The 57,671-nt window shown below is 74.6% G+C and carries 11 protein-coding genes, 2 rRNA genes and 1 pseudogene (2 of these 14 only partly in view); 3 read left to right on the top strand and 11 right to left on the bottom strand.

The features are described from left to right. The 5 genes from OG556_RS30495 to OG556_RS30475 form a co-directional block, all read right to left on the bottom strand. Positions 1–17,832: the 5' portion of a non-ribosomal peptide synthase/polyketide synthase gene (locus tag OG556_RS30495; RefSeq protein WP_371521773.1), read on the bottom strand. It extends 2,289 nt beyond the left edge of the window; 17,832 of the gene's 20,121 nt are visible here — the first part of the coding sequence; the start codon lies at positions 17,830–17,832; the stop codon falls past the left edge of the window. A 13-nt stretch (positions 17,833–17,845) separates the two neighbouring features. Further along, positions 17,846–36,724 (bottom strand): non-ribosomal peptide synthase/polyketide synthase, encoded by an 18,879-nt coding sequence (locus tag OG556_RS30490; protein WP_371521771.1) that lies wholly within the window; start codon positions 36,722–36,724, stop codon positions 17,846–17,848. Positions 36,725–36,914: 190 nt separating this feature from the next. Then, positions 36,915–38,264 carry a serine hydrolase domain-containing protein gene (locus tag OG556_RS30485; RefSeq protein WP_371521769.1) on the bottom strand — a complete coding sequence of 450 codons (1,350 nt, stop codon included), beginning with the start codon at positions 38,262–38,264 and terminating at the stop codon, positions 36,915–36,917. A 1,088-nt stretch (positions 38,265–39,352) separates the two neighbouring features. Then, on the bottom strand, positions 39,353–39,952 hold the full coding sequence (locus OG556_RS30480) for a hypothetical protein (protein ID WP_371521767.1): 600 nt from the start codon (positions 39,950–39,952) through the stop codon (positions 39,353–39,355). A 169-nt stretch (positions 39,953–40,121) separates the two neighbouring features. Further along, entirely contained in the window at positions 40,122–40,442 is a 321-nt protein-coding gene (locus OG556_RS30475; protein ID WP_371521765.1) for a hypothetical protein, read from the bottom strand. Here OG556_RS30475 and OG556_RS30470 point away from each other — a divergent pair. Continuing rightward, on the top strand, positions 40,426–42,369 hold the full coding sequence (locus OG556_RS30470) for an alkyl/aryl-sulfatase (protein ID WP_371521763.1): 1,944 nt from the start codon (positions 40,426–40,428) through the stop codon (positions 42,367–42,369). The genes OG556_RS30475 and OG556_RS30470 overlap by 17 nt on opposite strands. A 112-nt stretch (positions 42,370–42,481) precedes the next feature. Here the strand turns inward: OG556_RS30470 and OG556_RS30465 are convergent, their stop codons facing one another. The 4 genes from OG556_RS30465 to OG556_RS30450 all read right to left on the bottom strand — a co-directional run bounded on the left by OG556_RS30465 (position 42,482) and on the right by OG556_RS30450 (position 50,902). Beyond that, the gene (locus OG556_RS30465) at positions 42,482–43,027 is read right to left on the bottom strand and encodes a hypothetical protein (protein ID WP_371521761.1); all 546 of its coding nucleotides are present in this window, start codon (positions 43,025–43,027) and stop codon (positions 42,482–42,484) included. A gap of 9 nt (positions 43,028–43,036) precedes the next feature. Further along, on the bottom strand, positions 43,037–47,458 hold the full coding sequence (locus tag OG556_RS30460) for a polymorphic toxin-type HINT domain-containing protein (protein ID WP_371521759.1): 4,422 nt from the start codon (positions 47,456–47,458) through the stop codon (positions 43,037–43,039). 50 nt (positions 47,459–47,508) lie between these two features. Further along, entirely contained in the window at positions 47,509–48,393 is an 885-nt protein-coding gene (locus OG556_RS30455; protein ID WP_331745013.1) for an IS5 family transposase, read from the bottom strand. 70 nt (positions 48,394–48,463) lie between these two features. Further along, positions 48,464–50,902 (bottom strand): hypothetical protein, encoded by a 2,439-nt coding sequence (locus tag OG556_RS30450; protein WP_371521757.1) that lies wholly within the window; start codon positions 50,900–50,902, stop codon positions 48,464–48,466. A gap of 714 nt (positions 50,903–51,616) precedes the next feature. On the opposite strand from OG556_RS30450, the gene OG556_RS30445 reads away from it, so the two are divergent. After that, entirely contained in the window at positions 51,617–56,146 is a 4,530-nt protein-coding gene (locus tag OG556_RS30445) for a LamG-like jellyroll fold domain-containing protein (protein WP_371521755.1), read from the top strand. 270 nt (positions 56,147–56,416) lie between these two features. Continuing rightward, positions 56,417–56,515 (top strand): annotated as a pseudogene (locus OG556_RS30440) (GNAT family N-acetyltransferase); the annotation flags it as partial. Between the two features lie 78 nt (positions 56,516–56,593). Here the strand turns inward: OG556_RS30440 and rrf are convergent. Further along, positions 56,594–56,710, bottom strand: a 5S ribosomal RNA gene (gene rrf, locus OG556_RS30435). An 87-nt stretch (positions 56,711–56,797) separates the two neighbouring features. Next, a 23S ribosomal RNA gene (locus tag OG556_RS30430) occupies positions 56,798–57,671 on the bottom strand (it continues 2,247 nt past the right edge of the window).

Here is a 57,671-nt window from a genome sequence, read left to right as displayed (position 1 = left end):
CCCCGGGGCGCCGGTGCCGGGCGACAGCGGGCCCGTCCAGGTGGCGACCACGGTGGCCTCGGTGGGGCCGTAGGAGTTGATCATCCGGCGGCCGGGGGCCCAGGTGTCGACCAGATCGGCCGGGCAGGCCTCCGCCCCGACGACCAGGGTGCGCAGGGCGGGCAGGGTCGCGGCCGTCTCCGGGTCCACGGTGGCCAGGGCCGCCGGGGGGATCAGGGCGTGGGTGATGCGGCGTTCGACCAGGGCCTCGGCCAGCCGCTCGCCGACGAGCGGCCCCCCCTCCCCCGTGACCAGGGTGGCCCCGCTGAGCAGGGAGACGCACAGTTCCAGGACGGAGGCGTCGAAGCTGGGCGAGGCGAACTGGAGCACCCTGGCCCCGGGGCCGGCGGTGTACTGCTCGGCGGCGGCCGCCGCGAAGACGGCGAGTCCGGCGTGGGTCACCAGGACGCCCTTGGGCGTGCCGGTCGATCCGGAGGTGTAGATGACGTAGGCCGGGTGTCCGGGGGTGAGCGGGGTGGCGCGGTCGGCGTCGGTGGGCGGGGTCGGCGGCCCGTCGGTGGACCACACCTCGGCCGGGTCGTCGAGCACCAGGTGGGCGCCCGCGTCGCGCACCATGAACTCCCGCCGGGGCGCCGGGTAGTCCGGGTCCACCGGGAGGAAGGCGCCGCCGGCCTTGGCGACGGCGAGCTGGGCCACCACCGCCGCCGCCGAGCGCGGCAGGGCGAGGGCGACCAGCCGCTCCGGCCCGACGCCGCGCCGGATGAGCCGGTGGGCCAGCCGGTTGGCCGCCCGCTCCACCTCGGCGTAGCTCAGCTCGCGGCCGCCGTCGAGCAGCGCCACCGCGTCGGGGGTGCGGGCGGCCCAGCGCTCGAAGAGTTCGGCCAGGGTCGCCTGGGGGACGGCGCGGAAGGTGCCGCGCGCCCGGTCCAGTTCGGCGGCCAGCTGGTCGTCACCGGCCAGCGGCAGCGCGCCGATGGCGCGGTCCGGGTCCTCGGCGACGGCGGTCAGCAGGGTGGCGAGCTGGCCGGCCATCCGCTCGGCCGTGGCCGGGTCGAACAGGTCGGTGTTGTAGGTGATCAGGCCGTGCAGCGCGCCGGAGTCGGCCTCCGCGAACTCCAGCGCGAGGTCGAAGGCCGCCTGCGTGGTGTCGGTCTCGACGTCGGTCACGTGCAGGCCGGGGAGGTCGAGGTCGGCGGCCGGGGTGTTCTGGAGGACGACCAGGGCCTGGAAGAGCGGGCTGCGGCTGGTGTCGCGCACCGGCTGCACCTCGTCGACCACGCGCTCGAACGGCACGTCCTGGTGCGCGAAGGCGTCCCGGACGGTCTGCCGGACCTCGCCGAGGAAGTCGCCGAAGGGCTGCCCGGGTTCCACCCGTGAGCGCAGCACCAGGGTGTTGACGAAGAACCCGACGAGGCTCTGGGTCTCCGCCTGCTCGCGGCCGGAGGTGACGGTGCCGACGGCGATGTCCTGGTCGCCGCCGAGCCGGGCGAGGTAGGCCTGCGCGGCGGCGACCAGGGTGGTGAACAGGGTGGCGCCGCGCTCCCGGCCGACCCGGGCCAGTCGGTGGGCCGTGTCGGCGGGCAGCTCCAGGCGGGCGGTGGCCCCGTTGGTGGTGCGGACGGCGGGCCGGGGCCGGTCGGTGGGCAGGCGCAGCGTCGGGACGTCGGCCAACTGCTCCTTCCAGTAGGCGAGTTGGTCGGCCCCAGCGGCACCGACCGTGCGCTGCCAGTGCGCGTAGTCGGCGTACTGCACCGGCAGCGGCGCCAACCGGCTCTCCCCGGAGCCGAGTTCGATCCGGTAGAGGTGGGCCAGATCGGTGAGCAGGACGGCGGTCGACCAGCCGTCGGTGACGATGTGGTGCAGGGTCAGGGCCAGCACGTGGTCGCCCTCGGCCAGCCGCACCAGGGCGGTGCGCAGCAGCGGTCCGCGGCGCAGGTCGAAGGGGCGGGCCCGCTCGGCGGCGAGCAGGCCGCGCAGGGCCTCCGCCCGCGGCTCCTCCGGCCGGCCGGACAGGTCGTGCAGCGGCAGCGGCACGACCTGCGGCGGGTGGACGAGCTGGACGCCGTGGCCGTCGACGCTGTCGAAGGTGGTGCGCAGCGACTCGTGCCGGGCCGCGAGGGCGCGCAGGGCCGCGCCGAGGGCGTCGGTGTCCAGGGCGCCGCGCAGGCGCAGCGCGAGCGCGGTCACGTACTCGGCGCCGCCGGGTGCGAACTCCTCCAGGAACCACAGGCGTTGCTGGGCGTAGGACATCGGCGCGGCGCCGTCGCGGGCGACCGGGAGGACGGGCGGGCGCCCCGGGCTTCCCGGGCGGCCCTGCTCCTCGGTGAGCAGGCGGGCCAGGCCGGCCGGTGTGGGGTGGTCGAAGACGGCGCGGGGGGTGAGGTCGGCGCCGAAGGCCTCGGACAGGCGGGCGGCGAGCCGGATGCTGAGGATGGAGTCGCCGCCCAGCTCGAAGAAGCCGTCCTCCACGCCGGGCGGGCGGATGCCCAGGACGTCGCCGAAGACCTCGGCGGTGCGGCGTTCGGCCTCGGTGCGCGGCTCGGTCCGCGTGCGGCGCCCGCTCCCGTGCTCCTCGTCCGGTGCCGGGAGGGCCGCCCGGTCGACCTTGCCGTTGCGGCTCAGCGGGAGGGCGGCGAGCGGGACGAAGGCGGCGGGGACGAGGTAGTCGGGCAGCTCGCGGGCGGCGAAGGCCCGCAGTTCCCCGGGTTCGGCGCCCGCCGGGCCGACCACGTAGGCGACCAGGCGCCGGGCGCCGGGCCGGTCCTCGCGGGTGACCACGGCGACGTCGGTGACCTGGGGGTGGCGGGCGAGTGCGGCCTCCACCTCGCCGGGTTCGACCCGGAAGCCGCGGATCTTCACCTGGTCGTCCGCGCGGCCCAGGAACTCGACGGTGCCGTCCGGGCGCCGCCTGGCCAGGTCGCCGGTGCGGTACATCCGGGCGCCGGGCGGGCCGGAGGGGTCGGCGAGGAAGCGGGCCGCGGTCTCGCCGGGCCGGCCCAGGTAGCCGCGGGCCACGCCCTCGCCGGCCACGTACAGTTCGCCCGCGCAGCCCGGCGGGACGGGCCGCAGGCGCCGGTCGAGGACGTGGACGCGGCGGTCGTCCAGGGGGTGGCCGATCGGCAGGGTGTCGGGCACCGCCGCCGCCTGCGCGACGGCGAAGGTGGTGGCGAAGGTCGTGGTCTCGGTGGGCCCGTAGCCGTCCACCACGGTCAGCCCGGGGCAGGCCGCCAGGACGCGGCGCACCGCGGCGGCGGGCACCACGTCCCCGCCGGTCCACAGCGTGCGCAGGCCCGCGAAGCAGTCCGGCGCGTCCTGGGCGAGCAGCCGGAAGAGCCCGGCGGTGAGCCACAGCGCCGTCGGCCCGTCCGGTCCGGCGAGCCGCCGCAGCAGGGCGGCGTCCACCGGGCCGTCGGGGGCGACGAGCACGCAGCCGCCGCCGAGCAGCGGCGCCCAGACCTCGAAGGTGGCGGCGTCGAAGGCGACCGGCGAGTGCAGCAGCACCCGTGCGCAGCGGCCGTCGGCGAAGCGGCTGTCGGTGGCGAGCGAGGCCACGTCGCGGTGCCGCACCGCCACCGCCTTGGGCACCGCGGTGGAGCCCGAGGTGAACATCACGTACGCCAGCCGGTCGGGGTCGGCGGGCGGCAGGGTCACCGCCGCCGGCCCGGCCGCGCCGGTGCGCACGGCGGCGACCAGTTCGGCGGCGACCTGCTCGGCGGTGAGCCGCAGGGCGGCGCCGACCTGGTCGAGCAGGGCGCGGCGGCGCTCCTCGGGGGCCCGGAGGTCGACGGGCAGGTAGGCGCCGCCCGCCTTGAGGACGGCCAGCTGGGCGGCGACGAGTTCGGCGGAGCGGTCCATCAGCAGCGCCACCCGGCCTTCGGGGGCCAGGCCGTCGGCCAGCAGCCGGGCCGCCAGGCGGTCGGACCAGTCGTCGAGCTGGCGGTAGGTCAGTTCGCGGTCGCCGTCGCGCACGGCGGGCGCGCCGGGGGTGCGCCGGACCTGCTCGGCGAAGACCTGGAGCGGGCTGCGGGGCGCCGCCGGGCGGGCGGTGCCGTGCCAGGAGGCCAGCTGCTCCCGGTCGGCGGGGGTGAGCCGGTCCAGCTCGGAGACATCGCCGTCGCGGCCGTCGGCGAGGGCGTCGGCGAGGGCGGTGAGCAGCAGGACCAGGCGGTCGGCCGCGCCGTGGGCCGTCCGGTCGTCGAAGAGCGCGGGGTCGTAGGCCAGGTCGAAGCCGAGCCGCTCGGCCAGGTGGGCGCGCAGGCACCAGGGGAAGGTGGTGGCGTCGTCGGCGCGCACCTCGACCACCCGCACCCCGGTCCGGTCGGCGGCCGACTCGTCGACGGGGTAGTTCTCGAAGACCGCCATGCTGTCGAACAGCGGCTCCCCGGCGGGCACGTCGCTCAGGGCCTGGACGCGCGGCAGGGCCAGGTGGTCGAAGCGGCGGCCGTCGCTCTGGCGTTCCTGGAGCTCCCGCAGCCAGGGCAGCACGCCGCCCGAGGGGATCGGGACCCTGGTCGGCACGGTGTTGATGAACAGGCCGATCATCGACTCGACGCCGGGCAGTTCGGCCGGGCGCCCGGACACGGTGGTGCCGAAGACCACGTCGTCGCCGCCGCTGTAGCGGGCCAGCAGCAGCGCCCAGGCGCCCTCCACCACGGTGTTGACGGTCAGTCCGGCAGCGGCGGCGTTCTCGCGCAGCCGGCGGGAGAGCGTCTCGTCGAGTTCGCGGTGGGCGGCGGCGCCGGAGCGGGCGCGGTGGGCCCGGGTCGGCGGGCGGTCGTACGGCAGCGGGGTCCGGCCGGTGAACCCGGCCAGCAGGCCGCGCCAGTGGGCCTCGGCCGCCTCCTCGTCCCGGTCGCGCAGCCAGCCCAGGAAGTCCGCGAACGGCCGTCGGACCGGCCGGGGCGCCTGCGGGCCGCCGGTCAGCGCGGCGTACTCCTCGCACACCTCGGTGAGCAGCTGGCCGGTGCTCCAGCCGTCCAGGATCAGGTGGTGGGTGGACCACAGCAGCAGGACCTCGTCGCCGGGCAGCGCGGCCAGGGTCAGCCGGGTGAGCGGCGCGGTGGCGAGGTCCATCCCGGCGGCGCGCTCCTCGGCGAGCAGCCGCTCCGTCCGGTCGGCGCGCTGCCCGGGCGTCAGGTCGCGCCAGTCGAGGTGGCGGACGGGCAGCGCGGCGTGCCGCGCGACCACCTGGACGGGGTGCGGCAGGCCGCGCCAGTGAACGCTGGAGCGCAGTGCCGGGGTGCGGTCGGCGACCTGCTGCCAGGCCTCGGCGAAGGCCCGCGGGTCGGCGACCCCGGCCAGGCGCACCGCGATCCGGTCGACGTAGGCGCCGTCGGCGTCGACGAGCCCGTGGAAGAGCATGCCGGACTGCAGCGGCGTCAGCGGCAGCACGTCGTCGGTCCCGCGCCCGTCGCCGACGAGCCGGTCCAGCCCGTCCTGGTCGAGGCCGGCGAGCGGGAAGTCCGACGGGGTGCGGCCGCCGGCGTCCGGGCGGGCGCAGTGCGCGGCCAGCTCGTGCAGCGCGGCGACCGTCTCCTCGGCGAGCCCGCGGACGGTGGCCTCGTCGTAGACGGCGGCGGGGTAGGTCCACGCCAGTTCGAGGCGGCCGTCCTGGACCGCGCCGGTGATGTCCAGCAGGTAGGGGCGGGGCTCGTCGGGGTCGGTGTCGCGACCAGCCGGGGGCAGCGCGCCGCGGACCAGGCCGTCGGCGCCGCCGCGGGTGTCCCACCGGCCGTGGTAGTTGAAGCCGATCTGCGGCGTCGCCGCGCCGGTCAGCGGGCCGTCCGGCCGCAGGTGGCGCAGCGCGCCGTGGCTGAGTCCGCGCAGCGGGACGGCGCGCAGCTGCTCCTTGACCGAGCGCAGGGTGTCGTGCCATCCGGCGTCGGGGGCGACGCGCAGGGCGAGCGGGAACTCGGCGGTGAACCAGCCCACCGTCCGGGAGAGGTCCAGGTCCTCGAAGAGGTCCTCGCGGCCGTGCCCCTCCACCCCGACCAGCACGGTGTCCCGGCCGCACCAGCGGCCCAGGGTGCGGCCCAGGGCGCTGAGCAGGACGTCGTTGACCTGGGTGCGGTAGACCTCGGGGACGCGGCGCAGCAGCGCCTCGGTGGTCCGCTCGTCCAGCGTCACCTGGACGGTGGCGGCGGTGCCGTGGGTGTTGGGGGCGGGCCGGCCGGCGGGCAGGTCGGCCGGGGCCGCGCCGGTGCGCGTCCAGTGGCCGAGGTCGCCGTCCAGGGCTCCGGCGCGGGTGTGCCGCTCCAGCCGGGTGGCCCAGCGGCCGTAGGACGTGCCGGTCGGCGGCAGGGCGACGGGGGCTCCGGCGCGGGCCGTGCGGTACGCCGCTTCGAGGTCGGCCAGCAGGATGCGCCAGGAGACGCCGTCCACGGCCAGGTGGTGGACGGTGAGGACGAGTTGGCCCGGCTGCCCGGGGCCGGGGTCGAAGAACAGGGCGCGCAGCACCCGGCCCTCGATGGGGTCGAGGGAGCGCTGGGCCTCGTCGGTGGCGCGCTGGACCTGCTCCTCCAGGTCCTGGCCGGTGAGGCCCGGGTCGGCGGCGTCGTGGTGGGTGAAGACGCCGTCCGCCCCCTGGGCCAGCACCTCCTGGCGCCAGCCGGCCTCGGTGCGGTGGAAGCGGGTGCGCAGGGCCGCGTGGTGTTCCACCAGGGCCAGCACCGCCCGGCGCAGGGCCGCCGGGTCGGTGCCGGGGGCCAGTTCCAGGCGCTGGGTCATGGTGAAGCGCAGGGCGTCGCCGGGGCGGCGGCCGTCGAGGTACCAGTGCTGGATCGGGGTGAGCGGCGCCTCGCCGGGCTCGGCTTCGCCGATTTCCTGGCGCTCCGTCAGATCTCCGGCGCGCAGCGCGAGTTCGGTGATGTTCTGGTGACGGAAGACGTCCTTGGTGGTGAGGGCGAGCCCGGCGGCGCGGGCGCGGGAGACGATCTGGATGCTGAGGATGGAGTCGCCGCCGAGCGCGAAGAAGTTGTCCCGGGTGCCGACGCGCTCCACGCCCAGCACCTCGGCCCAGATCGCGGCGAGCCGTTCCTCGGCGCCGGGCCGCGGCGCGACGTACGGGGTGGTGCGGTCGGGCTGGGCGGGCGGCGCGGGCAGCGCGCGCCGGTCGGTCTTGCCGCCGGTGGTCCGGGGTATTCGGGCCAGCGGGACGAACGCGGCGGGCACCAGGTGGTCGGGCAGCGTCCGCCGCAGCCAGGTCCGCAGTTCCTCGGCGGGCGGCACCCGGTGGCCGGCGGGCACCGGGTAGCCGACGAGCAGCGTACGGCCGGCGTGCTCGCGCGCGGCGACCGCGCAGTCGGCGACGTCCGGGTGGGCGAGCAGGGCGGCCTCCACCTCCCCGGGCTCGATCCGGAACCCGCGGACCTTGACCTGTTCGTCGGCCCGGCCCCGGAACTCCAGTTGCCCGTTCGCGTCCCAGCGGGCCAGGTCGCCGGTGCGGTACATCCGGGCCCCGGGCGGGCCGTAGGGGTCGGCGAGGAAGCGGGCGGCCGTCAGCCCGGGCCGGTTCAGGTAGCCGCGGGCGACCTGCTCCCCCGCCAGGTACAGCTCCCCCGGCATGCCGGGCGGCACCGGCCGCAGGGCGGCGTCCAGCAGGTAGGCGCCCAGGTTGCGGCCGGGGCGGCCGATGACGGGGCGCTCGGGGTGGTCCGCGCACCGGGCGTAGGCGGCGTCGACGGTGCACTCGGTGGGCCCGTACATGTTGTAGGCGGTGACGCCGAGGTCCGCGTGCGCCGCGCACAGCTCCCGCCAGGTGGCGGCGGGGACGGCCTCGCCGCCGACCAGCAGCAGGCGCGGGTGGTGCGGGCCGGGGGCGAGCAGTCCGGCGGCGGTGAGTTCGCGCAGGAAGGAGGGGGTGACGTTGACCAGGTCCAGACGGCGGTCGACGACCTGGGCGCAGAACGCCTGCGGGTCCAGCCGGACGTCCTCGTCGATCAGGTGGAGCTCCTGGCCCAGCGCGAGCAGCAGCGGGCCCTCCCAGCTGGTGTCGAAGGAGAAGGAGGCGCTGAGCGCGGCCCGCAGCCGCCCTCCGTCGGCGGTGTGCGGCGCGACCAGGCCTTCCTGGTGGTCCCGGCAGAGGTTGACCAGCTGGCGGTGTTCGACGACGACGCCCTTGGGGCGGCCGGTCGAGCCGGAGGTGTGGACGAGGTAGGCGGCGTGCTGCGGCAGCAGGGGGGCGGTCCGCTCGGCGTCGGTCAGGTCGTGGGCGGGCAGCGCCTCCCACGGCACCTCGCGCAGGGCCGCCTCGGTCAGCACCACCCGGGGCCGGGTGTCGTCGAGGAGGAGGGCGGCCCGCTCCTCGGGCAGGTCCGGGTCGACGAAGAGCAGGGCGGCGCCCGCCTTGAGCACCGCGAACAGCGCCACCAGCAGGTCCGAGGTGCGCGGCAGCCGGACCGCGACCACCTGCTCCGGGCCGGCGCCGAGGGCGGCGAGGTGGCGGGCGAGCCGGTTGGCCCGCGCGTTGAGGGCGGCGAAGTCGAGGGTGGCGTCCCGGGCGACCAGGGCGGTGGCGTCCGGGGTGCGGGCGGCCTGCGCCTCGAACAGGGCGGGGAAGGTGGTGTCCGGCGCGGGCAGCGGCGCGCCCCGGCCCTGCCGCAGCACCCGGCGCCGCTCGTCGGCCGTCATCAGCGGCAGCGCCCCGACGGCCGTCTCCGGTGCCTCGGCCACGGCCTCCAGCAGGGTGCCCAGCCGGCCGGCCAGGTGCTCGGCGGTCCGCGCGTCGAACAGCCCGGTGTTGTACTCCAGGTAGCCGGTCAGGCCGCCGTCGCGCTCGACGAAGTCGAAGGACAGGTCGAAGGTGGCGCCGTGGACGGGCGGGGTGACCGGCTCCACCGTCAGGCCCGGCAGGTTCGGCACCTCGGCGCCGAGGTTGTGCAGGGCCACCATGACCTGGAAGAGCGGGGTGCGGCTGGTGTCGCGCTCCGGCTGGAGGGCGTCCACCAGCCGCTCGAAGGGCACCTCCTGGTGGGCGAGCGCGTCCAGGACGGTGCCGTGGGCGGCGGCCAGCAGTTCGCGGAACGACAGCTCCGGCCGGACGGCGCCGCGCAGCACCAGGGTGTTGACGAACATGCCGACCACGTCGTGGAGTTCGCCCTGTTCGCGGCCCGAGGTGACGGTGCCGACCGCGATGTCCTGCTGCCCGGACCAGCGGGCGAGCAGGACCTGGCAGGCCGCCAGGAGGGTGGTGTAGAGGGTGCCGCCGGCCTCCCGGCCCCGTTCGCGCAGCCGCGCGGTCAGCCCGGCGGGCAGGGTGAAGGCGACCATCGCGCCGTCCCGGGTGCGGACGGCCGGGCGCGGCCGGTCGGTGGGCAGCTCCAGCGGGGTCAGGCCGTCCAGGGCCCGGCGCCAGTGGGCGAGGTCGGCCTCGGCGAGGTCGGTGCGCGCGCGCTGCCAGGCCGCGTAGTCGGTGTAGCGCACGGGCAGCGCGGGCAGCCGTGGCGGGCGCCCCTCGCGGGCCGCCGCGTACAGCTCGCCCAGGTCACGGCCCAGGACGCCCATCGACCAGCCGTCGGTGGCGATGTGGTGCACGGCCAGCACGAGCACGTGCTCGGCCGCGGCCGTCCGGACCAGCCGGGCGCGCAGCAGGGGCCCGGCGGCCAGGTCGAACGGGGTGGCGGCGATCCGCTCCAGCAGCGTGTCCAGGGCCGCCGGGGGCGCCCCGGCGAGGTCCTCGCACGGCAGCTCGACCGGCTGCGGCGGGCGCACCACCTGCCGGGCGCGGCCGTCCCGCTCGGCGAAGGTGGTCCGCAGCGCCTCGTGCCGGGCGACCAGGGCGTCCAGGGCGGTGCCCAGCGCGGCCCGGTCGAGCTCGCCGCGCAGGCGCAGCACGGACAGCGAGGTGTACTCGGTGCTGCCCGGCTCGAACCGGTCGAGGAACCAGAGCCGCTGCTGGGCGTACGACAGCGGCGGCTCGGCCGCCGGGTCCGCGGCCGGGATGACCGGGGCCGACGGGCCGTCCGCCGCGCCCGGCTCGCCGAGCGAGCCGAGGGAGCCGAGGGAGCCGAGGGAGCCGAGGGAGCCGAGGGCTTCGGCCAGGTCCGCCAGCACCGGGTGGCTGAACAGCAGCCGGGGCGAGAGGTCCGCCGCCCCGAAGGCCGCGCGCAGCCGGGCGGTGACCCGGACGGCGAGGATGGAGTCGCCGCCCAGGGCGAAGAAGTCGTCCCCGGCGCCGATCTCCCCGGTGTCCAGGACCTCCGTCCAGGCCGCGGCGACCAGCTGCTCGGCGCGGGTGCGGGGCGCGGTGCGCTGCCGACCGGCGGCGAAGCCCTCCGGGCCGGGCGCGGGCAGCGCGCGCCGGTCGAGCTTGCCGTTGGGGGTGAGCGGCAGGGCCGCCAGGGGGACGTACGCGGCGGGCACCAGGTAGGCGGGCAGCAGCCGTTCGAGGTGGGCGCGCAGGTCGGCGGCGGCCGGGGGGTGGGCCGTACCGGGGCCGGCGACGACGTGGGCGACCAGCCGGCGGGTGCCGGAGGCGTCCTGGTACACGCCCACGGTGGCGGCGTCCACGCCCGGGTGGGTCTGGAGGGCGGCCTCGATCTCGCCGGGTTCGATCCGGTAGCCGCGGATCTTGACCTGCTGGTCGGCGCGGCCCAGATAGCGAAGGGTGCCGTCGGCCTGTCGGCGCGCCCGGTCGCCGGTGCGGTACATCCGGGTGCCCGGGGCCCCGAACGGGTCGGCGAGGAAGCGGGTGGCGGTCAGGCCGGGCCGGTTGAGGTAGCCCCGGGCCAGGCCCTCCCCGGCCACGTACAGCTCGCCGACGGCGCCCGGGGGCACCGGGGCGAGGTCGGAGTCGAGGACGTACAGCCGCAGGTCCTGGAGGCCGGTGCCGATCGGTGCGGGGCCGCCGGCGGCGGCGGTCGTGCGGTCCAGCGGGGCGTGGGTGACGTGCACGGTCGTCTCGGTGATGCCGTACATGTTCACCAGGAGCGGCGCGTCCTGCGGGTGGCGGTCGTACCAGTCGGCGAGGCGGCCGGCGTCCAGCGCCTCGCCGCCGAAGACCACCGTGCGCAGCGCCAGTCGGCGGGAGAGCTCGGGGTGTTCGGCGTCGGCGCGGGCCAGCGGGTGGAAGGCGGACGGGGTCTGGTTGAGGACGGTGACGCCTTCGTCCACGAGCAGCCGCAGGAAGTCCTCCGGGGAGCGGGCGGTGTCCTCGGGCACGACGACGAGCCGGCCGCCGTGCAGCAGCGGGCCCCACAGCTCCCAGACCGAGAAGTCGAAGGTGTAGGAGTGGAACAGCGTCCAGACGTCCTCGGCGCCGAAGCCGAACACGTCCTGGGTCTGCTCGAACAGCCGCACCACGTTGGCGTGCGGCACCACGACGCCCTTGGGGCGGCCGGTGGAGCCGGAGGTGAAGATGGCGTAGGCGGGGCTGTCGGGCAGCGGGCGGTGCCCGGCGGCGAGCGGGGCAACCGGGCCCCGGTCCAGGTCGGCACGCAGCTGCCGGTCCGCCAGGGAGAGGACGGGCACCCCGTGCTCGGAGCTCTCGGGCGGCGCGCCGGGCACGTGGGTCACCAGGGCCACCGGGGCGGCGTCGCCCAGCAGTTGGGCGCGGCGCTCGGCCGGCAGGCCCGGGTCGAGCGGCAGGTAGGCCGCGCCGGTCTTGAGGACGGCGAGGACGGCGACGACCAGGTCGGCCGTGCGGGGCAGCGCGAGGGCCACGAACCGCTCGGGCCCGGCGCCGAGTTCGGCCAGCCGGTGGGCGAGCCGGCCGGCCCGCGCGTCCAGGGCGGCGTAGTCGAGGTGCTCGTCGCCGCAGGTGACGGCCTCGGCGTGCGGGGTGCGGGCGGCCTGCGCCTCGAAGAGGTCGACCAGGGTCCGGTCGGGGCGGCCCTTCACGGTGCCGTCCCACTCGGTCAGCAGCCGCCGCTCCTGCGCGGTCGTCCACTCCAGGGCGCGCAGCGGCCGGTCCAGTCCGGCGGCCAGTTCGGTGAGCAGCAGGCAGAGCCGGTCGGCGAGGGTACGGACCGTCGCGGCGTCGAACAGCTCCGGGTCGTAGGCGAGGTCGAAGCCGAAGTGCCCGCCCTGGTAGGCGCGCAGGACGAGCGGGTAGTTGGTGGCGTCCCGGGAGGTGACCTCCACCAGGCGCACCCCGCTGCCGGCCGTGCGGGCGTCGTCGAAGGGGTAGTTCTCGAAGGCGACGATGCTGTCGAACAGCGTGCCGCCGGAGGGCACGCCGCTGAAGGCGGTGAGTTCGGCGAGGGAGACCGCGGCGTGGCGCCGGGCCTCGGCCTGGGCCTCCTGGAGCTCGCGCAGCCAGTCGGCGGCGGTGCGGCCGCCGTCGACCAGGACCCTGGTGGGCAGGGTGTTGATGAACATGCCGATCATCGACTCGACGCCGGGCAGTTCGTCGGGGCGTCCGGAGACGGTCGTCCCGAACAGCACGTCCGGCTCGCCGCTGTAGCGGGAGAGCAGCAGGGCCCAGGCGCCCTGCACCACGGTGCCGAGGGTGAGCCCGGCCTGCCGGGCGGTGCGGGCCAGCCGCTCGGAGGCCTCCGGCGACAGGCCGGCGGTGTGCGCGAGCGCCGAGCGGGCCCGGTGGGCCTCGCGCCGGACGCGGTCGGCGGGCAGCGGGGTGGCGGTGGCGAAGCCGTCCAGGACGCCCCGCCAGTGCGCGCGGGCGGCCGCGGTGTCCTGCCCGGCCAGCCAGTGCACGTAGTCGGCGAAGGGCCGGCGCACCGCGGGCGTCGGCACGCCGCCGGCGGTGAGGGCCGCGTACTCCTCGAACACGTCGGTGAGCACCTGGGCCAGGCTCCAGCCGTCCAGGATCAGGTGGTGGGAGGTCCACAGCAGGTGCAGGCGGGCCTCGGGCAGCCGGACCAGGGTGAGCCGGGTGAGCGGCGCCGTGGCGAGGTCCAGCCCCTGGGCGAGGTCGTCCGCGCGCAGCCGGGCCAGCCGGTCGGCGCGCTCGTCCGGGTCGACCGCCCGCAGGTCCAGGTGGGTCACCGGCAGCCGGACGCCGCGGCGCACGACCTGGAGGGGGGCGGGGACGCCCTCCCACACCACCGAGGTGCGCAGCGCGGGCGTGCGGTCGGCGACCCGCTGCCAGGCCAGGGCGAAGGCCTGCGGGTCGCCCACGCCCTCCAGCAGCAGGCCGGCCTGGTCCACGTAGACGTCGTCGGGGCCGCCGACCAGGCGGTGGAAGAGCATGCCCTCCTGGAGCGGGGTGAGCGGCAGCAGGTCCTCGACGTCCCGCCCGTCGCCGGCGATCCGGTCCACTCCGGCCTGGTCCAGTCCGGCCAGCGGGTAGTCGGAGGGGGTGCGGCCGCCGGCGCCGGGGCGGGCGCAGTGCTCGACGATGCCGGTCAGCGCCGCGGCCGTGGCCTGCGCCAGCGCGCGGACGGTGGCCGCCTCGTGCGTCTGGTCGCTGTAGTGCCAGGTGAGTTCCAGCTCGCCGTCGGCGACGACGGCGGAGACGTCGAGCAGGTGGTCCAGGGGCTCGTCGGGGGCGAGCTCCCGGCCCGGCGCCTGGCCGGCGGGCGCGAAGTCGCCGGTCCCGGGGGCGGTCCACTGCCCGTGGTAGGTGAAGCAGACCTGCGGCAGCGGACGCTCCCTCAGGGCGCTCGCGGCGGGCGAGCCGAGCCGGGCCAGGGCCTCGTAGCCGAGGCCCCGGCGGGGTACGGCGCGCAGCCGCTCCTTGACCTGCTTGAGGGTGGCGGCCCAGTCGGGGGCGCCGGCCGGGCCGGCCGGGGCGAGGGTGACGGGGTACTGGGTGGTGAACCAGCCGACCGTCCGGGAGAGGTCGACGCCGTCGAACAGTTCCTCGCGGCCGTGGCCCTCCAGGGCGATGGTCACCCGTTCGGTGCCCGTCCAGTCGGCGAGGGCCCGGCCGAGCGCGCTGAGCAGCACGTCGTTGACCTGGGTCCGGTAGGCCTCGGGGACCCTGCGCAGCAGGGCCTCGGTGGTGGCGCGGTCGAGCCGGGTGCGCAGGGTGCGCACGGAGGCGGCCGTGGGCGTGCCGGGGTGGTCGACGGGCAGCGGGGCGGCCGGGGCGCCGGTCTCGGCGCTCCAGTAGGGCAGGTCGTCGTCGAGGCCCCCGGCCCGGACCAGTTCGGCGAGGTGGTGGGCCCAGTCGGTGAACGGGGTGGGCTCGGGTTCCAGGTACGGGGTGTCCCCGGCCGCCGCCTGCCGGTAGGCCTGTGCCAGGTCGGCGAGCAGCACCCGCCAGGAGACGCCGTCGACGGCCAGGTGGTGGGCGGTCAGGACGAGTTGGGGCCGGGCGTCGCCGCCGGCCCGGAACAGGACGGCGCGCAGCAGGGTGCCGGTGGCCGGGTCCAGGGCGGCGCGGGCGGCCTCGGCGGCCTCGGCCCGGGCGGCCTCGAGGGCGGCCTCGGAGTCGGCGCCGGGGGCGGGCGGGTCGAGTCTGGCCAGCAGCCCGGTGCCCGGGTCCTCGACCGGCTCCTGGCGCCAGGTGCCCCCGGCGCGGGTGAAGCGGGTGCGCAGCGCCGGGTGGGCCGCCAGGACCGCCCGCAGCGCCTGCTCCAGGGCCGGCTCGTCGAGGTCGCGCGGCAGGTCGAGCAGCATCGACATGGTGAAGTGGCGCAGCGGGCCGTGGGCGGCGAAGAACCACTCCTGGACCGGGGTGAGCGGGGCCGGTCCGTCCGCGCGGCGCGGCCGGGGGGCCGGGGCGGCGGCCGGGCGGGCGGCGGCGACCAGGTCGGCGACGGTCTGGTGGCGGAAGACGTCCTGGGAGCCGATCCGCAGGCCGGCGGCGCGGGCCCGGGAGACGGCCTGGATGCTCAGGATCGAGTCGCCGCCGAGCTCGAAGAAGTTGTCGGTGACGCCGACCCGCGCCACGCCCAGCACCTCGGCCCAGATCCCGGCGAGGGTCTCCTCCTCGGGGGTGCGCGGGGCGACGAACTCCCCTTCCCTTGCTTCGCCTTCGGGGTCGGGGGCGGGCAGTGCGCGGCGGTCCAGCTTCCCGCTGGTGGTGAGCGGCAGGGTGTCGAGGGCGGTGAACGAGGACGGCACCAGGTGGTCGGGCAGCACCCGCCGCAGGGCGGCGCGCAAGTCGGCGGAGGGGCGGGCCGCGCCGTCGGCGAAGACCAGGTAGGCCGCCAGCCGGGTGTGGCCGCGCGCGTCGGGCACGGCGGCGACCGCGGCCGCGGCGACCTGCGACAGGTCGAGCAGCGCCGCCTCGATCTCGCCGGGTTCGATCCGGTGGCCGCGCACCTTGACCTGGTCGTCGGCGCGCCCGAGGTACTCCAGGCTCCCGTCGGCCATCCAGCGGGCCAGGTCGCCGGTGCGGTACATCCGGGCGCCGGGCGGCCCGTACGGGTCGGCGGTGAAGCGGGCGGCGGTCAGCCCCGGCCGGCCGGCGTAGCCGCGGGCGACCTGGGCGCCGGCGAGGTGGAGTTCGCCGCTCACCCCGGGCGGCACCGGCTGGAGCCGGTCGTCGAGGACGTAGGCCCGCAGGTTGGGCAGCGGGCGGCCCACCAGCGGCCGGTCACCGCCCGCGATGCGGCAGGCGAGCGCGTCGACCGTGCACTCGGTGGGGCCGTAGTAGTTGTAGGCGGCGACGTCCGGGTGCCCGGCGAGTTCGCGCCAGAGCCGGGGCCCGACGGCCTCGCCGCCGAGCATCAGCACCCGGGGGCGGTGGCGCGGGTCGTCGAGCAGCCCGGCGGGCAGCAGCTGGCGCAGGTAGGAGGGCGTCAGGTCGAGGAAGTCGACGCGGTGGCGCACGACGTACTCGACCAGGGCGGCCGGGTCCATCCGGGTCGTCTCGTCGACCAGGTGCAGCGGGTGGCCGTCGGCCATCAGCAGCACGCCCTCCAGGGAGGTGTCGAAGGAGAACGAGGCGGTCAGCGCCACGCGCAGCGGCCCGCCGCCCGCGTCGGCGACGAAGCCCGCCCGGTGGGCGGCGAGCAGGTTGACCACCGCGCGGTGCGGGACGGCGACGCCCTTGGGGCGGCCGGTGGAGCCGGAGGTGTAGAGCACGTACGCGGTGTTGGAGGGGTCCAGCGGGGCCGTCCGGTCGGCGTCGCCGGGGTCGGTGTCCGGGCCGGTGTCGGGCAGCGCCCGGAGCGCCTGCTCGTCCAGGACCAGGGCCGGGCGGGCGTCGTCGAGCAGGTAGCGCAGGCGCTCGGCCGGCAGGGCCGGGTCCAGCGGCAGGTAGCCGGCGCCGGCCTTCCAGACGGCGAGGATCGCCACGATCATGTCGGCGGTGCGCGGCAGCCGCAGCGCGACCAGCCGTTCGGGGCCGGCGCCGCGGGCGATGAGCTGGTGGGCGAGCCGGTTGGCCCGGGTGTCGAGCGTCGCGTAGTCGAGCCGTTCGGCTCCGGCGACCAGGGCCGGGGCGTGCGGGGTCAGGGCGGCCCTGCGCCGGAACAGCTCCGGGTAGCTGGTGTCCTCGACGGGCAGCGCGGTGGCGTTCCAGTCCCGGGTGACCTGCCGGGTCTCCCGGGGCGAGAGCAGCGGCAGGGTGCCGAGCGGGCGGTCGGGCTCGGCGGCGGCGCCGTCCAGCAGCAGGAGGAGCTGGTCGGCCATCCGGCGGGCGGTGGGCGCGTCGAAGAGGTCGGCGCGGTACTCCAGCAGGCCGGTGAGCGCCTCGCCGTCCGGGACGAACTCGACGCTGAGGTCGAAGGTGGCGGCCTGCCGGGGCACCGCGACCGGGGCGGCTGCGAGCCCGTGCGGGGTGGTGGCCCCGGGCGGCGCGGGGTGCAGCAGGACCAGCACGTCGAACAGCGGGTTGCGGCCCGCCTGGCGGGGTGCGCCGACCGCCTCGACGAGCCGTTCGAAGGGCGTGTCGCCGTGCGCGAGCGCGTCGTTGCCGGTCTCGGTGGCGGCCGCGAGCAGGTCGCGGAAGGATCCGGCGGGCTCCACCCGGGTGCGCAGGACGACGGTGTTGACGAAGCAGCCGACGGCCCGTTCCAGCTCGGTGCGGGAGCGCCCGGGCGTCAGGGAGCCGACGGTGACGTCCTGCTGGCCGGACCAGCGGGCCAGCAGCGCCTGGGTGGCGGCGACCAGGACGGTGTGCAGGGTGCCGTGCCGCTCGGCCGCGAGCTCGCGCAGCCGGGCGGTGAGCGGCGCGGGGACGGTGAAGGCGTGGACGGCGCCGGGGCCGGCCTCCTCGCCGCGCCGCGGGTGGTCCAGCGGCAGCTCCGGCGGCACCGCACCGGCCAGTTTCGCCTTCCAGTGGGCCAGTTGGCCCTCCAGCCGGGCGCCGGAGAGCTGTTCGCGCTGCCACACCGCGAAGTCCGGGTACTGGACCGCCACCGGGGGCAGGTCCGGGTCGGCGCCGCGGGCCAGGGCCTCGTAGCCGGTGCACAGTTCGTCCAGGACGACGCCCATCGACCAGCCGTCCGTGACGATGTGGTGCGCCGTCACCTGCAGGACGTGGGAGCGGTCCGACTCGCGCACCAGCAGGGCGCGCAGCAGCGGCCCCTGCCGGAGGTCGAAGGGGCGGGAGTACTCCTGGAGCAGGATCGCGTCGAGGCTCTCCCCGTCGGCCGGCTCCCGGACGGGCAGCGGCACCGGCCCGGCCGGCCGCACGGTCTGCACCGGTCGGCCGTCGGCCTCGTCGAAGGTGGTGCGCAGCCCCTCGTGGCGGGCCACGACGGCGGCCAGCGCCCCGGCGAGCGCCGCGCGGTCCAGCGGGCCGGTGAACCGTACGGCGACCGCGCTGTTGTAGCGGGGGTCGCCGGGGCGCAGCCGGTCCAGGAACCACAGGCGCTGCTGGACGAAGGAGGGCGGCAGCGGTCGGCTGCGGTCGGCTCGCGGGATGGACCGGTCGGCGGCGGCCCGGGCGCCGCCGGAGCGCCCGGCCAGCCGCAGGCGCAGCGCTTCGCGCAGGTCGGCGGGCAGGGCCTCGGCGCGGTCTCGCTTCGAAGGCGTCATGGTCGTCGGATCCTCACCGTTCGTCATCGTCGGGGCCGCCGGACGCGGCGTCTTCGAGTTCGCTCAGCACCTGGTCCTCCACCAGTTCCGCCAGGGCGGCCACGGTGCGGGAGACCAGGACGTCGCGGGGGGTGAGCGTGACGCCGAAGGCATCGTTGGCGCGGGAGGCGATCAGCAGGGCCCGCATGGAGTCGCCGCCCAGCTGGAAGAAGTCGTCCGTCACGCCGACGTCCGTCCGCAGGGTCTCGGCCCAGATCTCGGCCACGGCCTCCTCGGTGGGCGTGCGGGGCGCCAGCCGGTCGGGCCGCTGCTCCTCCTCGGGTGCGGGGGCGGGCAGCGCGGCGCGGTCGGTCTTGCCGCTCGCGGTGAGCGGGAAGCGGTCGAGGACGGCGAAGGCCGAGGGGACGAGGTGGCCGGGCAGGGAGCGGGCGGCCAGGGCGCGCAGTTCGGCGCCGGTCGGCGGTTCGGCGCCGGGGGCCGCGAGCAGGTGCGCGACCAGGCGGGGCAGCCCGGGCTCGTCCTCCCGCACCGTCACCACGGCGTCCAGCACGGCCGGGTGGCGCGTCAGGACGGCCTCGACCTCGCCCGCCTCGATGCGGTGGCCGCGCAGCTTGAGCTGGTGGTCGGTGCGGCCCAGGTAGTGCAGTTCGCCCCGGTGGTCGCGGCGCACCAGGTCGCCGGTGCGGTACATCCGGGTGCCGGGCGGCCCGTACGGGTCGGCGGTGAAGCGGGCGGCGGTCAGGCCAGGACGGCCGAGGTAGCCGCGGGCCAGGGCCGGTCCGCTCAGCCACAGTTCGCCGGTGACGCCGTCGGGCACCGGCCGCAGCCGGGCGTCCAGGACGTAGGCGCCGGTGCCGGGCAGCGGGCGGCCGATCGGCGGCGCGGCGTCGTCCGGGGCCAGCGGCGCGGACCAGGCGGCGACGACGGTGGCCTCGGTGGGGCCGTAGGAGTTGACCATGCGGTGGTGCGGGGCCCAGCGGGCCACCAGGTCGGCGCCGCACGCGTCGGCGCCGACCACCAGGGTCTTCAGCGCGGGCAGCGTGCCGGGGGTGTCGGCGGGCAGGGTGGCGAGGGCGGCCGGCGGCAGCAGGGTGTGGGTGATCGCCTCCGTCCGGAGCACCTCGGCCAGTTGGGCGCCGAGCAGCGGTCCGGGGGCGGGCACCACGAGCCGGGCGCCGTGCGGCAGGGACATGCACAGTTCGAGCACGGAGGCGTCGAAGCTGGGGGTGGCGAAGGCCAGCACCCGGTCCCCCGGCGCGACTTGGTAGTGCTCGGCCTCGGCGGCGGCGAAGGCGGCCAGCCCGCGGTGGGTGAGGACGACGCCCTTCGGGGTGCCGGTGGAGCCGGAGGTGTAGATGACGTAGGCGGGGTCGTCCAGGTCGAGCGGGCGGATCCGGTCGGGGTCGGCGGGGCGGTGGTCGGGGGCGCCGTCCGGCGGGGCGGCCAGCAGCGCCGCGACCTCCTTGGCGTCCAGGGTGAGCGCGGGCGCGGCGTCGCGCAGCATGAACTCGACGCGCTCGTCCGGGTAGTGGGGGTCGACCGGCAGGAACGCGGCGCCGGTCTTCGCCACCGCCAGCTGGGCGAGCACCATGTCCGCCGAGCGCGGCAGCAGGAGGGCGACCACCTCGCCAGGGCCGGCGCCGCGCGCGATGAGCCGGTGCGCCAGGCGGTTGGCGTGCGCCTCGGCCTCGGCGAAGGTCAGCTCCAGTCCGGGGGCGCTCAGCGCCGGGGCGTGCGGCCGGCGGTCCACGGCGGCCTCGACCAGGGCGGGCAGGGCCGCCGGGGGCACCGGGCCGCCCGCCGGGCGGGCCGGGCCGCGCAGCAGCCGCTCGCGTTCCCCGGGCGGCAGCAGGTCGAGGTCGTCCAGGCGGGCGGTGCCGTCCGAGCCGGCCAGCGCGGCGAGGGTGTGCAGCAGCTGCGCGGCCAGCTTCTCGGCGGTGGCCCGGTCGATGTACCGGGGGTCGTGGCCGAGTTCGACGGCGAGCCGGTCGCCGGGCGAGACGACCACGGTGAGCGGGTAGTTGGTGGCCTCCCTGGCGTCCAGTTCGCGGATCAGCAGGCCGTGGGCGCCGGCCGTCGCGTCGCCGACCGGGTAGTTCTCGAAGACCACCAGGCTGTCGAACAGCGGCGTCCCGGGCGCCAGCCCGCTCAGGCCGTGCATCGCGGCCAGCGGCAGGTGGTCGAAGCGGCGGTCCTCGGCCTGCTCCTCCTGGAGCGCGCGCAGCCAGGCGGCGCAGGGCTGGGCGCCGTCGACGGTGACGTGGGCGGGCAGGGTGGTGATGAACAGGCCGACGATGGCGTCGGAGCCGGCCAGGTCGGCCGGGCGCCCGGAGACGGTGGTGCCGAAGCACACCCGCTGCTCGCCGCTCCACCGCGACAGCAGCAGCGCCCAGGCGCCCTGTACCAGGGTGTTGAGGGTGAGGCGGTGCCGGCGGGCGAACTCCTGGAGCCGGTCCGTCTCGGCCTCGGCCAGGCGGTGCGAGAGCCAGGCGCCGGAGCGGGCCGTGTCGCCCTGGGCGGGCTTGCGGTCGTAGGGCAGCGCGGTGGTGGTGAGGTCCGCCAGGACGCCGCGCCAGTGCTCCGTGGCGGCGGCGGTGTCGCGGGCGGCGAGCCAGCCGACGTAGTCCGCGAAGGGCCGGCGCTCGGGCAGGCCCGGCCGGTCGCCGCGGGCGAGCGCGGCGTGGGCGGCCAGGACGTCGGACAGGACGTGGAAGACGCTCCACCCGTCGAGCAGCACGTGGTGGAAGGTCCACACCACGCGCGCCGCGTCCGGCCCGAGCCGGATCAGGTCGAGCCGCAGCAGCGGGGCCCGGTCCAGGGCCAGCGGGCGGGCCCGCTGGTCGGCGAGCAGTCGCTCCAGGCGGGCTTCGCGCTCGGCTTCCGGCAGTGCGCTCCAGTCGTGTTCGGTGACCGGCAGCGTCACGTCCCGGTGGACCACCTGGAGGGGTACGGGCACGTCGCGCAGGACGACGGCGGTGCGCAGCACGGGGGTGCGGTCGACGACGTGCTGCCAGGTGGCGGCCAGCGGCCGCAGGTCGCGGGCGCCGTCCAGCACGAAGGTGATCTGCTCGACGTACAGGCCGTGTTCGGCCTCGTCCAGGCCGTGCAGCACCATGCCGGTCTGGGTGGGGGTGAGCGGCTGGATCTCCGTCACGTCCCGTCCGGTGCCGGCCAGTCGGTCGACGGCGGCCTGGTCCAGGGGGGCCAGCGGGTAGTCGGCGGGGGTGCGGCCGCCCGCGCCGGGTTCGGCGCAGTGGCGGACGATCTCCCGCAGCTCGTCCAGCAGTTCGGCGGCGAGCCGGGCGACGGTGGCGCGGTGGTGCACCGCGCGGGAGTACGACCAGGTGAACGCCAGCCTCCCGTCGCTCACCCGGCCGAGCACGTCCAGCAGGTGCGGACGGTCCGCGGCCCGGTCCATGCCGCCGGTGAGCGGGCCGGCGGGGGCGTGCAGCAGGCCGCCGGGGGCGGGGGTCCGGTCCTGCCGGCCCAGGTAGTTGAAGCCGATCTGCGGCAGGTCGGGCAGCCGCTGCGGCAGGTCGGGCAGCCGCTGCGGCGGGTCGGGCAGCCGGGGCCCGGCAGCGGCGGCGGGCCGCAGGTGGCGCAGGGCGCCGTAGCCGAGCCCGCCGCGCGGTACGGCGCGCAGGTTCTCCTTGACGGTCTTCAGGGCGGTGCCGGTGTCGGCGTCCCGGGGCACGTCCAGGGCCACGGGGTACAGCGTGGTGAACCAGCCGACGGTCCGGGAGAGGTCGACCCCGTCGAACAGTTCCTCGCGGCCGTGGCCCTCCAGGGCGACCGTCACCCGGTCCCGGCCGGTCCAGCGGGCCAGCACCCGGCCCAGGGCGCAGAGCAGGACGTCGTTGACCCGGGTGCGGTAGACCTCCGGGACGTCCTGGAGCAGCCGGCGGGTGTCCTCGGCGTCCAGGGCGAGGTCCAGCGACTCCTCGGTGGCGGCGGTGTTGGCGCCGTCGAGGTCGGTCGGCAGGGCGGTCGCGGCGCCGTGCTCCAGCCCGTACCAGTGGGCGTGCTCGTCGTCGAAGCCGCCGGCCGCGGTGTGCTCGGCGAGGCGTTCGGCCCAGGCCCGGAAGGAGGTGCTCTTGGGGCCGAGGTCGGGGCGTTCGCCCACCCGCAGCGCGCGGTGGGCGGTGTCCAGGTCCTCCAGGAGCACGCGCCAGGACACCGCGTCGACCACCAGGTGGTGCGCGGCCAGCAGCAGGACGGGGTGCCGCTCGCCGTCGAAGCGGCACAGCGCGCCCCGCAGCAGCGGCCCTTCGGCCAGGTCGAAGCCCGCGGCCAGGCGCTCGGCCAGCTCGCGCAGCGTCGCCTCGCGCTCCTGCGCCGGGGCGGCGGGCAGTTGGTGCGTGCGCAGCTCCGGCGCCTCGCCGGGCGCGGTGCCGTGCTGGCGCCACCGGCCGTCGCCGAGCGGCTCGAACCGCAGGCGCAGCGCGTCGTGGTGGTCCAGGACGGCGGCGAGCGCGGCCCGCAGCAGGGGCTCCTCGGTGTCGGGGGCGAGGGTGAAGGAGACCGACTGGGTGAACTGGGCGGTGTCCCCGCCGAGGGTGTCCAGCAGCCAGTGCTGGACGGGGGTGAGCGGGGCGTCGCCGACCACGGCGCCCTGTTCGGCGGCGACCGCCGGGCTCGGCGACTCCTCGGCGGCGAGGGCGAGTTCGGCCAGGGTCTGGTGGGCGAACAGGTGCCGGGGGGTGAGCGCGAGCCCGGCCCGGCGGGCCGCCGAGACGATCTGGATGCCCAGGATCGAGTCGCCACCGAGCGCGAAGTAGTTGTCGTCCGCGCCCACGTCGGGCACGCCGAGCACCTCGCACCAGATCGCGGCGAGGGTGCGTTCGGTCTCGGTGCGCGGCGGTCGGTCGCCGCGTGCGGCCGGGGCGGCCCACACCGGGGCGGGCAGCGCGCGGCGGTCGAGTTTGCCGGTGGCGCCGAGCGGCAGCCGCTCCAGCGGCACCACCAGCGCGGGCACCAGGTGGTCGGGGAGGGTGCGCCCGAGGAAGGCGCGCCACTCGACCGGGTCGGGCAGTGCACCGTCGCGGGCCACCGCGTAGCCCACCAGGCGCCGGTGGCCGTCGTGGTCGACGACCCGGGCGGCGGCCGCCGACACCTGCGGGTGGCGGGCCATCGCGGCCTCGACCTCGCCGAGTTCGATCCGGAAGCCGCGCACCTTGACCTGGTCGTCCGCGCGGCCGAGGTAGCAGAGGTCGCCGTCGGCCGTCCAGCGCACCAGGTCCCCGGTGCGGTACATCCGGCGCCCGGGCGGGCCGAAGGGGTCGGGCAGGAACCGGGCGGCGGTCAGGCCCGGGCGGCGCAGGTAGCCGCGGGCGACGCCGGTGCCGGCCAGGAACAGCTCCCCCGGCGCGCCGACGGGCACCGGGCGCAGCCGGTCGTCCAGGACGTAGGCCCGGGCGCCGCCGACCGGGCGGCCGATCGGCGGGTCGCGGTCGGGGTCGGCGGGGTCGCAGGCGAAGGCGGTGGCGTAGACGGTGGCCTCGGTGGGGCCGTAGATGTTCAGCACCCGGCAGCCGGGGACGGCCTCGCGCAGCCGGCGCACGGTGCGGGCGGGCAGGGCCTCGCCCGCCAGGACGACGGTGTCCACGCCGAGGTGCACCGCGTCCTCCGCGAGGAGGCCGCCCAGGGCGGAGGGCACCGCGCTGAGCAGGCCGGCCCGCCACGGCCCGGGGCGCTCGGCCAGGGCCAGCAGGTCCCGGACGAGTTCCACGCAGCCGCCGGCGAGCAGGGGCGAGAAGATCTCGAACACCGACACGTCGAAGTTGAGCGAGGTGGCGGCCACCACGTGGGCCAGCCCGTGGTCGGCGAACTCGGCGGCGGCCCAGTCGGTCAGGGCCAGGACCGAGGCGTGGGCGACCACGACGCCCTTGGGGCGGCCGGTCGAGCCGGAGGTGTGGATGACGTACGCGGGGTGCTGCGGCAGCAGGGCGCCGAGCCGTTCGTCGTCGCGCACGGCGTCGGGGCGGGCGGCGGCGAGCCGTTCGGCGCACCCCGGGTCGTCGAGCACGATCCGGGTGAACGGGCCCGCCGGCAGCCGCCCCGCGGTCGCCGCGTCGGTCACCACGGCGTCGGGCCGGACGTCCGCGAAGAGGAACGCGATCCGCTCGGCCGGGTACCCGGGGTCGACCGGCAGGTAGGCGGCACCGCTCTTGAGCACCGCCAGCAGTGCCACGGCCAGGTCGGCGGTGCGGGGCAGCGCGAGCGCGACGAACCGCTCGGGCCCGGCGCCGGCCGCGATCAGCAGCCGGGCCAGGCGGTTGGCCCGTTCGTCGAGCTCGCGGTAGGTCAGCAGCACGTCGCCGCAGCGGACGGCCGGGGCGTCGGGCGTGCGGGCGGCCTGCCGGGCGAAGGCCTCGGGCACGGTGTCCTGCGGTGCCTCGACCGCCGCCCCGCCGAAGCGGTCGACGAGTTCGCGCGCCCGCGGCGGGTCGAGCAGCGGCAGGTGCGCCGCCGACCGGTCCAGGCCGTCCGCCATCGCCGTCAGCAGGGTGCACAGGCCCGCCCCGAGCGCCTCGACGGTGGCGGTGTCGAAGACGGCCGGGTCGTGGTCGAGGCTGACCGCGATGGCGTCGCCGGGGGCGACCACCACGCCGAGCGGGTAGTTGGTCGGCTCCAGGACGTGCTCGGTCTCGACGCCCAGGCCGTGCCGGGTCAGCGCCTGCGCGTCGAACGGGTAGTTCTCGAAGACCACGATGCTGTCGAACAGGGCCGTGCCGCCCGGCAGTTCGCTCCAGTTCTGGAGCTGCGCCAGGGAGACGGCGTCGTAGCGGCGGGCCTCCGACTGGGCGTCCTGGAGCTCCCGCAGCCACTCCAGCAGCGAGCGGCCGGCGTCGATCCGCACCCGGGTGGGCAGCGCGTTGATGAACAGCCCGACCATCGAGGTGACGCCCGGGAGTTCGGCGGGCCGGCCGGAGACGATCGTGCCGAAGACCACGTCGTCCCCGCCGCCGTAGCGGGAGAGCAGCAGCGCCCAGGCGCCCTGGAGCACGGTGTTGACGGTCAGCCCGGCCTGCCGGGCGGTGGTCCGCAGCCGCTCCGACAGGTCGTTGTCGAGGGTCACCCGCACCGAGGCGGAGGAGGAGGCGCGGTGCGCCTCGGCCGGGCGCCGGTCGCGGGGCAGTTCGGTGGGGGCGGGGAACCCGGCCAGGGTGTCGCGCCAGTACCGCTCGACCCGCACCGGGTCCTGCCCGGACAGCCAGCGCAGGTAGTCGGCGAAGGGGGCGCGCGCGGCCGGGTTCGGCCGGCGCCCGGCGGCCAGGGCGGCGTACCGCTCGCACACCTCGTCGAAGACCTGGGCCGCGCTCCACCCGTCGAGCAGGACGTGGTGGAAGGTCCATACCACCCGCACCCGGGTCGGCGACAGCCGGACCAGGGCCAGCCGCATCAGCGGTGCGGCGGCCAGGTCGAGGCCGGCCGCCCGGTCCTCGGCGAGCAGCCGGGCGGTGTCCCGTTCGATCCGGTCGGCCGGGCGGCCGGTCCAGTCGTGGTGGGTCACCGGGACGGCGGCCCGGTGCTGGACGACCTGGAGCGGTTCGGCGGTGTCCTGCCAGGCGAGCCGGGTGCGCAGCACCGCGTTGGCGTCCACGGTCTGCTGCCAGGCGGCGGCCAGGGCGTGCGGGTCGGTGATCCCGGAGAGGACCAGCTGGACCTGGTTGACGTAGGTGTGGGCGTCCGGGTCCAGCAGGCTGTGGAAGAGCATGCCCGCCTGCATCGCCGTCAGCGGGTACGCGTCCGCGACGCTGCGGCCGTCCCCGGCGATCCGGTCCACCGCCGCCTGGTCCAGCCTGGCCAGCGGGAAGTCGGCGGGGGTGCGGCCGCCGGCGCCGGGCTCGGCGCAGTGGGCGACGATGTCCTCCAGGGCGCGCAGCATGGCGTCCGCGAGCGCGGTGACGGTCCGTTCGTGGTGCCGGCCCGCGCTGTAGTACCAGCCGATCTCCAGCCGGTCGTCCTCGACCCGGGCGATCACGTCCAGCAGGTGCGGGCGCTCGGTGCCGGGCGCCTCCGCGCCGCCGAGGCCGCCGGGGACGGCGCGGACCAGGGCGGCGCCGTCGGCGGACCAGTCGAAGCGGCCCAGGTAGTTGAAGCCGATCCCGGGGGCCGGGGCGTCGGCGAGCTGCTCGTCCCGGGCGAGGTGGCGCAGCGCGCCGTAGCCGAGGCCGCGCTCCGGCACCGCCCGCAGCTGCTCCTTGACGGCCTTCAGCGCGGTGCCCCAGTCCCCGTCCGGGACGTCGAGGGCGACGGGGTAGAGCGAGGTGAACCAGCCGACGGTGCGGGACAGGTCGACGTCCTCGAACAGCTGGTCCTCGCGGCCGTGCCCCTCCAGGCCGATCGCGACGGTGCGCCGTCCGGTCCACCCGGCGAGCACCCGGCCCAGGGCGGTGAGCAGGACGTCGTCGATCCGGGTGCGGTAGACCCCGGGGACCTTGCGCAGCAGGTCCCCGGTGCGCTCGCGGTCCAGCCGGACGGTGACGGCGCGCAGGTCGGCGGCGGTGTTGCCGCCGTCGCCGTCCACCGGCAGCGCGGCCGCGCAGTGCCGGGCGGCCGCCGCCCAGTGGGCGCGCCGGGCCGCGAAGCCGCCGGCCGCGGTGTGCTCGCCCAGGCGGCGGGTCCACTCCCGGACGGAGGTGGTGCGGGCGGGCAGGCGCAGCGGCCGGCCCTCGACGGCCTGCCGGTAGGCGGTCTCCAGGTCCTCCAGCAGGATCCGCCAGGAGACGCCGTCGACGACCAGGTGGTGGACGGCCAGCAGCAGCCGGGCGGGCCGGGTGCCGTCGGTGGTGAACAGGCGGGCGGTGAGCAGCGGGAGGGTGTCCAGCCGGAACGCGGCGTGCGCGGCCTCGGTGGCCCGGGCCTCGGCGGCCTCGGCCGCCGCCACGTCCAGGGCGCCGAGGTCGACGACCTCCAGCAGTTCGGGGGCGGCGGCGTCCGCGGGGGCGCAGTGCTGCTGCCAGGCGCCGTCCGCCCCGGTGGTGAAGCGGGAGCGCAGGGCGTCGTGGTGGGCCCACAGGGCGGCCAGGGCCCGGCGCAGGGCCTGCGGGTCGACCTCGCCGGGGGCCTCCACCACGACGGACTGGTCGAAGGACGCGGCGTACGGCGGGTGCGGGTCGAGGAACCAGTGCTGGATGGGCGTCAGGCCCACCTCGCCGCTGACCGGTTCGGTCCCGGCGACGGTGGCGGCGGTGCCGGCGGCGACGGCCAGCGCGGCGACGGTGGGGTGCCGGAACAGGTCGCGGGGGGACAGCGCGAGACCGGCGGCGCGGGCGCGGGAGACGACCTGGATGCTCAGGATCGAGTCGCCGCCGAGCAGGAAGAAGTCGTCGTCGACCCCGACCCGCTCCACGCCCAGCAGTTCCGCCCAGATCGCGGTGAGGACGCGCTCGGTGTCGGTGGTCGGGGCGCGGTGGGCGCGGTCGCCCGCCGCCGACCAGTCGGGGGCGGGCAGTCGCCGGCGGTCCACCTTGCCGTTGGCGGTCAGCGGCAGTTCGGCGACCGTGACGAAGGCCGCGGGCAGCATGTAGTCGGGCAGGTCGGCGGCCAGGTGGGCGCGCAGCGCCGCGGCGGAGGGCGGCTCGGCGCCGTCGGCCGGCACCAGGTGGGCGGCCAGCCGCTTGCGCCCCGCGTCCTCGTGGAGCGAGACGACGGCCTCCGCGACGGCCGGGTGGGCGGTGAGCCGTGCCTCGATCTCGGCGGGTTCGATGCGGAAGCCGCGGATCTTGATCTGGTCGTCCGCGCGGCCCACGAAGTGCAGTTCGCCGTCCTCGCTCCACCGGGCGGTGTCGCCGGTGCGGTACATCCGGCCGCCGGGCGGCCCGAAGGGATCGGCGAGGTAGCGGGCGGCGGTCTCGCCGGGCCGGCCCGCGTAGCCGCGCGCGACTCCGGCGCCGGCGATGTACAACTCGCCGGTGATGCCCGGCGGTTGCGGCTGGAGGGCGCCGTCCAGCACGTACACCCGGGTGTCGTCCAGCGGGCGTCCGATCGGCAGCACGGCGGGCAGCCGGTCCCCGGCGCGGAAGGCCCGGCGGGTGGCGAAGGTGGTGGTCTCGGTCGGGCCGTAGCCGTCGACCACGGTGAGGTCGGGGCAGGCCTCCAGGACGCGGCGCACGACCGCGCCGGGCACCGCCTCGCCGCCGGTCCACACCTCCCGGGCGCCGCGCAGGCAGCCCGGGTCCTCCTGGGCGAGGAGCCGGAACAGGCCGGCGGTCAGCCACAGGCACTGCACGCCCTGCTCGGTGACGGCGCGGCGGACGGCGGCGGCGTCCAGGTCCTCCGGCGGGGCCAGCACGGCGGTGCCGCCGCGCAGCAGCGGCACCCACAGCTCGTAGGTGGCGGCGTCGAAGGCGTGCGGGGAGTGCACGAGCACCCGGTCGTGGCCGGTGAAGGCGCGGTCCAGGGCGAGCGCGGCGACGTCGCGCCGGCGCACCGCGACGCCCTTGGGGGTGCCGGTGGAGCCCGAGGTGAACATCAGGTACTGGACGTTGTCGGGGTGGGGCACCGGGGCCGCGGCCGGGGCCGGCAGGTCGGCGAAGGTCTGCCCGTCGACGCGAAGCACCTGCCCGTCCGGCCGCAGTTCGCGGGCCGTCCGGTCCCCGTGCGCGTCGGTGAGCAGCAGGTCCGCGCCGGCCTCGGCCAGCATCAGGTGCAGCCGCTCGCGCGGCGCCCTGCCGTCCAGCGGCACGTAGACCCCGCCGGTCCGGACCAGCGCCAGCTGGGCGACGACCAGGTCGACGGAGCGGTCCATGAGCACGCCGACCGGGTGTTCGACGCCGACGCCGAGCGCGGCCAGCCGGCCGGCCAGGGCGGCGGCGCGGGCGTCGAGGTCGCGGTAGCCGATGCGCTCGTGGCCCGCCTCCAGGGCGACGGCGTCCGGGCTGCGGCGCACCTGCTCGGCGAACAGGTCCGCGATGTCGCGCTCGGTCCGTTCGACGGCGGTGGCGTTCCAGTCCACGAGGATCCGCCGGCGCTCCCCGGCGGTCAGCAGCGGCACGCGCGCGGGCGGGCTCCCGGCGCCCCGGGGCAGTCCCGTCAGGACGGCCGTGAGCTGTCCGGCCATCCGCCGGACGGTGGCCTCGTCGAACAGCCGCGGGTCGTAGCACAGCCGCAGGGCCAGCTCCGGCCCCGGGTAGGCCAGCAGGGCGAGCGGGTAGTTGGTGGTCTCGATGCCGTCCAGGTCACGCAGGCGCAGGCCGTGCGCGGCGGCCGCGTCGTCCTCGACCGGGTAGTTCTCGAAGACGACGATGCTGTCGAACAGGGCGGTCTGCTCGGGGAGTTCGGTGGCGGCCCGCAGGCGGGTGAGCGGGACGAAGCCGTGACGCCGGTCCTCGCCCTGCTCCCGTTGCAGCGTGCGGAGCCAGTCGAGCAGGGTGCCGTCGGCGGGCACGGCCGTCCGGGTGGGCAGGGTGGTGATGAACAGGCCGGTCATCGACTCGACGCCGGGCAGCTCGGGCGGCCGCCCGGAGGAGGTGGTGCCGAACACCACCTCGTCCCGGTTCGCCTGACGGCCCAGCAGGATCGCCCAGGCGCCCTGGACCAGGGTGTTCAGGGTCAGGCCGGAGCTGCGTGCGAGGGCTTCCAGCGCCCGGGTCGCGGCGGCGGGGAGGGTGAACGGCACGGCCCGGGTGGATTCCGCGCGGTGGCTCTGGCGCGGCTCGCGGTCGTACGGCAGCGGCGTCGGCTCGGCCAGCCCGGCCAAGCGCCCGCGCCAGTGCTGTTCGGCCTCCGCCGGGTCGCGCTCGCGCAGCCAGGCCACGAAGTCGCGGTAGGGCCGGCGCTCCGGCACCGTGCCGTACGGGATGGCGCCGAAGGGCTCGGTGCCGGGCGGGACTTCTGCCGTCTCCGGCCCGGAGCGGGCCAGCGCGGCGTGCACGGCGAACACGTCCGACAGCACCTGGAAGAGGCTCCAGCCGTCCAGGACGAGGTGGTGGAAGGACCACAGCACGCGCACCCGGGTGTCGGAGAGGCGGACGAGCAGCAGGCGCTGGAGCGGGGCCCGGGCCAGGTCCAGGCCGAGGGCCCGGTCGCGGTCCAGGAGCTCGGCCAGCCGGCCCCGGCGCTCGGGCTCGGGCAGCCCCCGCCAGTCGAGCTGGGTGACCGGCACGGCCGCCCGCCGCCGCACCACCAGCAGCGGTTCGGGCACCTCCTGCCAGCGGACGTGGGCGCGCAGCACCGGGGTGCGGTCGGTGACCCACTGCCAGGCGGCGGCGAGCCGCCCCGGGTCGGGCACGCCGTCCAGGACGAAGTCCAGCTGCTGGAAGTAGGCGCCGCTGTCCTCCTCGGCGAGGCCGTGGAAGAGCATCCCGGACTGGGTCGGCGTCAGCGGGAGGACGTCCTCCACCGCGCCCGGGTCGTCGCCGGTGATCAGGTCCACGGCCGCCTGGTCGAGCCGGGCCAGCGGGAAGTCGGACGGGGTGCGCCCGGCGGCGCCCGGGCGGGCCGCGTACCGCGCGAGGTCGGCCAGCTCGGCGGCGAAGCGCCGGGCCAGGGCCTCGACGGTGTCTCGCCGGTGCACGGCACCGGAGTAGAACCAGCTGAACTCCAGCGCGTCGCCGTCGAGCCGGCCGACCACCTCCAGGGCGTGCGGGCGCTCGACGTGCGGGTCGGCGTCCAGCTCCAGGGGCCGGAAGGTGCCGCGGTAGAGCCCGGCCGCGTCCTGCGGGAAGGACATCCGGCCGAGGTAGTTGAAGCTGATCCGCGCGGCCGGGGCGTCGGGGGCCGTGCCGGGGCGCCCCAGGTGGCGCAGGGCGTCGAAGCCGAGGCCCCGTCGGGGGACGGCGCGCAGCTGCTCCTTGACCTGCTTGAGGACGCCGTCCCAGTCGGCCCCGGCGGGCACGGCCAGCGCCACGGGGTGCCGGGTGGTGAACCAGCCGACCGTGCGGCTCAGGTCGAGGTCGGCGAACAGCTCCTCGCGCCCGTGCCCCTCGACGTCCACCACGACCCGCTCCAGCCCGCTCGCCCCGCACAGGGCCCGGCCGAGGGCGCTCAGCAGCACGTCGTTGGCCTGGGTGCGGTAGGTGTCGGGCAGGGTGCGCAGGAGGGCGGCGGTGTCGGCGGGGTCGAGGCGCACGGTGACGGAGCGGGCCGAGGCGTGGGTGTCGGCCCCCGTGAGGTCGCCCGGGAACGGGTCCGCCGGGGCGTCACCGTCCTGCGCGGGGACGGCCCGCGCCCAGTACGCCGTCTCGTCCTCGAAGCCGCCGGCCGCGGCGTACGCGCCGAGCCGCCGGCCCCACTGCCGCAGCGGGGAGGACTTCGCCGGCAGGGCCGCCGCCCCGTCCCGACCCTCGCGGCGGGCGCGGTAGGCCGTGTCGAGGTCCTCCGCCAGCACCCGCCAGGAGACCCCGTCGACCACCAGGTGGTGGACGGCCAGGTGCAGGACGGGCGGCAGCCCCGCGCCGCGCTCGTGCAGCACGGCGCGCAGCAGCGGGCCGTCGCCGCCGGCCAGGTCGAAGGGGCCGAAGTGCGGGGTGTCGCCGTCCGGGCCGGTGTGCCGGCCCAGGCGGATCCGGGGCGCCCGGTCGTCGATCTGCCAGCGCACGCCGCCGCGGGGCTCTCCGCTGCCGGGCTCCGCCAGGTCGGGCTCGCCGGCGTCGGCCGTGAAGGCCGAGCGCAGCGCGTCGTGGTGGGCGACCAGGTCGTTCAGGGCGTCCTCCAGCGCCGCCCGGTCCACGTCGGTGCCCAGCAGGAGGGAGAGCGCCTGGTTGAAGTGCCCGGCGCGCCCGGCGGCCCGGTCGAGCCACCAGCGCTGGATCGGGGTCAGGACGCCCGCCCCGGCGGCGGCCACCCGGGCCGTCACGGCCGGCCGTTCGGCGTCGTCCGCGCACCGGGCCAGCGCGGCGACCGTCTGGTGCCGGTAGAGGTCCCCGGAGGTCACCGCCAGCCCCACCTGCCGGGAGCGGGCCACCACCTGGATGCCGAGGATGGAGTCGCCGCCGAGGTCGAAGAAGTTGTCGTCCGCGCCGACCCGTTCCAGCCGCAGCACCTCCGCCCAGATGGCGGCGAGCGCCTGTTCGGCGGGGGTCCGGGGGGCGACGTGGCGTACGGCGGGCACGGCCGGCCCCGGGTCGGGCAGCCGGCTCCGGTCGAGCTTGCCGTTGGGGTTGAGCGGCAGCGCGGGCAGCGGCACGACGACCGAGGGCACCAGGTAGTCGGGCAGGGCCAGGCCGAGCGCCCGGCGCACGGCCTCGGGCTCCACCTGCCCGCCCGGGACGGGGACCACGTAGCCGACCAGGCGCCGGTTGCCCCCGCCGTCGGCGACGGTGGCGGCCGCCTCCGCCACGCCCTCGCAGCGCCGCAGCGCCTCCTCCACCTCGCCCAGCTCGATCCGGAAGCCGCGCACCTTGACCTGCTGGTCGATCCGGCCGAGGTATTCCAGGTCGCCGTCGGCGTTCCACCGCACCCGGTCTCCGGTGCGGTACATCCGCTCCCCCGGCGCGCCGTACGGGTCGGCGACGAACCGGGCGGCGGTCAGCCCGGGGCGGCCCAGGTACCCGCGTGCCAGGCCGCCGCCCCCGAGGTACAACTCGCCGACCACGCCCGGCGGTTGCGGGCGCAGCCCGGGGTCCAGGACGTACGTCCTGGTCAGCGCGAGCGGCCTGCCGATCGGCGGCGCCTGCTCCGGCAGCCGGTCACCGGCGAACCAGGCGGTGGCGTAGACGGTGGCCTCGGTGGGGCCGTAGATGTTGGCGATCGCGCTGCCGGGCAGGGCGCGCCGCAGGTCGCCCACCGCCTGGGCGGAGAGGGCCTCGCCGGCCAGCACGACGGTGCCCGCGTCGACCGGGGCCACGCCCCCGGCGAGCAGCCGGGAGATCACCGAGGGCACGCCGCTGACCAGGCCGACGCGGCGCGGGGCCGGCTCCTCGGCGAGGGCGGCCAGGTCGGCGACCACCTCGACGCTCCCGCCCGCGAGCAGCGGGCAGAGCAGTTCGAAGACCGACACGTCGAAGTTGAGCGAGGTGGCGGCGACCACGTGGTCCAGCCCGCCGGGCCCGAACCGCTCGGCCGCCCAGCGGGCGAGGGCGACGACGCTGCGGTGGGTGATCACGACGCCCTTGGGGCGGCCGGTCGACCCCGAGGTGTAGATGACGTAGGCGGGGTGCTCCGGCAGCAGCGGCCGGAGGCGGTCGGCGTCCGTGAGGTCGGCGTCTCCGGTGTCGCCGGTGTCGCCGGGGACGCCGGTGTCCGCCAGGCCGCCGGCGTCGGCGTCGGCGTCGGCGGCCAGGCCGGCGCCGTCCTCCAGCAGCAGGACGGGCCACCCCTCGGGCAGCGCGGCCGCCGTCTCCCGGGTGGCGAGGACCAGCGCGGGCCCGGCGTCCGCCAGCATGAAGCGGATCCGCTCGGCCGGGTAACCAGGGTCCACGGGCAGGTACGCCGCACCCGACTTGAGCACGGCCCACAGCACGGACGGCAGGTCGGCGGAGCGCGGCAGGCACAGCGCGACGAGCCGCTCGGGGCCCGCGCCCCGGGCGACCAGCAGCCGGGCGAGGCGGTTGGCCCGCCGGTTGACCTCCGCGTAGTCCCGCCGCACCGGGCCGCAGCCGACGGCGGTCCGCCCGGGCGTACGGGCCGCCTGCGCCTCGAACAGCCCGGGCAGCACGGGCAGCACGGTGTCCGGGAGGTCGCCGGTGCCGTGCGCGGGCGGGTTCCAGGAGTCGAGCAGCGTGCGGTGCTCCTCCTCGGAGAGCATGGGCAGTTCGGCGAGGATGCGCTGCGGGCCGTCCGCCATGCCCGCCAGCAGGCGGTGCAGGTGGCGCGCCATCCGGGCCACCGTCCGGGCGTCGAACAGGTCCGTGTTGTACTCCACCGTCAGCGCGCAGCCGTCGGTGTCCTCCGGGGTGAACTCCAGCACCAGGTCGAACCGGGCGGCCGGGCGGGGCAGCGGGTGGTCCTCGAAGCGCAGGCCCGCGGCGGGCGGCGGGGTGGTGGGGCTCTGCTGGACGACCATGACCTGGACCAGTGGGGTGCGGCTCGGGTCCCGGGGCGGGGCCAGTTCCTCGACCACCCGGTCGAAGGGCACCGCGGCGTGGGCGAAGGCGTCCAGCAGGGTGGTGCGCACGCTCTCCACGAACCGGTCGACGGTGGCCCGCTCGTCCACGTCGCCGCGCAGCACCACGGTGTTGACGAAGAAGCCGGTCACCTCCTCCAGCTCCCGCCGGTCGCGCCCGGTGGTGACGGTGCCGAACGCCACGTCCCGCTGGCCGGAGTAGCGCGAGAACAGCAGCGCGGACGCCCCCGCGAACAGGGTGAACAGCGTCGTGCCGCGGCCCGCGGCGAGGTGCCGCAGCCGGGCCACCAGTTCGGCCGGGAGGCGGTGGCGGTGCGCCGCGCCGTTCGTCGTGCGCTGGGCGGGCCGGGGCCGGTCGGTGGGCAGTTGCAGGGGTTGCAGCTCCGCCAGGTTCCGCTTCCAGTAGGCGAGGTCCGGCGCGTCCTCCGCTCCGGCTTGGGTCCGCCGGAGCTGCTCCCAGTGCGCGAAGTCGGGGTACTGGAGGGCGGGGGCGGCCAGCGCGTCCGGTTCGCCGGAGGCCTCCGCCCGGTAGAGCGCGGCCAGTTCGCGGGTGAGGACGCCCACCGACCAGCCGTCGGTGATGATGTGGTGCTGCGCCAGCAGCAGCAGGTGCTCGTCGGCGGCGAGGCGGACCAGCAGGGCCCGGGCGAGCGGGCCGTCCGTCAGGTCGTAGGGCCGGTTCAGCTCCTCGGTCAGCAGCCGTTCGGCCGCCTCGGCGCGCTCCCCGGCCGGCCGGTCGCCGACGTCCGCGGTGCGCAGCGGCGGGGTGCCCGCCGCCGCGACGCGCTGCACGAGCTGCCCGTCGACGGTGGCGAAGGTGGTGCGCAGCGAGTCGTGGCGGGCGGCGAGCCGGGCCAGGGCCCGGCGCAGGGCCTCCGGGTCCGTCGTTCCGTGCAGCCGCAGGGCCACGCCGGTGTTGTACTCCGTCCCCCCGACGGTGAGGTCGTCGAGGAACCACAGGCGGCGCTGGGCGCTGGACAGCGGCAGCGGTTCCTCGCGCGGGGCGGGCGGGATCGGCTCCGGCGGCGCGGCGGCGCGCCGCTCGTCCACCAGCGGGGCCAGGGCGGCGACGGTCCGCGCGGTGAAGACGTCCCGGAGCGTGAGCCGCACGCCCAGCCGCTCGGTGACCCGGGCCAGGGTCCGGGCGGCGAGGATCGAGTCGCCGCCCAGGTCGAAGAAGTCGTCGGTGGCGCCCACCGCGTCGACGCCGAGGACCTCGGCCCAGATGGCGGCCAGCGCGCGTTCGCGCTCGGTGCGCGGGGCGACGGGCCCGGCCGTGCCGGAGCGGGCGGGGGCGGGCAGCGCCTGCTGGTCGATCTTGTGCTGCGGGGTGAGCGGCAGCGCGGCCAGGACGACGACGGCGGACGGCACCAGGTGGGCCGGCAGGGCGGCGGCCAGCGCCGCGCGCAGCTCCGCCTGGTCCGGGGCGTGCTCCGGGTCGGCGGGCGTGGCGTAGCCGACCAGGCGCTCGCGGCCCGGCTCGTCCTCCCGGACCACGACGACGGCCTGGTCGACGGCGGGGTGGGCCCGCAGGGCGGCCTCGATCTCCCCCGGCTCGATCCGGAAGCCGCGGATCTTCACCTGCCGGTCGAGCCGGCCGAGGAACTCCAGCTCGCCGTCGGCGGTCCACCGGGCGCGGTCGCCGGTGCGGTAGAGCCGGGCGCCGGGTGGGCCGAAGGGGTCGGCGACGAAGCGCCCGGCGGTCAGGCCGGGGCGGCCCAGGTAGCCGCGCGCCACGCCCTCCCCGCCGACGTACAACTCGCCGTCGGCACCTGCCGGTTGGGGCCGCATGGCCGCGTCGAGCACGTACGCCCGGGTGTGCGGCAGCGCGCCGCCGATGGGGGGTGTGCCGCTGCCGGCGGTCAGCGGGCCGGTCCAGGTGGCGACGATCGTCGCCTCGGTCGGGCCGTAGGAGTTGACCATGCGCCGGCCGGGCGCCCAGCGGTCGACCAGTTCGGCGGGGCAGGCCTCGGCTCCGACGATCAGGGTGCGCAGGTGGCGGCCCGCGCCCCCGGGCACGGTGGCCAGGGCGGCCGGCGGGATGAGGGCGTGGGTGATGCGGTGCTCGTCGAGCACGGCGGCGAGTTCCTCGCCCAGCCAGGGGCCGCGCGGGGGGATCACCAGCGTGGCCCCGGCCAGGACGGAGATGAACAGTTCGAGGACGGAGGCGTCGAAGCTGGGCGAGGAGAACTGCAGCACCCGGTCTCCGGGGCGCACGGCGTAGTGCGCGCGGGCCGCCTCGGCGAAGCCGCCGATCCCCCGGTGGGTGACGACCACGCCCTTGGGCGTCCCGGTGGAGCCCGAGGTGTAGATCACGTACGCCGCGTGGTCGGTGCCGGTCGGGCCCGCCAGGCCGGCGTCGGGCGCGGCGGCGGGCGCGGCGGCGGTACCGGGCGTGTCCGCGGTGCCGTCCCGGTTCGTGGTGCCGGCCGGGTCGGCCTCCAGCAGCGCGCGGACCCGGGCCGGATCGTCCAGGACGACGGCGGGGGCGGCGTCGGCGAGCATCAGCGCCCGTCTCCCGGCGGGGTAGGCCGGATCCACGGGCAGGAAGGCGGCGCCCGTCCGGGCGACGGCCAGCTCCGCCGCGACCAGTTCCATCGAGCGCGGCAGGACCAGCGCCACCGTCCGGTCCGTCCCGGCGCCGCGCCGCGCGAGGTCGCGGGCCAGGCGCTCGACCCGGTCGGCGAGTTCCCGGTACGTCCAGCTGCGCCGGCCGTCGGTCACCGCGGGCGCGTGCGGCGCGCGGGCCACCTGGGCGGCGAACAGCGCGTCGAGCGTCCGGTGCGCCGGCGGCGGGGCGGCCTCGGTCCCCGGGGCGCCAGGGGTGTCGCCGGCCTGCGGCGGAGCGGACGAACGCACGGGCTGGGCAGGCCGGTCGGTCATGGCGGAAGGTCCTTCCGGACGGGGAGGAGGCGATGCGGGCGCCGGAGCAGGCGGGGGTGAGCCCTCGGACCCGGGAACGGGCGCCGGGGGAACGGAACGAGCGGGGGTGAGCCCGGTGGATCGGCGTCGGCACGGCGGCGGACGCCTCAGCCGACGGGCAGCGGCCGGGGGCCGGGCGGCGGAGGGCGCCTCAGGCGGGGTCGGCGCGGCGCGCCGTGCGCCCGGACACCTGCACCCGGTCGATCACGCCGGTGGCGGGATCGCGGTGGAAGCGCCCGCCCGGCTCGGGGCGGCCGGTGTCGGGGGCGAGCAGGTCGTAGGAGAGGTCGGCGAAGCAGCGCAGGGGTATCGGCAGGTCTCCGTCCACGGAGAGCGTGGACGATCCGTCGCCCGCGGGCTCGACGACGTACCGGATCGAACCGTTGCGGTAGGTGCCCGCGCACTCGGGCAGGAGGACGGGCTCGCCCGCGCCCACGGGCGCGATCGCGGCGGGCACCCGGACGCCCACCAGCTCGGCCAGGTCGGCCGCGAGCTCGCGCCAGAGCGCGGTGGCGGCGGAGGCGTTGCCCGCGAAGGCGACCACCACGCCGCTGTCGGGGTCGGCCCGCAGGTGGCAGGAGGTCCCCATGGCGTTGCCGTCGTGGCCGCACCACAGCCGGCCGTCCTGCTGGTAGAGGGCGAGCCCCGGGCCCCAGCCGTCCGCGAGCGCACCCGGCCGGGCGCCGGGCTGCGGGCGGCGCATCTCCTCGGCGACGGCGGGGGGCAGGGCCTTGGCCCGGCCGACCAGGGCGCCGCCGAGCGCGGCGAGGTCCGCGGCGCTCGCCAGCAGGGCGCCGGCCGGGGCCTCCAACGGGGCCAGGTTCTGCCGGACCGGCCGGGCCCGGCCGGTCGCGGCGTTGAGCGCGTGCCCGGCGGCGACCGGGCGGGCGGGTGCGCTCTCGTCGACGAACACGGGCACGGTGCCGAGCGGTTCGAGCAGCAGGGCCGCCACGGCCTCGTGCCAGGGCATCCCGGTCACCGCCTCCACCAGGCGCCCGGCGGCGACGTAGCCGGCGTTGGAGTAGGAGAAGTCCGTCCCGGGCGGGAAGAGCGCGTCCCCGGCCGTGCACACCGACGACAGGTAGTGCGCCGCGGTGGTCCGGGCGGCGGCGTCGGAGTCCGGCCCGGTGGGCAGTCCGCCGGTGTGGCTGAGGAGTTGGCGAATCGTTACTGCGGGCATCCGGCGGAGCTCGGGCAGGTGATCGGCGACCCGGTCGTCGAGGTCGAGGTCGCCGTCGTCGGCGAGGAGCATCACCAGAGCGGCCGTGTAGGGCTTGGTGAGCGACCCCACCGGCACGGCGGTGTCCCCGGTGAAGGGCGCGCCGGTGGCGGCGTCGGCCACACCGGTGTGCAGGGCCACGACCTCCGAGCCGGTGTCCAGCACCACCTGGGCGCCGGGCACCCGGTGGGTGCGCGCGAGCGTGTCGAGCCGGTGCTGCAGTTCGCGGCGTAAGAGGAACGGCGCGCGCTCGCGGACGGGCGCGGAACTGGGGTACGGCATGGGCGGACGCTCCCGTTGACTGGTTCTCAGATGCGGGCGCGGCGAGCGTCCGCGGATGAATTCCGGATTACTGTGGAGCACGCCGTGAAATTTCCTGCCACCTGCGCTCCTCGACTCAAGACTCGCGGGAACAACGGGAATCGACGGAAGTCCTGCCGATGACGGCCGGCGGGTGCGAACGGGAATCCCCGACGGCTCCCGGCAGGGCGCCGCACGCGCCCCGGAGGAACCGTTCCGGGCCGCTTCGGCGCTCCCCGACCGGACGGTGCGAATGCGACCCGAATTCCACGCCGCCCGGGAACGACGAACGGGGGAACGGCGAGCGGGAACAGTGAGCGGCGAACGGCCGACCGCCGAATGACCTCACCCCGCAGGCGGGGCCGGACAGGAATCCCGAACGCTCCAGTCGGCCGCTCCAACGGCCCTGACCTGCGCGATCGTTGCGCCCGACATACCTATCCCCCCTGCGATCCCTCCCCGCAACCACCGTGCGGAACCTGCCACGACCGTCGCGAGGACCGGGCAATACCTTGACGGCCCGAACGCTCGGAACGACGAACGCGGAACAGTCTTCACGGCGGGTCACCCGCTCGCAACCCCTGGCGATTGAACGGAAAGCGACTCTCCCTGGAATCGGAACCGCAAAATCGCTGGTGTGACTCCCGGGCACGCCCGGAACGCCTGATGACGGGTGTGAATTCTTTGGCCGAAACTGTGGCACCCGGATCCCCCCGGACACCCGGCCGGGTTTCCGCAGGGAATAGCCGAGTGATTCCCCTGACGCCTGGGGCGGTTGTGCAGGAATGCGACGGGATCGATCGGATGCGTCGCGGGTGAATCCATGAGGGCTCTGATGCGCGTGTGCCCTGCTGCGCTTGCGCCGTGGTGCGCGTGTGCCCCGTTCCACGCATGCTCTGGTTCACGCATGCCCTGGTTCACGCATGCCCTGGTTCACATCGGCCGCCCCGGGGCGCGGGGCGGCCGAGCGGATCCGCCACGCGCCGGAACGCGGACGGACTCAGGGCTCAGGACATCCGCCGACTCAGAACATCCGCCGACTCAGGACATCCGCCGGCCCAGAACGCCCGTCAGCCCTGCCAGGAGCTGCCGGTCGAGGGCCGGGTCGCCGTGCCCCCGGTGGACGTCACCGCGCGCGACGGAGCGGACGGGGCCGACCCGGCCGACCCGGCCCCCGAACCGCTGGTCCGCACGGTCGGCGCCGACGAGGTGGTCGACGTCCCGCGCACCGGCGCGGCCGAGGTCCGCGGGGCCGACGCCCCGGACGCCCCCGACTGGCCCGCCGAGGTGCGCGGCACGGTGGCGCGGCCCTGCGCGGCCACGTCCACGGGCGCGCCGTCGCCCGGTTCGACGCGCTCGATCCGCAGCACCAGGTTCCGGTCGCTGCGGTCACTGCCCCCGTCCCGGTTGCGGCTGTGCACCAGCTGCGTCCGCACGCCCCGGACCTCCTGCCAGCGCCCCTGCACCGCACGGATGTTGGGGCACCATTCGCCCGCGCGCCGGTGCTCCAGGTCGAGCTCCCAGCGCTCGGCGTCCACCAAGTGGCTCGCCCCGACCGTCCCGGGGATCTCCACCGGACGGCCACCGCGCACCGTCACCACCGCCCGCTGCGGCCACTGCCCCTCCACCGCCGTCACCGTGATCCGGCTCCGCCCCTGGTACCAGGCCATCGCTGTCCTCCCACATCCGTCCTCGCGCCGACCGCCGACCGCCGACCGGCCTCGGCCGGTATCACGGCCGGCACCCCCTCCCGGGTTCGAACGGCGGGCACGACAGCGCACGTCAGGGGGTGCGGGAGCCCGGGGAGCGGCGCAGCCGTCGAACAGTTTGCCGACAGGTTCAGGTCAGGGCGATGGCCAGATCACCCCCTTGTCCGTAGTCGTTCACACACCTAGCGTGACTGGCCTGCCGCTGTGCGGCGGCACCCTCACCTGACCATGGAGGTGGTTTCGCCATTTCCGGAACGCCCGAGTACACCGAGCCCATCGAGCCCACGCCCGCCGTCGCCGAAGCGAACCGGAAGGCCGCCGAGGCGGCCAGGATCGCCGACGAGAAGGACGGCCGGGACTTCGCCGACGCCAGCCGGTTCATGATCGCCCCGCCGGACGTGCCCGTCATCATGTCCCGCAAGGACCCGTCGAAGGTGGTCTGGGACTTCACCGCGTACGAGTTCCTCGAGCCGGACCTGCGCACCGAGATGCCCACGGTCAACGGCAGCCTGCACCGGCAGGGCGAACTGACCGCCATCGCCGGGCTGTTCCAGGTCACCAGCTGTCCCGAGTACCGGATCTACCAGATACGCGGCTACGACCTGTCGAACATGACGATCGTCGAGAGCGACGCGGGCCTGGTCGTCATCGACCCGCTGGCCTGCTACGAGACCGCGCAGGCCGCGCTCCGGCTGTTCCGGGACAAGACCGAGCTCACCCGGGAGCAGCGGCCCGTCCTGGGCGTCGTCTACACCCACTGCCACGTCGACCACTTCGGCGGTTCCCGGGGCCTGTTCGCCGAACAGGGCGACCCGCTGGAGCCGGGCGTCCCCGTGGTCGCGCCGGAGGGCTTCCTGGAGCACGCGATCAGCGAGAACGTCTACGCGGGCCCGGCGATGGCGCGGCGCGCGCAGTACATGTACGCGGCGCAGCTGGACAAGAGCCCGACGGGGCAGGTCGGTTCGGGCCTGGGCACCACCATCTCCACCGGCGAGGTGACGCTCGTCCCGCCGACCGACTACATCGGCGGGCCCGCCCACCCCGCGGTCTCCAAGGACCAGTGGAGCAACGCCTACGTCATCCCCTGGCGGCCGGGGCTGTACCAGTTCGAGCTGGCCGGCGTGCAGATGGTGTTCCAGCTCACGCCGGGCACCGAGGCCCCGGCGGAGATGAACATCTACTTCCCCGCCGCCCGCACCCTGTGCATCGCGGAGAACGCCACCCACACCATGCACAACATCCTCAGCCTGCGGGGCGCGCAGGTGCGGGACGCGCACGCGTGGTCGAAGTACCTGACCGAGGCGATCCAGACCTTCGGCAAGGAGACCGACGTCCTGTTCGCCTCGCACCACTGGCCGATGTGGAGCGAGGCGGGCGAGGGCAGTACGCCCGGCAACGCCCGCATCCTCGAATTCCTCAACACCCAGCGCGACATGTACGGCTACCTCAACGACCAGTCGCTGCGGCTGATCAACGCCGGCCGCACCGGCATCGAGATCGCCGAGGAGCTGGAGACCCTTCCGCCGGGCCTGGACGACCACTGGTACAACCAGGGCTACTACGGCTCGATGAGCCACAACCTCAAGGCGGTCTACCAGCGGTACATGGGCTGGTACGACGCCAACCCGGCCCACCTGTGGCAGCTCCCGCCCGTCAAGGCCGGCGCGGCGTACGTCGAGGCGATGGGCGGCGCCGAGGCCGTCGTCACGGCGGCCCAGCGGGCCTACGACACCGACACCACGGACGGCTTCCGCTGGGCCGCCGAACTCCTCGACCACGTCATCTTCGGCGCCGCCGCCGACTCGGGCAGCCCGCTCGCCGAGCCGCAGGTCACCCGGGCCAAGGAGCTCCAGGCCAAGGTCTTCACCCAGCTCGGCTACGGCAGCGCCAACGGGACCTGGCGCAACGCCTACCTGACCGGCGCCCGGGAGGTCCTCGACGGCCCGCAGCCGCTGATCACCAGCCAGACCTCCGCCGACCTGATCCGCAGCACCACCCTGGACCAGTACTTCTCCGCCCTCGCCCGCAGCGTGGACGGGCCGACGGCCGCCGAGCGGAACCGCCTCCCGATCACCCTGAACTGGGTGTTCACCGACACCGGCGACACCTGCACCACCACCCTGCGCAACGGCGTGCTGGTGTTCGTGGCCGGCGTCGACCGCCTCGTCGACGTGCCGGACGCCACCATCACGCTCAGCCGCCAGACCCTCGACGACCTCGCCCAGACCCCCGGCTTCCGGCACAACTTCGACCAGGCCGTCCAGGACCAGCGCATCACCCTCACGGGCGCGAACGCCCAGCAGTCGGCCGACGCCGTCTTCGCCACCCTGACCCTCCCCGACCCGAAGTTCCCCATCGTCACCCCGCCCACCCGGTAGGCCCTGCAAAACGGCGCCCCCCTGGCCCGGCACTCACGTGCCGGGCCAGGGGGGCGCCTTCGATCTTCCGAATCGATCCGAACACCCGGCTACGGATTGTTCGGAGACCTTTTCACGACGTCACAGTGATTCCCCTCCGCTGCCCGTCCCAGCCCTTCGGTGGAACGAGACTCGGGGTCAGCTGAGAAACCTCGATCCTCAGGTCCATCGAGTCATCACCCTCGATCATCCGCACCGTGAAGCGGCGCTCTGGATACGTTGCCAGGAGTCGCCCCTGCCATGTCTGGACCAGAGCGTCACCGAGCTGCCGACAAGCATCCGCAGCGAGTTCGGACGGCCCCCTCATCATCCGGAAGAGGTGCGGGATCTCGAAGATGTTGTAGCTGTCCACCATTTGACCCCATGCCATGGCAGGCCAATCCGGATGCCCGTCGGCCGACGGAGTCGCCAGACGGTTCGCAATCTCGACTTCGTCGTTCCCGTAGAGCGCCAGGAAGACGGCGCCGTGGATCTCCACCAGGTTCGGCCAGTAGAGCCATGAGTACATCAAGGCCTGCACCGCATCGCCCGTCTCGCTGAAGTACGAGACCGGATCGCTGGAATCCACTTCAGGGAATGCCTCGTGAAGGATTCGCCGGGATAGTTCGTTCCGACTCATGTGAACTCCCTACGGAAGATAGCCCGGAGGAATGCTCTCCGGAACGTCTGCACCTGGCACTCCGCGACCGCCACCCTTCGGGTAGTAGATCGGTGGTGTGATTCCAGAATGCTCGCCTCCGGTGCCGCGGAACCTCGGCCCCTTCTGCCAACCGCTGGGGGCTCGGTCATTCTTGATCCAGGTCTGATAGCGCACGACCTTGCCGTCCTCATCCCGCTCGAAAACGGTGTGATCGCCCGTTGCACCCTCACTCGGCTGAAGATCTTCTGCCCGCCCGCGCTTGGCGGCCTGCGCTTCACCACCGCCTGCCGGGCAGTTGTGCACCAGCACCGGCTCGGTACCTGCCAGCACATAGTACGTGTGAAGTTCGGCGACGCTCAGGTCACGAGCTTCCTGCGGATCGGTCTCGTAGTTGCGGACGGCCTGGACGGTGAGGAAGGTGCCGTCGGCCGCGCGGACCCGGTCGCCGACGTGGAGGTCGGAGGCGTTGGTCCAGCGCTGGGTGGTCTCGTCCCAGAACGGGTGGTGCTGGGTCGAGGTGAGGGTGGCGGCCGGCTTCGCGTCGGTGGCCAGGGTGAGGTCGGTGAACTGCCTGTCGTCGGGGGTGACGATGGCGGCGGCGACGGCTTCGGGCTTGGTGTTGTCGGTCTGCGGGTCGGTCGACAGGACTTCGTCGCCCGGTTTCACGTCCTCGATGGGTTTACTGCTGCCGTCGGCGAGTAGGACGGGTGTGCCGGGTTTGAAGCTGTGCTTCCCTCCGATGAGGCAGCTTTCGGCCGCCTGCTCGGCCTCGCGGGCCGCCTTGGACTCCGTACGCCAGGCCTTGAAGCCGTCGTAGAGCTCGTTGGCGAGGCGCTTGATGGTCTTGGCGAGCTCGTAGGCCTTGCCCCAATGGAACGCGTACTTCTTGGCGAGCTTGGCGAGCGGACCGCCGCCGATCAGGCTGGTGGCGACGTTGAGCACGGTCTCGCCGCAGGCCCCGAGGTCGCCCTTGGTGACGCAGTCGAAGGCGTCCGTGATACCGAGTTCGTCGGCGGCGATCTTGGCCAGCTGTTTACCGGCGCCCATCACCTTCTGCTTGGCCTGGTTCTCCTTGTGGTGCGCCGCTTCGACCTTCTGCTTCGCGGCTTCAGCCCGCTGTGCGCTCTCTTCTGCCTGGTCGACCGCCGGGACGGAGACGACGTTCGGGGAGGCGGGTTTAGCGTTCGGGACGGCCCAGCCCATGGCCGAGGCGACTGCGGTGGCGACCGCGATGATGATCGGCTTGATGAAGTCGGCGATGGAGAACAGACCACTGGGGTCCGCTCGGTTGACGGGATCGTTGTCGCCGTACGCGTAGCCGTTCCACTGCTGGGGGTCGGCCCGGTCGAGGACGGGGTCGAGGCTCAGGAACCGCCCGGTGGTCGGTTGGTACTGCCGGGCACCGAGGTTGGTGAGTCCGGTGACGTCGTCCTTGGTCCCGCCGACGAAACCCTTGTCTCCGGCCCAGGTACTCGGCTGCGTGCCACGGGGGTTGCCGAACGGGTCATTGGGCCGTCGGGTCTCGGTCAGGGTGGCCGAGTCGATGCCCAGGACGCCGGTGCCGTGGTGGTCGGCGATCTGGTAGGTCAGCCTGCCGCCGCCCTGGCGGACCAGGGTGGTGCCGCCGGGTATGTCGTAGTAGCGGGCGCCGGCGAGTTGCTTGGTGGTGGTGCTGGTGTCGACGGTGAGCTCGTCGGCCCCCATGTTGATGGTGGTCTTGCCGGGGTTGCGGCGGATGAGCTGGTTGCCCTCGGCGTCGTACAGGTAGGTGGTGGTGCCGCCGTCGGTCCTGGCCAGCGACTCCAGCCGGTCCTCACCGTTCCAGGTGAGGGTGGCGGTGCCGTTGGTGTCGGTGATGGCGGTGGTGCGCCCGGCCGCGTCGTACTGGGTGGTGCTGGTGGTGGGCGCGTTGTCGCCCGTCCTGCTGGTGGAGCTCAGCAGGGCGTGCGGCCCGCCGGTACCGCCACCGCTGTTGGGCGCGCTGGTCGGGGCGTTGCGGGTGCCGGTGGACGGGAAGGTCTGGGTGACCGTGGTGTCCTTGGCGGTGTCGCCGCCGGCGTCGTGCGCGACGAGCTGGGTGCGGTTTCCCGTCAGGTCGTACTGGTAGCTCTGCCAGTAGGGCGCGAAGCCGCCGACGGTGGTGCGGGTGGGCGCCTGGGCGCCGCTGGTCGGCGTGGAGTTGGCGCAGGCCCCCTGGCCGCCCACCGCCGGGTCGGGCGCCTGGTCGAGGCGTCCGGTGTCGGACCACGCGGTGCTCAGCCGACCGAGGTGGTCATAGGTGAAGCACTGCAGGTCGGTGGCGCTCGGCGTGTTGTCGGGGATGGCCCGGACCGCGGTGATGCGGCCGGCCTGGTTGTAGGCGTAGGTGGTGTTCTGGACGGTCCCGGTGGTGGAGGTCTGCTTGTCGACGTACTGGTTGAGGGTGCGGCCGGTCGGCTCGTCGTAGGTGGCGGTGGTGACGACCTGGGTGCCCCACGGGTTCATCGTGGAGCGGATGTTGCGGCCGTAGGCGTCGTAGTCCGACTGGAGGTCGTACATCTTGCCGCCGTACGCCCCGAACTTCGAGAGCAGACCGTAGACCTCGTAGGTGTACACGATGGTCTCGGAGTAGACGTCGCCGACGGTCGGGCGGGTCTCCTCGGTCCTGGCCCCGGTGATCTGGTCGTACTTGGCGCTGGTGGTGTAGGTGACCGGGCTGGTCTGCCCGACCTCGCTGCCGGGGATCGTCAGGGTGGTCTTGGTCGGCCGGTACCCGATGTCCATGGACACGACCGCGTTGGTGTACGCGGCACCCTTCGCCCCGCCGACGTAACGCGTGGAGCTGTCCTGCTGCCCCTTCGCGACGGTGTCGTACGCGTAGCCGGTCAGCTGGTTCTCCGGGCTGACCGTTCCCTGGTACGTGCCGGTCCTACGACCGAGCAGGTCGTAGGCGGTGGCGATGGTCTGGCCGCCGGCGTTGGTGCTGGAGGCCACGCGCCCCGCAGCGTCGTACGTGGTGGAGCTGTTGCCCGCGTCCGGGTCGCTGGCGCCGGTCTGGCGGCCGCGCTGGTCGTAGGTGTAGGACCAGGTGTTGCCGGCGGCGTCGGTGCGGGAGGTTTCCTGGCCCCCCGGGTTGAAGGCGTAACTGGTGACGTCCGCGTCGGCGCTGTTGCCGGTGGCGACGGGCGTCCGGTACTGCCACAGCTGGGTCGTGCGGCCGCGGGCGTCGTTGACCGTGGTGGTCGGGGTGGCGCCGGCGGGCGGGGTGACGTCCGTGCGGTCCGCGCCCGGGTAGGACGTGGTGGTGGCGTTCTGCGCGACACCGTAGGCGCGGAACTGGACGCTGGTGGCACGACCCTGGCCGTCGAAGACGCTGTAGGTCTGGTTCGGGACCTTGGCGTCCTCGGGCTCGAACCGCGTGGTCGTGGGGCCGGCCTGGTCGTTGTAGTAGGTGTTGTTGACGCGGTTGGCGCGGCCCTGGGAGTCGTAGTAGGTGTCGTTGATCATCCGGCCGTGGTAGGCGGAGATCGCCGGGTCGGCCTGGCTCTGCACCACGCGGGCGAGCCCGTCCATGATCTGGACGGACTGGGCGTAGCTGCTGTTGGCGCGCAGGCGGCCGGTGGTGACGCTGCTGGGAGCACCGTTGCCGACCGCGTAGCTGTAGGTGTAGTTCGCCTTGTCGCTGGTCGTCCGGCCCGCGAGCCAGACGGCGGTGAGGCGGCCCAGGGCGTCGTAGGCCTGGGTGACGGTGCGCCCGTTGGCGTCGGTGCCGGTGATCGGCAGGGCCCGGGCGGGGTTGAGGGTCGCGGTGGAGATCCGGCCGGAGGCCGCGTCGGGAGCCCCGACGGGGGCCGGCGAGGTGATCTTCGTCGCGTTGGACAGTTCGCCGGGGTTGGCGGAGCTGTAGACCGTGGTGGTGGCCGCGCCGCCCGGGTGGGCGGAGTCGGTGGTGGTGGGGTCGGTCACGGTGACCGGGCGCCCGTAGGTGTCGTAGGTGCTGAGGCCCGTGGTGGTCCACTGGGCCTTGCCGGAGTCGTCGAACTTCTCCAGGACCTGGATGCTGCTCGCTTCGCCCTTGGCGCTGGCACTGCCGAACGCGGCGCCGTCGAAGACGGTCCGCGAACCCGTGAGGGTGTTGGCGGCCGTGGGGGTGGCGGTGCAGGCGTTCGGGCCGGAGACCGAGATGGCCTCGGAGACGAGCGCGGTCATGATCGGGTCGGTGCCCGTGGCGTACGTGGTACGGGCGCAGACGTCCGGGGTGCCCTCGGCCTGGTTGAGCACGGTGACGGGCCGGTTGGCGTACGCCGGGTCGGTGGTGGTGGTGTCGGTGGTGGTGCGCCAGGTGCCGTCGGTCTTGCGGGCCTTGGCGGTGACGACGTTGCTGGTGGAGGTGTAGCGGGCGACGAGGTCGGGCAGGCCGTCGCCGCGCACGTGGGTCGCGGTGGTGGCCGGGCCTGAGAAAGTGTTGGGTAATCGGGTGATCACTCGTTCTTGAGGTCGTCGGCGAGGCGGCGGGCTGCTTCGGTCTCGATGGGGCCGCGTGGTTCGACCTCCTCGCCGGCGAGGCGGGCGGCCATGAGCCGGATCATGGCGACCTTGATCATCGCTTCGGCGTGCGCGGTCTTGCGCTCGTAGTCCCGTGCCAACCGTCTGCACCGTCCCAGCCAGGAGAATGTCCGCTCGACCACCCACCTGCGGGGCAGCACCTGGAAGCCTTTCACATCAGCATTGCGCGGCACCGCGACGATCTCCAGGTTCTCGCGTTCCGCCGCCCAGCCGACCAGGCCCGCATCGACGATGTTGACGTAGCCGCCGTCGACCCAGACGAGCCCGACCTGCGGGAACAGCTCCCGGATGCCGGAAAGGACGAGCTTCGCGCCCGCCCGGTCCTGCACCGAGGCCGAGTGCACCACCGCCCGCAGGACCAGCCCGCAGGTGTCCACGAGCAGGTGCCGCTTGCGGCCCCGCACGCGCTTTCCCGCGTCGTAGCCGATCGCCTCGCCGCCCTGGTGGCTGCGGGCCGACTGCGAGTCCAGCACCGCCGCCGAGGGCTGCGGATCCCGCCCGTCCGCCACCCGGACCCGCTCGCGCAGCGTCTCGTGGACCCGGCTCCACGTGCCGTCGGCCGTCCAGGCGCGGAACCACCGGTAGGCCACGTCCCACGGCGCCAGATCGTGCGGCACCAGGCGCCACGCACATCCGCTGACCAGCACGTACAACACGGTGTCCACGACCAGCCTGCGCGGGAACTTCAACGGCCGCCCTCCCCGACGCGGATCCCGCTCGGGCAGCAGAGGCTCGATCACCAGCCACTGGGCATCCGTCAACGACGAGTCGTAGGAAGGCTTGCACGCGCAGACACACATGGCGGTGATCGTCGCGGATGCCCCGCCCGCGACGATCACCGCCAGCGCATCACGCCACGAAGTTGATCAATTACCCAACACTTTCTGAGCTGGTGCTGACGCTGTAGGCGACCGGTTCGGTCGCGCCCGCCTGGGCGTAGGTGTCCGATTCCAGGACCTGGCCGGAGAGCCAGTCGCTGTCGGTGACCGGGCCGCTCATCGGGCCGGCGACCGTCCGGGAGCGCTTGGCGCCGGAGGCGGTGAGGTCACCGTCCATGCCCTGGTGGTAGGTGGTCGACTTCTGGCCCTGGACGCCGTCCTTGCCGGTGCCGGTCACGGTGGTCACCGTGGCGAAACCCCGGAAGTCGTCCCAGGTGCGGTCCTTCGCCTCGACGAACCGGCCGTCGTTGCGGTGCCAGGCGGCGTCGCCGTAGGTGTACGTGGTGGTCTGCGGGAGCGCGCCCTTGACGAGGTCGGAGCGCGGGTCGACGGTGATCGTCTTGACCGGGTAGCGCAGGAACCAGTCGTCCACCGGGTTGCTGTCGGCGGTGGAGTTGGGCTGGTACCACTTGACGTTGAAGCAGCCGAGCTTGTTGTCGTCCGCCGACGTCGGCATCACCCCGGCGGTGCGGGAGCAGGACGCCTGGTAGTAGTCGACGTTGATGGCACCGCCGGTCTCGGTGGTCACCGAGGCGATGCGCGGCCGGTTGTAGGCGGGGCGGGAGGGACCCGCACCGTCCACCCGGTTGGGCAGCAGGACGTCGGCGAAGGTGACGGCCGGGAGGGTGACCGGCTTCTGGCCGTTGAACTCGTCCTTGGCGGTGCGCTGCACGGAGGCCAGCCACGGGACCGCGGTGTTCTCGGTGCTGTTCTGGACCAGCTTCAGGACGTGGTTGAGCGCGTAGGAGTCGACGTCGCGGTAGCCGTTGCCGGAGCGGATCCGGGTGGTGATGGTGTTCAGCCACTTCGTGGTGAAGTAGCTGGGCCCGTAGTTGGCGCACACGTCGTTCTGCGCGCACTGCTTGTCCAACGGGACGTCGGGCCAGTTCGCCGCGTTGGCGGCGGTGCGCTGGGCCGGGTCGCAGGCCGCAGCGCCGGTGACGCAGCGCTCACCGGAGTCGAAGTCGATCCGGGCGGCGGGCTGGTAGCCGCCGTTGGCGTTCAGCTGGTCGGACAGCAGCTGCCCGTAGCCGATCGAGGCCACGACACCACCGCGGGTGTAGGCGGTGTTGGTGCCCTTGCCCCGGTTCTGGCCGCCGCCGCGCGCGTAGTAGTTGGTCTCGGGTGTGTAGCTGTAGGTGGTCAGGTTGCCGTATACGTCCACCTCCGAGTCGAGGTTCCAGCGCCAGGCGGTCTGGCACCAGGAGTCCTTGCCCTTGCCCGCGTCGTAGCAGGGGTCGCCGCTGTTGGGCGAGTACACCGGAACGGTCCAGGCGGAGTTGGTGTCCGGGCCGATCGTGGTGGGCTTGCCGGTGGCGGAGGGCAGGTGGTTCAGGCCAAAGTAGTAGGCGGCACCGGCGGCGTCGGTCAGCTTGATGTAGGAGCCGTTCCAGGTGCCGTTGGTGGCGCCGGTCAGGAACTCGATCCTGCTGCCGTCATCGGTCTTGAGGTGCCAGGTGCACCTGGACCACTCGTCCGGGCCGGCCGTCTTCGGGCACGAGGCGTCGTCGGGCACCAGCTCACCGGAGTGGCCGGCCAGGGACAGGGTGAGGTTGGCCTCGCCCCAGCACTGGTCGCCGGAACCGGTGATGCCGTCCTTCGCGCACGGGCGGAAGGATCGCTCGACGAAACCCGGGCTGTAGTCCCAGCCGTCGCCGATCCAGGAGGCCTGGGAGTTCGTCGAGGAGGTCTTGCCGTCCACCGCGGTGGAGCTGTATCCCAGGGCGACATTCGGCGCGCCGCCACCGATGCTCGGGGGCGACTGCACGGGATAGCTGTAGCTGAACGCGCCCGAGGCCTCGCCGGCCGTCCAGGACTGGCTGGGCGCCAGGCTGGTGGCGCTGTAGGTGCCGGCCCCGCCGGTAGCGGGTGCGTCGGCGGCGAGCACGGTCGGTGCGGCCGCACCGACGGTGAGCCCGGTGCGGAACGCGGCCTGCGTCACGCCTGCCTTCGGGGCCGCCGTAGCGGCCGGGCCGGCAACGGCGGCCGGCAGGTCGACGTCGGCGACCAGCTTCCCGGTCTGGGCGTCGTAGTGCGATTCGACGGGCTTGCGCTCCAGGCAGCCCTCAGCCTGGGGGGTGGTCAGGGAGCAGGCAGGCAGGGTGTAGAGGCGAGCACGCTGGGACCAGTCGCCGCCGAGCCCGGCTCCGAAGGCGGAGGCGTCCAGGCTGACCCGCAGCTTGGCCGCGTTCGACGGGTCGGTCGGCGTGAGCGCCACCAGGTTGGTGCGCGATCCTGCGGACGCGGCGGTCTTCGCGTCGGTGACCTCGACGTGCACCGAGGACTTGGCGCCGGGCGCGACGGGCGCGCCCCTCTGCACGTCGTTCTGCGTGGCCTCCTGGCCGTCGGCGGCCACGGGTGCCAGCCACACCGGAAGGGCGCCCGCCTTGGTCGAGACGCCTGCGGAGGGCTCGACCACGGTCTGGCCGGCCTCGTCCAGCCGGGCCGCCCGGCTGCCGGCCGACGGCGCGGCCGCCAGCTCGACGGTGGACGTACCGTGAGGGGGGGGCTATCGGCGACTTCGGTGGCACCCAGTCAGGAGTCTTAGTTCGCGAAGGAACCAGGGAATCCGACTTGGCATCCTTCCCCGGAACGGACGGTGTGGACGGCAGTTGAGTGGTCGTCGGGGACCAGATCCTGTTCTCGTCCGAAGCGATGGCGAATGCGGGGACACCGGCCGCCGGGACGACGAGTCCGGCCATCATAGCCAATGCACTGAACAGGGCTGTTCTGGGTTTTCTCGCCCGCTGGGCGGTCCTTCCCCTGGCTGATCGAGCACGACGAGTGGGTGACACCACTACTCCCTAAGGGAATTGACCATGCATCCGGGCATGGATCGGCCGAAATTAACGTCGGCGACCTTACGAACTCGTTCACATCGCCGTCGAGTCCAAGATCAATTTTTTGTAAGTGGCATACATCACGCCGGTTGACAAACCATCAGCCGACCCCACCAATCGGACATATCGCCCCGTGGGTGCTTTGACGGATATTCACTTCCTGGGCGAAGTTGCGCATGTCCTGTGCGCATTGCCCGATCCCGGCGGTGCCCGCACCAACCATCACTTCCGGGGGAGGCCCCGTCATGCCCGAACGCCCACCGAGAGAACACCCGAGAGCCCGCGGGCGAGCCGCGTCCCGGCTGCGCTTCGCCGCCGCCGCCGCGACCGGATTCGTCCTCGCCCTGTCCTCCGCGATGCCCGCATTCGCCGACACCGCGCCGAGCGGCGCCGACAGCAAGACCCTGACCGAGCTGATGGCGGCCGCGGATGCCGCGCACGCCAAGGACCGTCCGAAGGACCGGCCGACCGACGACACCGCGTTCGCCCAGGCCAAGGCGACCGGCAAGAACGTCCTGATCGACCGTCTGACCACCGAGTTCACCGAGACCTACGCCACCCCGGACGGCAAGCTGCAGGAGTCGCGCCATCCGCAGCAGCAGCGGATGAAGGCCGGCGGCCAGTGGCGCCCGCTGGACGCCACCCTGGCCGCGCGTCCCGGCGGCGGCTTCGCCCCCAGGGCCACCCCGTCCGGTGTGGTCCTGTCCGGCGGCGGGAACGGTCCGCTGGCCACCATGACCAGCACGGACGGGAAGAAGCTGGCGCTGACCGCGCCGTTCCCGCTGCCCGCGCCCCAGGTCCAGGGCGACAGCCTGCTCTACCCGACGGTCGTCGGAGCCGACACCGACCTGAAGGTCACGGTCGGAAAGGCCGGCAGCGTCAGCACGGTGCTGATCGTCAAGACCGCGAAGGCGGCGGCGGACCCGGCGCTGAAGAACCTCCACTTCGGCACCGTCACGGACGGGGTCACCATCACGTCCGACGAGAACCACGATCTGACCGCCTCCGCCGCCGACGGTCCCCGCTGGCACGCGCCCGCGCCCCGGATGTGGGACAGCACCCCCGCCATCGGGGCTCCGAACGCTTCCACCCCGCAGGCTCCCGCCACCGGCGCGCCGACGACCGCAGCCGACGCCACCCGGACGGGCACTCCGGGCGTCAGGGCCGCGAGCTTCCGCGCTGCGGCCATGCCCGCGGCCGACAGGACACCCGCGCCGTCACCGACCCCCAGCGACTCCCCCGGCGCGGGCGGCCGCGAGGTGGTCCCCTCGGTGAGCACCCCGGAAGGCCCCGGTGCCGGCGCGAAGGTCGCGACGATGCCGGTGGCCACCACGTCCTCGGGCATCGACCTCACCCCGGACCAGGACATCCTCGCCACGGGCACCGCCCCGTACTTCATCGACCCGGCCTGGATCCCCTGGGCCAACGGCAGTTACGGCTCCACCTTCGTCCAGTCCACGCACCCCGGTGCCACGCACTACAACGTCAACGGCCCGGCGGACAGCGACCACCTGGGCGTCGGCAAGTGCGGCAGCTACCCCAGCGCGCCCAGCTGCAACCCGGCCGACATCGAGCGGGCCTACTTCCAGATCGACATCCGCGGTCTGAACGGCGCGGCCATCAACTCCGCGCGACTGGACTTCGCCGAGTACATCTCCGCCGACTGGGACTGCAACAAGACCTACGGCGTCGACCTCTACCTCGTCGACCGCCCCATCGACTCGGGCACCAACTGGAACAACCGGCCCCAGCCGATCGGCGGTCCGATCGAGACCGCCCAGGTCGCCGGCTCCGGCCGGGGCGCCTGCCACGACAACGTCCCGGTGACGTTCTGGAACGTCGGCCCGACCGTGGCCCAGTGGGTCAACAACCCCTGGCTGACCTTCGGTCTCCAGGCCTCCGACGAGGGCAACGCCTACGCGTTCAAGCGCTTCGACTACGGCGCCACGCTCACCGTCACCTACGACCGCACCCCGGACACCCCGACCGACCCGCACGCCTACCCGGTCCCCCACACCGCCGACCCCGCCCGCCAGACCCAGGGCTGCAACAACGACAGCTGGGGCTGGCTCGGTGCCGGTTCGGACCTCAACGGCGCCGTCACCCTCAACGCCACCGTCAGCAGCCCGGTCCAGGGCCAGCTGTACTCCTGGTCCCACATCTGGGACTACACCCTCGCCGGCGTCCCCGACGTCGACAGCGGCTTCTCACCCCTCGTCAACAAGGGTGACAACGCCGCCTTCACGGTCAATCCGAACGTCGTCAAGGACGGCCACCTCTACGGCTACAGCATCATGGCCGGCGACCAGTTGGTCGGTCTCTCCGGCTCCACCGCCGTCTGCCGCTTCGGCGTCGACCTGACCCCTCCGAAGGTCTCCGTCCTCGGCGTCGACAACAAGCTCGACGACAACGCGTTGGCCACCCAGTTCCCGCCCTCCGGCAACGGGCAGACCACCAAGATCCGCACCTGGCAGACCGGGTACGTCCCCGTCACCGTCACCGATCCCACCCCCAACGGCGGCGCCGCCTCCGGGGTGAAGTGCCTCCGCTGGAGCTGGGACCCGCAGCTCGCCGGCGCCGGCTGGCAGTGCGGCGGCGCCATGCCCACCGGCGGCATCCCGGTCATGGCCGGCCACTGGGGCACCAACATCCTGTTCATCCAGGCCCAGGACGACGCCGGGAACGTCTCCCCCGTCACCCAGTACGCCTTCTACGTGCCGTGGAACCCCGACGGCCCGCCGCCGGTCTTCGGCGACATCACCGGAGACGGCGCTCCCGACATCGTCACCTACGACGGGGCCGGCAACCTCCGCGCCTACAACGTGCCGGGCAACTCCCTCGCCAAGAGCCCCACCGCGGCTCTGGCGGCACTGCCGGCCGACTCCCCCACCGGCAGTTGGACCAACGGCGTCCAGTTCACCCACCGCGGCACCCTGACCGGCGGCAAGAACGTCGACGACCTCATCGTCCACCCGGCGGGCGGCAAGGACCTCTACCTCTACGGCAACCCCGGCAACACCGGATACTCCGGCCGCTTCGACAGCAAGGCGGTACTCGCCAAGCCCAACTGCAGCGACGCCGACAGCCCGCCGCCGCAGTGCGCGCCGGGAACGTACGCCACCGACTGGTCCACGACCCTGCAGGTCGCCTCGCTCGGTGACCCCGCGCACAGCGACCCCGACACCAAGCTCCAGTTCAAGAACCAGACCGGTCTGCTGACGGTCGAGAGCACCGGCAACGGCAGCGACGCCGGCCTGTGGTTCTACCCCGCCACCGGCGCCCAGACCCTCGGCGCCCCCGTGCAGCTGGCGGCCTCCGGTTGGAAGGACCTCGACCTCCTCACCCCGGGTGACTGGGCGGGCCAGGGACACCCCGGCCTGTGGACCCGCAACCGCACCACCGGCGACCTGCGCGCCTACACCTTCACCACCGGCACCTACGCCCCGACCCACGACGGCGAGCCCGTCCGGGACGAGTTCGGCAACCCGATCAGCGTGCCCACGGTGACCGCGGTCTCCACCGCCGTCCCGATCGGCAGCGTCCCCGTCGCGACGTGGCCCGTCCTCGGCTCCGACGGCGACCTGACCGGCAACGGCGCTCCCACCCTCTGGGGCCGCAACGCCGACGGCCGGATCCAGATCTGGTGGGGCCACCGCACCGGCGACCCCACCCATCCCACCTTCGCCTGGGACGTCGGTCCCGAGACCGCCGCCAGTGCCGCCGCCGCCCCGAGCTGGTGGGCCATGGACGGCAGGACCGAGAAGATCGTCGACAGCAGCATCAACAACCCGCTGAGCCCCAGCGGCGCCCCCACCCGCACCGCCGACCACAACAACGTCGCCGGCGCGGCCACCGCCCTCAACGGCAGCAGCTACTACAAGACCAAGCAGAGCCCCGGCATCGACACCACCCGCAGCTACAGCGTCGCGGCCTGGGCGAAGATCAACAACACCAACGGCTTCCGGACCATCGTCTCCCAGACCGGGAACCAGCGGAGCCCGTTCTACCTCCAGTACTCCGCCTCCTTCGGCCGCTGGTCGTTCATCCTCCCCGGTGAGGACCGCTACCCGCCGGCCAAGTACTACACGGTGAGCGACACCGCCGCGCCCCAGGTCGGCGTCTGGACCCACCTCGTCGGCACCTACAACGCCGACACCCAGGCCATCACCCTCTACGTCAACGGGCAGGCCGTCGGCACCACCAAGGTCGACGCCGACTGGCACGGCTGGACGGCCGACGGCCCGCTCACCATCGGCGCCGAGACCGCGCACCAGCTCCCCGACGCCGCCGGACTCGACGGTGCGGTCAGCGACGTGCGGCTCTACCCGTACGCCGTCACCGACCAGCAGGCCAACAACCTCGCCACCGGCAACGCCAGCGTCCACGTCCAGAGCGCTTTCGCCTACGGCAAGTGCGTCGACGACTGGGGTGGCGGCTCAGCCGGCGCGGCGGTCGCCATCTACGACTGCTGGAACGGAGCGAACCAGCACTTCACCTTCACTCCCGACAACACCATGACCATCAACGGCAAGTGCGTCGGCACTCAGGACAACGCCGCCGGTAACGGGGCCAAGGTCGTCCTGCGCGACTGCAACCCCGTCGAGGGCGGCCAGCAGTGGCTGCGACGCTACGACGGCAGCCTCTACAACCCGCAGTCCGGCCGCTGCCTGGAGCTTCCCGGCTGGGCCATCAACAACGGCACCCAACTCGGCATCTGGGACTGCCACGGCGGGGCCAACCAGCGGTGGACCTACACCGCACAGCTGACTGGCTGACGGTCAGCCGGCACCACCACGCGAAGGCCGTTGGCTCCCTGTGGGGAGCCAACGGCCTTCGCCGTACCCGGACGGCCGCCAAGTGGGCCAGGGCCGATTCGCAGGGCGGGGGCCTACCGGGCCTACAGGGCTCGGCGCCGAGACCTTCCAGCTCCTCCCCTGTTCGGCGCCCACCGGCCCCGGTCACGCCGCCACGGAGGCCGACAGTTACGCCCGCGCCCGTACGACACGATGCCCCCCGGCGCCACGTCACTGTCCGCCACACCTGCGGTCTCGGCTACGTCAGCGTCGACCCGCACCGATGGCCACCGCTTCTACGAGAAGCTCGGCTTCGTCCCGTCGCACGTCGGATTCAAGCTCCAGCTCTGAGGCCTTGAAGTTCCAATACCCCGGAAACGCAAAGAACCCCCACCCGGTTTCCCGGATGGGGGTTCTCTGTGAATGATTGTTCGGCGGCGTCCTACTCTCCCACAGGGTCCCCCCTGCAGTACCATCGGCGCTGTAAGGCTTAGCTTCCGGGTTCGGAATGTAACCGGGCGTTTCCCTCACGCTATGACCACCGAAACACTATGAAACTGTCAACCGCACCAACCCCGTAGCCAAACGGGTTGGGGTCGTTGTTTCAGAACAACACAGTGGACGCGAGCAACTGAGGACAAGCCCTCGGCCTATTAGTACCGGTCAACTCCACCCCTCACAGGGCTTCCATATCCGGCCTATCAACCCAGTCGTCTACTGGGAGCCTTACCCTCTCAAGGAGGTGGGAGTGCTCATCTCGAAGCAGGCTTCCCGCTTAGATGCTTTCAGCGGTTATCCCTCCCGAACGTAGCCAACCAGCCATGCCCTTGGCAGGACAACTGGCACACCAGAGGTTCGTCCGTCCCGGTCCTCTCGTACTAGGGACAGCCCTTCTCAACACTCCTACGCGCACAGCGGATAGGGACCGAACTGTCTCACGACGTTCTAAACCCAGCTCGCGTACCGCTTTAATGGGCGAACAGCCCAACCCTTGGGACCTACTCCAGCCCCAGGATGCGACGAGCCGACATCGAGGTGCCAAACCATCCCGTCGATATGGACTCTTGGGGAAGATCAGCCTGTTATCCCCGGGGTACCTTTTATCCGTTGAGCGACGGCGCTTCCACAAGCCACCGCCGGATCACTAGTCCCTACTTTCGTACCTGCTCGACCCGTCAGTCTCACAGTCAAGCTCCCTTGTGCACTTACACTCAACACCTGATTGCCAACCAGGCTGAGGGAACCTTTGGGCGCCTCCGTTACTCTTTAGGAGGCAACCGCCCCAGTTAAACTACCCACCAGACACTGTCCCTGATCCGGATCACGGACCCAGGTTAGACATCCAGCACGACCAGAGTGGTATTTCAACGACGACTCCACAACAACTGGCGTTGCTGCTTCAAAGTCTCCCACCTATCCTACACAAGCCGAACCGAACACCAATATCAAGCTATAGTAAAGGTCCCGGGGTCTTTCCGTCCTGCTGCGCGAAACGAGCATCTTTACT

Source organism: Kitasatospora sp. NBC_01300, assembly GCF_041435235.1.
Lineage (GTDB): Bacteria > Actinomycetota > Actinomycetes > Streptomycetales > Streptomycetaceae > Kitasatospora.
The sequence above is the reverse complement of the archived record's forward strand: the minus strand, read 5'-3'. Positions and strand labels throughout refer to the sequence as shown.

Bases quoted from the DNA above. Each gene is read 5' to 3' on its own strand.
- OG556_RS30490 (WP_371521771.1), bottom strand. From the start codon at position 36,724: ATGACCGACCGGCCTGCCCAGCCCGTGCGTTCGTCCGCTCCGCCGCAG.
- OG556_RS30485 (WP_371521769.1), bottom strand. From the start codon at position 38,264: ATGCCGTACCCCAGTTCCGCGCCCGTCCGCGAGCGCGCGCCGTTCCTC.
- OG556_RS30445 (WP_371521755.1), top strand. From the start codon at position 51,617: ATGCCCGAACGCCCACCGAGAGAACACCCGAGAGCCCGCGGGCGAGCC.
- OG556_RS30480 (WP_371521767.1), bottom strand. From the start codon at position 39,952: ATGGCCTGGTACCAGGGGCGGAGCCGGATCACGGTGACGGCGGTGGAG.
- OG556_RS30465 (WP_371521761.1), bottom strand. From the start codon at position 43,027: ATGAGTCGGAACGAACTATCCCGGCGAATCCTTCACGAGGCATTCCCT.
- OG556_RS30455 (WP_331745013.1), bottom strand. From the start codon at position 48,393: ATGTGTGTCTGCGCGTGCAAGCCTTCCTACGACTCGTCGTTGACGGAT.